Here is a 57671-nt window from a genome sequence, read left to right on the forward strand (position 1 = left end):
ATTACCGGTAACAAAAAAACTTAATGATCTAAAACCTTTTAGTTTCTTCACTACATTCTCAGGCATTAAGTAATTCAAAGTAATATCGCGTAATCTTAGCCAATTCACATTTTTTTGAATAAACTCCTCATCAGGCATACCGGTAGTTTCACCATAATATGCTGTACTGTTATAGTAAGGTGTAATTAAAATATTATTGACTGTAGGATTACTTGTGTTTTCTAACCCATCTTTTAAAACACCGCTTACAACCCTGGGTTTCATTCTATCATTTGTACGTGGACTTTTTCCGATATTCGTTAAATACATATCGGTTGCATTAAATATATCGCCACCAACTTTTAAATCCCACAAAAAGTTTAAGCTCCAATTTTTGTAACGTAAGCTATTAATTGTACCCAATGTAAAAGCAGGGTTTCTGTCGCCGATAGGAATAAAGTTTGCATTCACTAAGGGCAAGCCGGTTGATGGATTGATTAGAATTTTACCCTGATTATTACGCATGTAACCGTAACCCGTAATTAATGTGGTAGGATGATTTCTTACATAACCGCCACGAGCATTAGCATATAACCAAGTATCAGAAATATAATAATCCATATTTTGGGCAATAGAAGCAGGTATAGCAATAACATTGCTCCACATATGATTGAAATTGAAACGAATATCCCAACCCCAATCCTTCTTACGAATAGGTGCTACATCCATTGTAATTTCAACACCCTGATTACGTGATTCGGTTGCATTTTGAGTATTTAACACAAATCCGGTACCGTAACTGGCCCTAAAACCAACACTAATTTGGTCAGTACAATGTGTGTTATAATATGCTGCTTCCAATGAAATTAAATTGTTGAATAATTTAAATTCTGCACCTACTTCATAAGTTTGCTGTTTTTCAGGTTTTAAGTTGGGATTATTATTATAAAAACCGTAAGAATAAGCAGGAATAATTGAACTTGATAAATTATTTACAAATACAGATTGGTTAGAATAAGGATCTGCTAACCTTGCAGTTGTTGCCGATGAGGCTCGAAGTTTAGCATAATTAATAACATTCCCTTTTTTAATCCATGGGAATATGTCGCTAATTATTGCACTGGCACTAAATCCGGGATAATTATAATTTCTATTGGCTTTAGGGAATACAGATGCAGCCTCAAAACGATGCGTATAACTTAAAAATAATAAGTTCTTGTATCCAAAGCCTGCTTCAAAGAAATAGGCAGACTGACGAATGATATTTAAGTTGGGTAAACCATATGCATTACGAAGTAATCTAATACGCGTACCTGGTGAAGTATTGCTGCTGTCGGTACTAGTAGAATCAATTAATCTGCTTCCGCTAATAGCAAATTCAGAAGTTTCATAATCCTGCCACATTGTTCCAACCATTCCACGGAATGAAAAATTTTTAACTGTTTTATTGGCTGTAGCAGTAATGGTATGATTATAACCTTTGTAGGTTAAATAGTAATTGTCTAACGAACCACCGGTTGCTTGTGTTAACAAACTTGATTCCGGATGATAAAAAGTATAACCATTTGTTTTATAGGTATCATATCCAAATCGTCCGGCAATATTTAACCATGAAAACGGATGAATATTCACTCCTAAAGTACTTACTATTCGGTCGGTTTTATCCTGACTGTGATTCTTTGCTACACTAAAAAATGGATTGTCAATTAACTCTGAATTATAGGTAGTGGCATATAATAAACGCTTATTGCCGGTTTTATCTAAGTAATTAGCTGCATTATCGGTTGTAGGCCATGCATATAAATCCAGTAAAAAACCGCCGGCCCCTCTAATGGGTTTATCATTAATGGTATTGATATAAGAGATGGTAGGATTGAAATCAATATATTTATTAATTTTTGTATAATTAGAAAGACGTAAATTTATGCGCTTAAAAGTATTGTTGGGAATAACACCATCTTGATCAAAATAAGCACTTGAAAAACGAAAGCCAACATTTTTCTTTCCAAAATCAACACTTAAATTATGTGCTTGTGCAAAACCGGTTTTAAAGAAGTTATGAATATTATCATAGGTTTTTGTATCAGAAGGTAAAGCGGGGCCAAAATAAGTAAATGAGTTAAATAACGGCAATCCATTTGCGCCTGGACTATAATTGTTGTTTAGTTTAGGAAAACGATTTACCCTTTGTATTCTAAAGCTATTATCATAACCAACTGCAAAACGTCCATTCATATTTGGCCGCTTTGTAGTTATTACTATGGCGCCTGAACTAGCCTGGCTACCATATAATGCAGTAGCTTCAGGGCCTTTCAATACAGTTACAGATTGAATATCGCTGGGGTTTAAGTCTGCAATACGATTGGTATAATCGTTATTTCTATTTGGCCTGTCAGAAGCTAAACCAATACCTGAACCACCATTAGAAGTTTCATTAAACGTTGAATTATCTACAATAACACCATCCACAATAAATAATGGCTGGTTACTTAAGGAGGCAGAATTAAAACCCCTTAAAATAATGCTGGAAGAAGCGCCTGCCTGACCATTGGTAGGCGTGATAGTTAAGCCGGCAACCCTTCCTTGCAAACTATTTACAAAATTCTCACGTTGGGTTTCGGCAATTTCCTTTCCGGAAATAGTTTGAACAGAATATCCTAATTCTCTTGGTTTTCTTTTAATATCCATAGCCACTACCACTTCATCCAAATCGGCAGCGGCACTTTTCAAACTTAAATTAATCCGTTCACCGGTCACTTTAACAGATTGCGGCGCAAAGCCTACATGGCTAATTTCCAATGTTTGCCCTTTAGCAGCCTTAATTACAAATATGCCCTCTTCATTTGTTTGGGTAGCAATATTGGTTCCGGCAACTTTTACAGATACACCCTGAATGGGCGTTTTCTTTTCAGCATCTAAAATTTTACCAGAAATGGTTTGTGTTTGCGCATATAAAATTTGTAAACCCAACACAAACATAAGTAGCAGAATAACGCCCTTACATTTTCTCATAAGCAATTTTTTAAGCAATTTTAGTCATTTTTGAAACTAAATTAAGTTTATTTCGAAATGCTATTTTCATTAAAAATTGCAAAATACTGCAACTTTACCAGTAATAGCATAAGAAATACGCAACTTAATTGCCAAAACAATCGGCAATACATAATTACAAAGATTTTTTAAATAAAAAAATAAAAATCAGCAAAAAATCATTTTTTTAATAAAAAACCCGCAAAAAATTGCAAAAAAGAATTTTAATAGGGCATTAAATACACTAAGAAATACTTATAAAATTTTCAGCCCGGCTTCTTTATACCGAGATAAACGAGGGTCGGCAGGATCTAATTCTGTAATTAAAGTATCTATTGCATCCAAATGACAAACTTGAAGACGTTGTGTAGTATTTACTTTTTCTGATATTGCTAAAGAAACAGTTCGTAATGCATTATTAATCATGGCGCGTTTCACTTCAATTACTTCCCATTCTAAGTCTGTAATTCCTTTTTCTACATCAATACTATTGGTTCCTAAAAAACAAATGTCTGCCGTAATTTGGCTTAATCTACTAACTACCTCTGCGCCTATGGCAATTTGAGCATTTTTAGAAAGTAAATTTCCTAAAAAAATTACTTGGCAATTGGGATGATTCAAAAGCTCTAAAGCAACGGGTAAACTAACGGTAATAAATGTTACATTTAATTCTTTGGGTAATATTTTTACCATTTCTACAATGGTTGTTCCACCCGAAAGCAAAACAAACATACCATCTCTTAATAGTGATATAGCCTTTTGTGCAATGATTCGTTTTTCGGTTTGTTGATAAACGATGTTGTTTTGTAAAGTAAAATGAAACGCTTTAGATAAAGCACCACCATGTACTTTGGTTATTTTTCCTTGTTCATCTAATTCTTGTAAATCTCTGCGAATAGTATCTTCGCTAACATTCATTTGCACACTAAGGTCAGACGATAAAACTTTATTATGTATGTTAATTTGCTGTAAAATATAAGCCTGGCGTTCCTTCTTTAACATATGCTAATATATTAGTAAGGTTTAATAGTAAAGCTACTAAACTACAAATAATTTTTAAACTACACTGAATTACAGATATTCGTACATTTAAAATAAATGATCTCTCCACAAACCATAGAACAAATTAAAAACAGAATTGATATTCTGGATGTAATTGGCGATTACGTAAAGCTGAAAAAACGTGGTGCCAATTATTTAGGCCTTTGTCCTTTTCATAATGAAAAAACACCTTCATTTACCGTATCGCCGGTTAAAGAATTATACAAGTGCTTTGGTTGCGGCAAAAGTGGCAACACCATTACTTTTTTAATGGAACATAATAAACTAAGTTATGTTGAAGCATTAAAATGGTTAGCTGAACGATACCAAATTCCAATTGAAGAAACAGCAGTAAGTCCTGAACAAGCACAACAACAACAAACTGCCGATAGCCTTTATATTATTAATTCAAATGCACAAAAATTTTTTAGTAATGCACTTGTCAATTCCGATGAAGGAAAACAAATTGCTTTAACTTATTTATATGAGCGAGGCTTTTCCGATGCCACCATACAAAAATTTCAATTAGGTTATAATCCTTCTGCTTCAAACATATTATCAACGCATTTATTACAACAACAGTTTAATCCCGATTTATTAATAAAAACAGGTTTAATAAAAAAGAATGGTGAAGAATGGGTTGATAATTACAGAAACCGTATCATTTTCCCAATACATAACAATACAGGAAAAATTATTGGGTTTGGGGCAAGAATTATTGGTAAGAACGATAAAGCACCTAAGTACATCAACACCCCTGAAAATGAAATTTATGTAAAAAGCAAAGTGCTTTATGGTATTTACTTTGCCAAGCAGGCAATTGATAAAGCTGATGAATGTTTATTGGTTGAAGGTTATACAGATGTTATTAGTTTACACCAGGCAGGCATTGAGAATGTTGTTGCCAGCGGTGGAACCTCGCTAACGGTTGAGCAATTACGAAACATAAAAAAATACACAGATAATTTAACAATTATATACGACGGTGATGCTGCAGGAGTAAAAGCTGCACTACGAGGGTTAGATATGGCTTTGGAAGAAGGCCTAAACGTAAAACTGGTTTTAATTCCCAATAATGAAGACCCCGACAGTTATGTACGTGCATTAGGTACCAATGCATTCAAATCTTTTATTGCAGAAAACAAGAAAGATTTTATCATTTTTCAATTAGAGCTGCTTTTAAAAGAAGCAGGAAATGATGTTACGAAGAAGAATGCAGTTGTAAACCAAATTGCAGAAACGCTAAGTAAAGTTAATAAGGCAGAAGATTTTTCAAAACAGCAACAATATGTAAAACAAAGTGCAGCCTTATTAAATGTTGATGAAGCGGGATTGTATAATTTGATAAATACCTACAAAAGAAATGAGTTAGCCAAAGCAGAAAAGAAAAACATATCGAATAATACAATTTTAACTGAGACCAATAATATACCTGCAGAAACGGATTATAATAGTTTAGTTCAGCAAGATGAACCGCATGAACGGAACTTACTGAGAGCGCTATTAGAACATGGTTTAAAAAAATGGGAAGATGATACTACAATGGCCGACTTTATTTTTCATGAAATTGAAAATTTTGAAATTGACAACAACTTGATTCTTCAAATTTTCAATGAATACAAATCACTTTACATACAAGGGCAACAACCCACTGAAAAAACTTTTTTGTACCATGAAAATAACAACATTCGCCAATTGGTAATTGCTGCCACTGTATCACCATATGAATTAAGTCAGAAATGGGATGAAAAAATTGAGGGCTTAAATATAACCAATCGAGATGTTGCTCATCAAGACGTGCTTTTAAGTGTAAATTATTTTAAATTGAGAAAAATTAAAAAGATGTTTCTTCAAAATCAAAAAGATATGGAGAATGCTGATTTAGATGAACAATTGCGCTTAATTGAGGTACACAAGCACTTAAAACAAATAGAAAAAGAACTGACACAGCAAATAGGTACCGTTATTTTAAAATAATTGGTACTAAAGAAAGTGCTATATTTCCCCTAATAGCATATCGCTATAACTCACATGAATTAAATCGTCTTTATTTATTTTCAAAGCATTCATGTAATAATTGCATTGTTCGTTCAGTTGTGCTTCTGTTTTGGTTGGATGCATTAAATTACTGGCTTCAATTTCAACAAAGAAACCTAAGCCTTCAACTTCATCAATGTGAAACTTTACGTTATCTATAAAATATATCTTGCGTTTTTTTTCTACTACAACTTTTTTTCCAATTGCACGACTTAACATATCTAACAAAACGCCTGATTCATTAACGGGGTATAATTGAAAATAAGACGGCTTCGGTTCAGCAGTATTGGAACGTTCATAGTAAATTAAATTATTTTCAATATTGCCCTGACGCAATTTTAAACGTCCATTAGCTACTTTAAAATAAGTGTCTTTCTGATAATCAATGCCTTTAAAATAGGCATTGGCATTTAACAAAAATGCTTCCACTTCTTTTGGGTGAAAGCATTTTGCTTTTATTTCTACATTAATAAATGACATATTTTATTTCTCTTGTGGATTCAATTTACCGGCCATTAATTTTTCAATAACTGCTTCCAAACGGCGTTGTTTGGTATCTTGTCTTTTGGCACTTTCTATCCAATTCACATATTCTTTTTGATGTGTTGAAGGTAAAGAAGCAAATATTTCCTTAGCCTTCTTGTGTTTTGTGAATATTTTCTCTAATTCAGCCGGCGGTACCACTAAATTTTTATCAAAATCAATTCTTTTTTTGGTTTCCTTTCTTGCCTCAACAACCGCAGGTGCATTATTGATTACAGTAACAGTTTCAACAGCAACATTTTCAGGTATAACATTGTTTGAATTACGTTTAAAACGCATAGCACACCAAACATGATCAATATCAATTTGATCAATTGTTTCGTAACCTTTTTCTGTTAAACAATTCCAACTGCAATCCCTGTTCAAATCGCTAACAATTTTGCTAGTTTGCTTTGGAAAAGCAATCCATAATTTACTTTCAGCATGTAAGGCACTCAAAACCTCTTTTAAAATTGAGGTTAGTTGGCATACATTTATGGCAAACACCAATGCAAAATCAACTTTTTTTGACTTTAATAACGGAGTTACATTTTTGGCATAAGATAATTTCACAAATTGCTTTTCAATAGATGAAGGCAAACCTTGGATGAGAATTGTCCTTTCGTTGTTGATAGCTAATTTTTCAAATAAACTCATATTCGACATGCCTAAAACAAATTTCAGGTGATGTAATTGGGAGATGAATAGATTTGCAAAGGTAATGAAATTTATTGGTTTTAGATTATTTTTTCGATCTTAAACGCAATTTCTTTCATAAAAAAACTTTAATCTTCTTTTTTTAATTATTGGCAGGCTTATAATAGGTCAACGCTTCGGGCATTAATGCTTCCAATTTTTTTATTCTATCTGCATCTGCCGGGTGGTCACTTAAAAAAACCGGGGGCTTAGCACCACCTAAAGCTTCCATGCGTTTCCAAAACGGAATAGCCTCTCGAGGATCATAACCGGCCATAGCGGCAAAAATCAATCCATAATGATCGGCTTCATATTCCTGCTTTCTTGAATTAGGTAACAAAACCCCAACTTGTGCAGTTGGTGCATATACTTGATTAAACAAATTAACAGCTTGATCATTATTAGATAAAGCGACATTACCTGCTAATTGAATGCCTTGTGCCAATAATTGTTGGCTCATACGTTCACGACCATGTCCGGCCACGGCATGTGTAATTTCATGTCCCAACACAATAGCTAATGCAGTTTCATTTTGGGTTATGGGTAATATTCCTGTGTAAACAACTACTTTTCCGCCCGGCATACACCATGCATTTACTTCCTTGCTTTCAACCAAGTTAAACTCCCAATGATAATCTTTTAAAGCATTAGGTTGGCCATGTTCAGTGTAATATTTTTGAATGGCATTGGCTATACGTTTACCTACTCGCTGAACCATTTCAGCATCCTTATTGGTTAAAGGTACAACCTTATTAGAGGTTAAAAATGATTTATACTGTGTAATGGCCATTGCTTGTACTTCGCTTTCAGGCACTAAACTTAATTGACTACGACCTGTAATTGTGTTTCTGCTACAACCTAAAATCAATACCGAAGAAAAAAAGATCAATAGTCCTTTACCTATGTTCAAAAACATATACTGTAATAGATTTTTGGAGTTTTAAATTATTTCAAATAAAAATATACTAAAACAGTGCCGAAAATTTGGCGGGTATTAATTCTAAAACTAAATGTAAAAAATAAAAAGCGAGAAAAATTAAATAGTTAAAAGAAATATTATCCATTTCTTTTCTTGCGCTTATCGCGATGTTTTAGAATTGGCACTTTACTTTCAGTACCTTTAATAATGCGTGTGATGTTTTTTTGATGTGTTAGTACTATCATCAGCGCAACTATTACTGCAAAAATGCGATATAAGGTTTCTTTCTCATTAAAAATAAAAAGAATAAAAACCATAAAAGCAATGCCTGCCAATATTGAACTTAAGGAAACAAAGCGGGTTAAATACAACACCAATAAAAATACGCCAACACAACTAACTGCAACAATGGGTTGAATAGCTAAAGCCATACCAAATAAAGTGGCAACTCCTTTGCCTCCTTTAAAATTAGCCCAAATGGGGAATATATGACCCAGTACAGCAGCCAAGCCCAGCCCAATCATTAAATTGGTACGATGTAATTCATTATTTAAATATTCCGGAAAGAAAATATACAATGAAGTAGCCACTACTCCTTTCAGCATATCAATAATCATTACAAAAGTTCCCCATTTGCTACCTAACACACGATATGTGTTGGTAGCACCGGCATTGCCACTGCCATAATCACGTATATCAATGCCAAAAAAACGTTTGCTAACCCAAACAGAAGTAGGAATTGAACCAATTAAATAAGCTGCTATGATAAGAATAATCTCTTTCATGTAATCAGGTATTCGAGTTTTGTATGCAAACTTTATAATGTTAACTACATCAGTTTACAAACAATGAAATTGGGACGTCAAATATAATTTAGCTTTTTTAAATTTTGCAATTATCTGAAAACGAAAAAAAATTGAAAAAATTATACACACCATTGCATCGCCACCCATCCATCTTTTTCAATTAATTTTTGTAAAGTGCATTTTTTTAATTTTTTCAAAGCATTTTCAATTTCAGAAACATCTGAAACCAGTAAACCACTTAATAAAATTAAGCCATTTACTGAGATACTATTGACAAAATATTGCAAATTCTCTAAAATAATGTTTCTATTAACATTGGCGAGTATAATGTTAAACTGCTCATTTGTTTCAGCAGTAGAAGCTTTTAACAAGGTACAATTTTGAATTTTATTGATTTCGAAATTTTCTGCCGAATTGGCTATACTCCATTCATCACAATCAACCGCCAAAATTTTAGTTGCACCTAACTTTTCAGCCATAATTGCCAATATACCGGTTCCGGTACCAAAATCGAACACGCTTTTTTGTTGAAAGTCAATAGATGCCATTAACTGCAACATGAGATAAGTGGTAGCATGATGTCCTGTACCAAAACTCATTTTGGGCGTAATAACAATTTCATGTTGGGTAGTTGTAATAGGTGCATGAAAATTAGCCCTAATGGCAACAAAATCATCAACTATAACGGGCGAGAAATTAGCTTCCCATTGTGCATTCCAATTTTGCTGTGCAACCAATTTAACCTCAAAAGGAACAGAAAAATTGTTTAGTAAAGTCTCTACATCGTCAGATGGGTAATTTTCTTGTGAAATATAAGCCATTAAAAAGCCGGCATTTTCTTCAAAGCCCTCAAACTCCAACACAGTTAATTGAGCTATCAATAACTCAGCCAGCTCATCATTTCCTGAAACTTTTATTTTTAGTTGTATATAACTCATTACTCAATATCGGGTATTGTTAAAAAAGCTGCTTACCTCATCAGTAAGCAGCTTTATAATTTCATTTTAAAACCATGTGCTATTTGTTGGAAGCATCATCGCTCTTTCCGGGCTCCGGTTTAGGCATCAATACTTTTCGGCTTAATTTATACTTACCGGTTTTATTATCAATACCAATTAACTTAACCTTTAATTTGTCACCTTCTTTTAAAACACCGTCTAAATTTTCCAATCGTTTCCAACTTATTTCACTAATGTGCAATAAGCCTTCTTTTTTGGGTAAGAACTCAACAAATGCACCAAATTCTTTAACGCCTTTCACAACAGCATCATATACCTCGCCTACTTCGGGCACCATCACAATGCTTTTAATTTTAGCTACAGCTTTGTCTAAACCTTCTTTATTAACAGAGAAGATACTAACTTCACCTGTATTTCCAACTTCTTCAATATTGATGGTGGTGTTGGTTTCACGTTGTAATTCTTGAATCACTTTTCCTCCGGGACCAATGATTGCTCCAATAAATTCCTTATCAACAATTATTTTTTCCATGCGTGGTGTATGCGGTTTAACCTCAGGACGTGCTGCGGGAATAGTTGCATACATTGCATCTAAAATATGTAAACGAGCAACTTTAGCTTGATGCAATGCTTCACGCATAACCTCCATACTTAACCCATCTATTTTAATATCCATTTGCACACCGCAAATACCATCACGAGTGCCCGTTACTTTAAAATCCATGTCACCTAAATGATCTTCATCACCCAAGATATCGGTTAAAATGGCGTATTTTTTATCGGAATTTCTGGTTATTAGTCCCATGGCAATGCCGCTAACATGCTTAGAAATGGGCACGCCTGCATCCATTAATGCCAATGAACCGGCACAAACAGTAGCCATTGATGAAGAACCATTTGATTCTAAAATATCACTAACAACTCTCACCGTATAGGGGTATTCATTTCCAGGCATCATTTGTTTTAGAGAACGCATTGCTAAGTTGCCATGCCCTACTTCGCGACGACCCGGCCCACGCATGGGTTTTATTTCACCTGTAGAAAAGGGTGGAAAATTATAGTGCAATATAAACTTTGAATAATCGGATTTAGCAGCACTTTCAATAAGCAATTGATCTAAGGGCGTACCTAAAGTAACAGTGGTAAGTGATTGAGTTTCACCACGTGTAAATAATGAAGATCCATGAGTGGCAGGTAAAATATCTACCTCCATTGACAAAGGCCTAATTTGAGTTAGGTTTCTGCCATCTAAGCGTTTGCCTTCATCTAAAATCATGTTTCTCACCAATTCCCACTGTAAATCATCAAAATATTTTTTGGCTAATGATTTTGTTGTTTCATCAGCTTCTTCACCGAAACTTTCTACCAATGCATTTTTTAATTCAGAAAAGGCCTCGGTTCTTTGTTCTTTACTACTGGCACTTCGGGCAATTTCATTTATTTTATCAGTACAAAATGCAGCTACTTTTTGTTGAATATTTTCGTCTGAAGGGGGCTTTGGATAATCTCTTTTACCCGTAACACCTTTTTTATCGCGTAATGCTTGTTGAGCATTTATTTGAACACGAATGGCATTATGTGCTAACTCTAAAACTTTTACTAAATCTTCTTCTTGGCACTCTTTGGCTTCGCCCTCCACCATCATTAAATTCTTTTCAGTAGCGGCAATAATAAAATCCATATCAGCCTGCTCACATTCTGTACGGGTTGGATTAATAATATATTGCCCATTTACTCTTCCTACTCTAACTTCAGAAATAATTTCTTTAATTGGAATATCAGAAACGGCTAATGCAGCCGATGCGGCTAAACAGGCCAATGCATCGGGCATTACTTCAGGATCAGACGAAATAAGGGTAATTAACACCTGTACATCACAAAAATAATCTTCAGGAAATAAAGGGCGTAAAGCACGGTCAACTAAACGAGAAATTAATATTTCATAATCACTCAAACGTCCTTCTCTTTTAAAGAATGAGCCCGGAATACGACCGGCAGAACCAAATTTTTCTTGATAATCAACACTTAATGGAAAGAATGACTGGCCTTCTTTTGGCTCTTTATTGGCCACTACGGTAGCCAACAAAATACAGTTACCCTGACGAACCGTAACGGCTCCATCGGCTTGGCGAGCTAATTTTCCGGTTTCTATAACTACCTCAGCACCACTGGGTAAATTAAAACTTACTTGAATAGGTTGTGACAACATAATACATTGAATAATTTGTATTGAAATTTAGTCGGCCAGTTTAGTTAACGGCATGCAAATAAATGGCAATATATGAATGAAAATGCAGTGCATAGCACTGCTTCTAAAAAAAGCTATTCCTAACCGAAAACAAACAGTCAGGAATAGCTTTTAAAAACATGTTTTTTTATTTTCTAAGCCCTAATTTTTCAATTAATGCTCTATAGCCGGTTAAATTATTTTTTTGCAAATAAGCCAATAAGCGTTTCCTTTTACCAACTAATTGCATTAAACCGCGCTGGGTTGAATAGTCTTTTTTATTTGCTTGCAAATGAGCGCTAATTTGGGCTATACGCTCGGTTAACAATGCTATTTGGCCCTCAATTGAACCGGTATTTGTAGCTTTACCGCCAAACTGGGTTATAACAGCAGCTTTTTTTTCTTTTGTAAGTGGCATCTCAGTTTCTTTTTTACTTCTTTGTTGTTTTTATAATATGGCGGCGAAGGTAATAATAATTTTCTAATTTTTACGAAAGCTTTATTTAAATTATGTTTTTAGTTGTAATTTTTTAAACAAAAGCCTTCTATTTTTCGGTTCCGGGTAACTTTTCAAATTTATATTTGTCACTCATCACACATACTCCATTCAATTGGCAAGAATTTACTTTACTGTTACTAATTCACTCGTTTACGACCAACGCATGCATCGTATTTGCAGTACTTTGGCACAAAATGGATACTCGGTTCATTTAGTTGGGCGAAAAATGCCCTATCACCCTTTACCCACCCAAACTGCTTACCAAACTCATTTAATCAGGTGCTTTTTCAATAAAAAAGTTTTTTTCTATGCAGAATACAATATAAAATTATTGTTTTTTTTGCTGCCCCTGAAAATGGATGCAATTTGTGCAATTGATATAGATACTATTTTACCCTGTTTATGGTATTCAAAATTAAAAGGCGTTACAAGGGTTTATGATGCACATGAATATTTTTCTGAACAAAAAGAAATTGTTACCAGAAAAAACATTCAGAAAATTTGGCAAAGCATTGAAAAATATTGCATTCCCAAATTTCCAAATGGATATACCGTGAATGAAGTAATTGCTGCAGCATTTTTGAAACAATTCGGTGTACAGTATCAAGTTATTAAAAACCTGCCCATACGGCCGGAAGTCTTTCCGGCTAATTCAATTAGTGAGAAAAAAATAATTTTATATCAGGGTGCTGTAAATCATGGGCGATGTTTTGAAACCCTAATACCGGCCATGCAGCAAGTAGATGCCGAATTATGGATTGTTGGTACCGGCAATTTTTTATCTGAAGTAAAAAATTTGATAGAAAAAAATAACCTTACACAAAAGATTAAGTTATTGGGACCCGTTTTGCCTGAGCAACTGAAAAACATAACTCCTACTGCCTACCTTGGATTAACATTGTTTGAAGCAACCGGATTTAATCAAATAAATTCATTGGCCAACCGATTTTTTGATTACATAATGGCCGGTATTCCGCAAATTTGCGTCAATTTCCCTGCTTATGCTGCAGTTCAAGAAAAATACAAAGTGGCATATCTAATTAACAATACTGATTCAAACTCATTAGCAGCAGCAATGAACAAATTGTTAAATGATACTGTTTTGTATAAACAGCTGCAGCAACAATGTTACGCAGCCCGTGAAATATTGAACTGGCAAAATGAATCAATTAAATTATTAAGTTTTTGGAGAAACATTTGCATATCATAGATTTTACCATTCCCTACCCTGTGCAATATGGCGGTTTAATTGACCTATTTTACAAATTGCCGGCTTTGCAAAATGAGGGTGTACAGATACATTTACATTGTTTTGTTTACAATAATCAAGAACAACCTGCACTTGAAAAATATTGTGCCTCAGTTCACTATTATCCACGATTAACGGGGCATAAAGCCTTTTGTTTTCATTTGCCTTACATAGTTAGCAGCCGAATGAATGAAGTACTTGCTGAAACCCTGTTAAAAGATGATTTCCCTATTTTAATGGAAGGAATACATACTACCTTTTTACTAAATGATTTGCGTTTTGCCAAGCGAAAGAAATTTGTACGATTGCATAACGTAGAGCATATGTACTATAAAGAATTAGCCTACACTACTCATTCTTACTTCGATAAAATTTATTACTTAAGAGAAAGTTTTCTACTTAAAAAATATGAATCAAGTATTAACAAAAGTGCAAATGCCTTTTGGGCAGTTACCCAAAAAGATGTGGCTTACTTCAAAGAAAAATTAAACTATAATAACATAGATTATTTGCCGGTTTATTTACCTGACTCATGGCGAATAACCCAACTTTCACCCATTGGAAGTTATTGTTTATTTCAAGCGGATTTAAGTGTTGCCATTAATGAGGAAGCTGCCTTGTGGTTAATTGAACATGTTTTCAGTAAGAATGATATTCCTTTGGTAGTGGCAGGAAAAAATCCATCACTTCGTCTTCAAAAGAAAGTTCATAAGTACAGCAACTGTTGTTTGGTTGAAAATCCTTCGGAGAAAGAAATGCAAGACATGATTAGTAAGGCACATATTTTAGTTGTTTATGGAAAAAGTGAAGCAGGCATTAAACTAAAATTATTGAATGCTTTATTTAACGGAAGACATTGCATAGTAAACCCTGAAAGCATAGCCGGAACAGGCCTTGAATCACTTTGCCATATTGCGAAAACAGCACAAGACTATTTATATTTAACAGCACACTTATTCAATACGCCTTTTAAGGAAGATTGCACAAGAATGCGCAAGGAATTGCTTGACAAAACATTCAATAACAGATTGAATGCCCAAAAGCAAGTAAAATGGATTTGGGGAAATGAAATTTAAAGTTGGGCATTTTTAAAATGCGCATAGTTAGCTAATAATTTATAATTATTGGTAGTACATAAATATTTTAAAGCCTCTAAATGCTGGGCATGATGCATATCCGTACCCAATAAATCAATTAATTGAGCTTCTAAAAGTTTTTCTGCTGCCAGTTTTACATGTTTTCCATAATACCCCGTTAATGATAGTGCATTCAATTGCAACCAACAACCTTTTTCTTTCCACATAACATACTTTTCAGGTTGTTTGTGATAATAATTGTAACGCTCAGGATGCGCTAAAATGGGTTGGTATCCATCTAAAATCAGTTGAAAAACACATTCTTCTAAATAAGGTGAAGCTGCCAAGTAACTCATTTCTATTAAAATATATTGATGCTGGCCAAAGCTTAATAATGAAGTTTTTTGCTGTACCATTTCAACAAAAAATTCATCAGCCATATACTCTGCACCCGCTTCTACTTGTACATTTATATTATGTTCGTTTACAGCCTGTTGCAAAACTTTAAAAGCAGGAAGTATGGTAGAAGGATTGTTCGGATATATATTGCCTAAAATATGTGGTGTACAAATTACTTTTTTATAACCCAGTTCCTGCAATCCCTTTAGCAAAACAATTGAATCATTTATAGTTTGGGCCCCATCATCCAATCCGGGAATAATATGATTATGTAAATCAGTTCCAATAAACTCAAAATTACCTAACACTTTTTTTTTGGAAAAAATAGAAAACATGTACTTTATAAATTGCTGTAAAAAAAGTATTTAAAGTTAAGGTATTGACTTTAAAAGTTTAGCCGGATTTCCGACATAAACACCGGGCACTTCAATATTTTTAGTAACTACTGCTCCGGCACCAATCACTGCACCATCACAAATATTTACAGGTAAAATAGTGGCATTACTGCCAATATTCACATAATTACCAATAATAGTTCTTTTCCACAAACTTTTATTGCCACCGGCAGGTTTACCATTTGTAAACACATCATTAACAAACATTACACCATGCCCAATGAAACAATGATGACCAATTGTTACCATTTCACAAATAAAACTGTGCGATTGAATTTTAGTATCATGTTCAATTACTGCATTTTGTTGTATTTCTACAAATGGGCCAACAAAGCAATCATCGCCAATAAAACAATTATATAAATTGCAGGGCTCAATTACCCGAACATTTTTTCCAAATTGCACATTTTGAATACCTACCTTTTTAAATTCATATAACATGGTATTAAGTTGTTTTGCACCTTATAAAATTAAGTTTTATAACTTAGGAATTATGAATAGAATAACATTGAGTTTTTAAATATCAAACTACCTCTCTTCAAGCTTAGGTACTTGCCGGGCGTATTGTTTTATGTATTTTTTCAATAAAATCAACGGTGTTTAATGCCTCCTCATTTGTAATAAATGGATTATTTTGGTGCTGTAATAACTGTAAAAAATTTTCATACACTTTATCATGATTGCGCATTGAACCTTCATATCCATTGTATTGATTGGCAGAATAACTTGTTTCAGAAACAAGTAAATTACCTTCACCTAAATTTTGATAAGTTATTTCATTTAAATAAGTGCCGCCTATTTTAACAATGCCTTTTTCAGCATTAATTAAAATAGAACCTTCAGCATTTTTGCCATAAGCATTGGTGCTAAAATGTATAGCTGCCAAGGTGCCATTGGCAAATTGAATATTTACAATTCCAGTATCTTCAAATTCGGTAATTGATTGATGAGCCATATTAGCAGCAAATGCTTGAATGGCCGTGGGTTTACTTTGCACAAACCAAAGCAATACATCAACAAAATGACTAAACTGGGTAAATAAAACGCCCCCATCTAAATTCAAACTGCCACGCCAACTACTTTCCTTATAATAGTTAGCATTGCGGTGCCACAAACAATTCAGTTGTATGGAATAAATTTTGCCTAAGGCTTCATTATTAATGAGTTTTTTTACGGCTATAACCGGCGGATTAAAACGATTTTGTTTTACCACCATTAAAACCTTGTTGTTGATTTGGGCAGCTTGAATCATTAGTTGACAATCAGCAGCTGTTAATGCCATTGGTTTTTCTACAAGCACATGCATACCGGCATTTAAAGCTTGTATAGCGTGTTGTGCGTGTAAACCATTCGGCGTACATATAACCAATACCTGAGCGGGATTTTTGTTTTCGAGTAGCTGTGTAATGGAAGTAAATGATTGACATTGATATTTTTTGGCGAAATCATTTGCTTTGGTAACATCAATGTCACAAACTGCTTTAAGTAATCCAACCTGTTGAATTATATCGGCATGTATGTGGCCAATATTACCACACCCTAATAATGCAAAAGTTACAGGCGGTTGTTGATTATTCATTATTTATTACCCTCAATTAATCCTTGTTTAAATAGCATTTCAATGAATTCTCTTACCGCGCCTTCACCACCTTTCTTTTCCAAATGAATAATACCTTTAATATTTTTAACTTGTTCAACGGCGTTAGCGGGGCAAGCCGCAATGCCAGCTTCTTGCAGTAACTCTATACAATTAATGTCATCACCAATATAGGCTGTTTCTTTCAAGCTAATTCCCTCTTTTAAGCAAATTTCTTTAGCTGCTTCTAATTTACTTCCAAAGCCACGCCCCTGATATACATAATCAATTTTTAGTTTCGCCGCTCTTCTTTCAACTATTTTAGTGTACTCGGTTGTGATAATGCCTGTTTTTACTCCGGCTTTAGTGAGTAAATTAAAACCCATTCCATCATGGGTATTAAATTTTTTAAATTCATCACCGCTTTCCGTATAATACATGCCGGCATCGGTCATTACGCCATCAACATCTGAAAGAAATAACTTAATTTTTTTAAACATATTTTTTTACTAATTGTAGAATTAAATCGGCAGTAATTGTTCAATTGGAAATTCAACAACCATTACCTGACCAAGTGTTTGTAATTGAACATATACCTTTTTTTTACCGAGACGAACTATTTCGCCTTCATTGTCCATAAAGATGCCTGCTTTAATTTTTACTCTATTTTTTTCACGCAATATTTTAGCATCCGTAACTTGTATGCTGGCATCGGGCATTAAAAGAAAACTTTTAATGGTTTTAATTTCTTCTTCTTGAATTACCGCAGGCTTGCCTAAGTATTTTACAAAATTGATTACACCGTTTGTTTCAAGAACAGGAATTCTATCGGATTCGTCTATGTGCACAAAAACATATGATCTAAAAATTGGAATATCAATGATTTTTTTTCTGTCCGTCCATTGCCTTTCTACTTTTTGTGTCGGACACCAACTTTCAATTCCTTTTTGTATTAGTAAATTATCTGTTTTTTTTTCACAGCGTGATTTTGTATAAATGGCATACCATTTTTTTTCTTTCCCCAACATAGTATAATGAATTCAATTGCAAATGTAAGATTAAGTAATTCTTACAAAACAAGTACATTTATTTATTGTGTGTAATAAAAAAAGAAGACCATTGCAGGTCTTCTTTTAGAAAGTTAAAAAGGTTTATTGAAATTTAGTGGCGTTTCCAGGCTGTTTGCGTTTTACTTGCATCTATCATGTCACTTACTACTTTTGCCGACTGATAAATATACATGTCTTTTGTTCTATCCTTCAACCAGTCTTGGTAGCGTTTCCCTTTTGCAGTATCGGGATTGTTGTAATAGGTATCCTTATCTTGTGGCAATACTTGTAAGTCCATAGGTGTCTTCAATTTTATTAAATTATTGTCCTGCTCGGCCGTAGCTACAATTTGTTTTTGGTCTTTTTTAAATGTTTGATAATTTAATTGAACAGGTGCATCTGTTTTTTGAGCCAACCATTTCGTATTCGCATTTAGAAGACTAAATGTAGTGTCGGCTTGTATGGCAGCATTTTCTTTTTGAATTAATGCACTTCTATCATAATTATCCTGCCAAGTTTGATAAGTAGCTTTCGCTATTTCATCCCAAGGTAATGCAGATGGATTATCCTTTTCGCGCATCTTCATATAATCGTACAAATCGGGGATAACAACATCGGGGGTTACGCCTTTTAACTGAGTGGAACCTCCATTAATTCTATAAAATTTCTGAAAGGTTAATTTTACTGCACCATATTCTGTTCTGCCAGAAAAATTGTCTAATGGTTTACCTAATGGTACATTTTTTTGAACTGTACCTTTTCCATAAGAACGACTTCCTATAATAATACCTCGCTTGTAGTCTTGAATAGCTGCTGCAAAAATTTCACTGGCTGATGCACTACCTTCATTAATCATAACAGCCAATGGGCCATCATACAGAATTGAGTTATCACGATCGGTTAGTACAGTTGAATTACCGTCTTTATCACGTACCTGTACAACCGGTCCTTGCCCAATAAATAAGCCCACCATTTGCACTACTTCATATAATGATCCCCCGCCATTAAAGCGAAGGTCTAAAATAATACCATCTACTTTTTGCTCCTTTAATTTCTTAACTTCCTTTGCAACATCATCTGAACTGCGTGAGCCATTAGCACGTTCAAAATCAGCATAAAACTCAGGTAAATAAATGTACCCGATTTTTTTACCATTTTGATTCAATACAAGGCTGCGGGCAAATGACTCATCCAATACAACTTCACTTCTGATTAATGATACTACTTTAATGCTTCCGTCAGGGTGTTTTACAGTTAATCTTACTTCAGTGCCTTTATCGCCTCTAATTAGTTTAACAGCATCTGTAACATCATAACCTGTAATATCAACCGGTTCGGCATTGCCTTGCCCAACTTTTAAAATAATATCATTTGCCATTAATTGACCACTTTTCCAAGCTGCACCTCCATTTTGAATACTTACAATTTTTATATTTCCATCAGACTCGGTAAGCTGTGCCCCAATTCCATAAAAACGATTGCTCATCATTTCATCAAATTCACGCTTTTCTACAGGTGGAAAGTAATCAGTATGAGGGTCCATTAAATTACAAATGGTATTTAAGAATAAATTGAAACGTTCATCATCTGAGAACTTTACTTTTATTCTTTCAAAGATTTTATTTTCTGTACGCAATACACTTTGTCTGGCTTCTTCTTCTAATTGTTTATCGGTTTTATTTTTTATGGAATCAACTGTTGCTTTTTCACGTTGGTTTTGCAAATCATAATAACGCGTTAAGGTTATGTATTTTAGTTTTTTATACCAACGATCTTTTTTGTCGGCTTCATTTTTAGGAAAATCAAGCTCATCAACATTTGTTACAATAGAATCATTAGAAGTGAAAGTGAAAGGCTTAGAAAGAATTGATTTATACAAATCAACTGTTTCAGCTACACGCATATTATAAATGGTTGAAACCGCTGGAACAAATGAAATAGGCATAGTGCCATGAATTTCATCATCAATAGTTGTAGCATATTTTTTTAATGACTCAATATCCTTTTGCAGAAAAATACTTTTATCATCATCTGCCCACATGTCAGTTAAATACTTATTAAATACTTTAACAGAGAAAGAATCATTAATTTTTTGCGGACTATAATGTTCATTTTCCAACAATTGGCCAATGGCAATTAATAATCGCTGCTTTTGTGTAATGGTTAAATCATTCTTAGCTTTAAATGTAGTAAATGCAACAAATGAAACACCAAATAAAATAAGTAAGGCTACAACAATTCCTTTAGGAGTCTTCATAAATTTTAAAAAATTTTTCATATTAATCTCCAAAAATACATGAATTACAACTGTGGTAAAAGTAAGGTTTCCCTATTAACAAAGGTTTTGTAATCGTAAACTTTTATTTATTTAAAAATTTGCTTTGAAAAATGCTGAATTATCTTATTTTTGCTGCCCATTAAACGGAGAGCGTAGCTCAGTTGGTTAGAGCGACAGTTTGTGGCACTGTAGGTCGTGGGTTCGAGACCCATCGTTCTCCCTCAAAGCCCTCCTAAATAAATTAGGCGGGCTTTTTTTTGAAAACCTTATTATGCAGCATATGCATTGGTATTACCTGCTTCCACTTATTTCCGGACTGATTGGCTGGATATTCAATACTATTTTGATCATTTTCCTTTTTAAACCCCATCAACCTAAAAAAATTGTTTTTTTTACATTTCAAGGTATTTTGCCTAAAAAGCAACAAGCACTGGCCAATAGGTTGGCTACAATTATTGCAGAACAATTTCCTTTAAACGACATTAAAGCAAAAATATCATCGCCCGAAAGTGTGAATGCCATGTTACCTGCAGCAGAATCTGCAATTGATGATTTTTTAAGAAAGAAGTTGGTTGAAAAAATGCCGATGCTATCAATGTTTGTAAGCGACAGACTTATTAATGAATTAAAAAATATATTTATTGATGAAATTAAAATTCTTTTCCCGGTGCTTATCAATAAATATGCAGATAATATTTTAAATAAAGAGGCATTGAAAAGTGTCATTCACAATTATTTGAATAATATAACTGCACAACAAATTGAAATATATATTAAAAAAAATACACCAATTTTAAAAATAATTCAGTGGTGGGGATTGGTTAGCGGATTATTAATAGGAGTTGTACAATTATGCTTAATTTTATTAAGTTAATCGGTACACTTCCAGTTTTCATCGGTAATCTTATTGAACTTTATCCATTTACAATTGTCATTTTACCGTTTATCTATTGAACGAACATTTTATATAAAAAACAATAGAATTTTGCAATGAAATTTACAGCAATCATGAGGAAAATTACTTTAACCCTAGTTTTAATAGTTTCAACTGTAGTTATCGCTTATAGTCAATTTCCCGGTGGAGGAAGGCCGGGTGGCGGACGTATGGGCGGACAAAATATGAATGTTGGCCATTTTTATGGTAAACTGGTAGATGCAAAAACCAATAAGCCTGTTGCTGATGCTACAGTGCAATTAATTGGAAATAAATTTGATACTGCCACTAAAAAAATGAAAGAAGTAATATTGGCTACTGTTTTAGCAAAGCCTAATGGTGATTTTAGTATAGAAAACCTTCCGGTTTTCGGCAATTTTAAATTAATTGCATCCGCTATTGGATACAAAAATTTAAATCAAACTGTTTCATTTAACATAAAATTCCCTTCCGGCGGGGCTGCCCAAGATCCCAACTTTATGCAGCAAATGCTAAATATGGTTGATAAAGATTTGGGAAATCTTAAAATGGATGCTGAAGCCAATGATTTGGGTAATGTAACCGTATCTGCCCCTATTAAACAACAATTTGAAATGGGTATAGATAGGAAAATTTTTAATGTTGATAAAAACCTTGAAAGCACAGGGCAAACAGCTACTGAAGTAATGAAAAATATTCCTTCGGTGAATGTTGATATTGATGGTAATGTTACTTTGCGTAATGCTACACCTACCATATTTATTGATGACAGACCCACTACATTAACATTAGACCAAATTCCTGCCGATATTATAGACAGAATTGAAATTATTACCAACCCTTCCGCAAAATATGATGCATCAGGTGGAAATGCAGGAATTATCAACATTATTTTAAAGAAAAATAAAAAAGTTGGATACAACGGAGGTGTTAGAGCGGGTGTAGATTCATATGGAAAGTTGAATGGCGGTGGTGATTTTAACGTTAGACAAGGTAAAATAAATGCATTCATCAATTTAAACTATAACCAAAGAAAATTTAAATCCGACGGTACAACCAATCAAAATAACTTCTTTAATCCACCCAGTGTTGTTAACTCATCACAAAATGCAGTAAATAACGGCGAATTTAAATTTTTGAGAGGTGGTTTTGATTTTCTTGCCGATAACAGAAATACATTTACATTAGCCGGAAACTACGTAAAAGGTCAATTTAATTCTACAACAGACTTAAATTTAGATTCTACCATCAATTCCATTTATACTGCCAATAATCAAGGCTTAAGCACCGCCTATCGCGAATTCCAAAACACCGGTGCTCAATTAAGTTACAAACACAATTTTGCCAAAAATGGGGAGAACCTTACTGCAGATATTAATTATAATGCCAGTACAAATAACAGCAACTCAAATAACAATATTTACACATACTTTCCAAATACTACTGCTCAAAAACAACTTCCTTTGCTACAGCAAACCATTACCGATGGTTCTCAAAAATATTATACCTTCCAATCTGATTACGAAAACCCAATTTCAGATAGCAAAAAATTTGAAGCAGGTATAAGAGCTGCCATTCGTGATTTTGGCAATAATAGTATTCAATCGAAATACAACAACAATACAGGCAACTACGAAGTATTGCCAGGCATTAGTAACAATTATAAATTTAATGACCAGGTTTATGCAGCCTACATAAACTATAAAGGCAAAGTAAACAAATTAGGTTACCAAATTGGTTTGCGTGCTGAAAGTTCCAATTATACAGGTACCTTACTAAATTCAAAAGGTATTGATTCTGCTACGTTTTCCGTAAAATATCCGATTAGTTTATTTCCAAGTGCATTCTTAACTTATAAATTAACGGATAAACAAGATTTACAAATTAATTATTCAAGAAGAGTAAACCGACCAAATTTCTTTCAATTAATACCTTTTCCAAATTATACCAACTATCCGGTTTCTGTTAGTGTAGGTAATCCGGGCCTAAATCCTGAGTTTACGAATTCCATGGAATTATCATACAATAATGCCTATAAGCCAAAAGCTAATTTTTTAGCAACCCTTTACTTTAAATACTCAACCAACTTAATAACTCAATATATATACAGGGGTAAAGACCAGCTAAATCCGGGCTCAAATGACAGTATTTATTATTCAACTTATATTAATGCCAATAGTGCTGTTTCCTATGGATTGGAATTAACCAACAATATGCCTGTTACAAAATGGTGGGATTTATTGTTGAATTTGAACTTATTTAATTCAAAAATTAATGCCGGAAATATAAATGCCAACAATGGCAATGGCGAGGTTTCAATAGCTACTAATTCCATACTGAGCTATTTTGCAAAAATGAACAGTAATTTTAAATTAGGTAAAGGAATTTCATTGCAGATAAGTGGTAATTACCAATCTAAAACAGTTTTACCACAAAATAACAGTGGCGGCGGTGGACCGTTTAACCAAGTGCAAACTACTGCACAAGGATATTTATTACCACGTTGGAGCATTGACGCCGCTATAAGAAAGGATTGGACATGGAAAAAAGGACAAAGTGGATCATTAACGTTAGGCATGAACGATATATTTAGAACCAATTATCAGGAAGCATATTCAGAACAGATTGGTTTGTTCAACCAAGACAATCGTAGAATAAGCAACCCACAACTTTTACGTTTAACCTTTAGTTACCGATTTGGTAAATTTGATGCCAGCTTATTTAAACGCAAAAATTTAAAATCACAAATGCCTGATTCAGGAGGAATGGATATGATGGGTGGTGGTAACTAATAAAAGAATTATTATAACCTAAATGAAAAGTGGTAGCTTAGTTTCTACCACTTTTTTTATTTCTGTTTATAAAAAACTATTAAAATTTCAACCCACTCAATACATTATTTCAATACATTTTTAGGTAATTATTATAATTCTGTCAGTTATAATGTCCAATACAACTATATTCTACCAAATAAGTATGGTATGTAAAACTTACCTTTGCAGCAACATTTTAATATGAAATATTTATTATCTATAATTCTTTTGCCCTTATTCATAGCTTGTGGCTCAAAACAAGAGTATGCACCAGCCGAAAATGAATTAGATGCTGGGCGTCAATTTATTGAAGCTACTTTACAAGGCGATTTTAAAAAAGCAAATTTTTATTTAATGCAAGATAGTACGAACATTAAGCTATTAAAGCATATGGAAGAATCTTACAAAAATTATCCTGAAGATATAAAAAAACAATACAACAGCTCATCCATCAATATCAATAGCATAAATGATTTGTCGCCTAATGAAACTGAAATTAATTATGCAAATTCCTACGACAAAATTGCACACAGCATTAAAGTGGTTAAGGTAAACGGAAAATGGTTAGTCCAATTCAATTAGAACAGAATTAAATTTTTTATGTAAAATATTAATATAAACCAATATAAAACTGATGTCGATTATTACATTTACTATACTTATTTTTTTTGGTTCATTACTGGCAGGATTTTTAGGTTCATTAACAGGATTAGGCGGCGGATTTGTTATTATTCCCATGCTTACACTATTATTTGGCGTTGATATACGGTATGCCATTGGTGCATCATTGGTAGCGGTAATTGCCACTTCTTCAGGAGCAGCAGCAGCATATGTAAAAGAAGGTATAACCAATATTAGATTAGGAATGTTTCTTGAAATTGCAACTACTACCGGAGCTGTTTTAGGTGCATACATTGCATCCTACACGCCTGTAAATACCATTGCAATTATATTCGGCGGAATCTTAATATTTTCTGCGTATTTATCATTGAAAAAGAAAAACGAAAACATTTTACAAACAACAAAAAGTAAATTATCATATACATTTAAACTAAATGGCACCTACCCTACACCTGAAGGCGAAATTGGATACAAAGTTACCAATGTTATTGGCGGTTTTTTTACAATGATGGGCGCCGGTTTGCTTTCGGGGTTGTTGGGTGTTGGCTCGGGAGCACTAAAGGTTTTGGCCATGGATAATATTATGCGGATACCATTTAAAGTATCTACTACTACCAGCAATTTTATGATTGGGGTAACTGCTGCGGCAAGTGCCGGTATATATTTATACAGAGGATATATAGATCCGGGCATATGCTTACCCGTAACTTTAGGTGTATTAGGCGGCGCACTATTAGGATCAAAATTTTTAACCAATGCTAAAACAAGCAGATTAAGACAAATTTTTGCTTTTGTAATTATTGCAATAGCATTAGAAATGTTATATAACGGTTTCAATAAAAAATTCTAACCCATGAAAAAAATAATGCAAGATGATGATTTAGAATATGCAATGGGCAACCTATTGCGCTTAGGTGTTGTAATTTCATCAATTATTGTATTTATTGGAGGCATCATTTTTTTATATAAACATGGTACACATATACCTGAATACCATATTTTCAAGGGTAATGAAAGTATGTTTAACTCTTTACCTAAAATTTTTATTGGACTAAAAAGCTTTAAAGGACAAGCCATTATTCAATTAGGTATTATTGTACTCATATTAACACCCATTGCGCGAATTATTTTTTCTTTTATCGGTTTTTTGTTTGAAAAAGACCTGTTATACATGCTGTTGACTTTAATTGTTTTGGCTATTATATCTTTTAGCTTATTGGCTGGAACAAAAATTGTATAAAAAAGGTAAAATAATTTGTTAGAAAAGCAATACACAACCCTTAATTTTGCTGAAAATATTTCGAAATGGAAAATAAAGCTTCAACCGGAAAATATTGGATTTTATTCTTTCTTTCTTTAATCCTTATCATCTTCATGCTTATTGCACCCGATGTTCGCCCTTATTTTTGGTTAGCATTACCATTGGTTTGCACCTTCTTTGTGAAAGCTTTAGATGTTATTTAAGCAATAACACATTTATTGTTTTTCAATCAGTATTTATTTAAAATAGTTGTGACTATTTAAACGATTTAATTAATCGTAATTTATGTGTGCGCTTATTAGTAAGGGATGAAATGATGCCCATACTATCAATTTTATCAATTTTTACGTAGCTTGACGCATGAATGATAGAATGACTATTGAGTAAAATTCCTACGTGGGTAATCTTACCATTTTCATCATCAAAAAATGCCAGGTCGCCACAACTTGCTTCTTCCAAAAAACCAATATTATTGCCTAATTCCGCTTGCTGGTAAGCATCTCTAGGCAAATATTTACCCATCATTTTAAATACCTGTTGCGAAAAGCCACTACAATCAATACCAAATATTGATTTTCCACCCCATAAATATGGTGCCCCTAAATATTTTGCTGTAAGTGCCACAATATTTTCTTCAGCAAATTGCAAATTACCATTATTTTCTTCACCGGCACATTCAACAAGGTAATTGTTTATATGCAATGGCTTATTAAACCAAGGTGTACCAATACTTACCAAAATATTATTTTGATTAATTGCAACATTATTAATGGCATTTAAATGCCATCCGACATTGGGTTCTACATAATCAACTAATGCTAACTGGCCAACTTGACACCAACCTTCATAGCCATCGTATGTACATTTTATTCTAACAAAATCGCCTTGTTCCTCAAAAAAAGTAGCGGATTCTAAAAACAATAATTGGGTTACTATTTCACTCTTATGTGAAGGTTCTTTTCTAATGGGTGCAACACTTACAATACAAACGCATAAATGCATAAGGCATAAATTTTGAGCAATTTATGGATTAAATGCTATGCAGCATCTAAATAAAAATAGCTTATTTTAATACTGTGAAATTGAACAGATATCAAAATATGAATGATGAAACCCTATTGGCTTATTATTATGCCGATGGGAATACTGAATGGATTGGCATTTTACTTGAAAGATATACATTGTTGCTACTGGGTACTTGTATGAAATATTTAAAAAATCAAGAGGCAGCCAAAGATGCAGTACAACAAATTTTTTTAAAGGTAATATCTGAATTACCCAAATATAAAGTGCAGTATTTTAAGAGTTGGATTTATATGATTGCCAAAAACTATTGCTTAATGCAGTTACGCGATAAAAAAATTACCTATTCGATTGAGAATGATAATGCAGCAACAGGATTAGTATTTGAAAATAATACGGATGAATTGAAAGAAAAAGAGAAATTAATGAACAACATTGAATTAGCCATTAATGATTTGAATGTTGAACAAAAAAAATGTATTGAAATGTTTTATTTGGAGAAGAAAAGCTACCGATTAATAGCTCAAATAACCGGATATAGCATTTTGCAAGTAAAAAGTTATATTCAAAACGGAAAACGAAATTTAAAATTATTGGTAGAAAAAAGAAATAACGGTGAATTAAACCACTAAATTTAAATGTAGCAGTTAGCATGTTAATGAATAAACATACAAAATTTTTAATTTCTGAAGAAACTATCCTACATTATTTGGATGGTTCATTATCGGAAGAAGCAATGCATGCTTTTGAAGAAGAAATGGAAACTTCCTCATTTTTAAAAGATGCTGTAGAAGGATTAGAAAATTTTTCAGACAAGCAAGCTTTACGTGCAGCAGTTAAACAGTTGCATGAACAATTACGGCAACGAACTCAAAAGAAACGTAAACAACGTTGGATATTATTCCAACAACACCAACTTCAAAACATTATTATTGCTATTGCCATTTTATTATTGATAATAGTGGGCATTTTCGTTGTACACTATGCCCGCCAAAAAGGATTATAATATATATATATAACAATTTTAATATGTGGACCTGAGGAGACTCGAACTCCTGTCCAAACATATTTACCATAAGTCTTCTACATGCTTATTTCATTATTCATTGTCGGCACTCAACAGGAAATGAACAAACCAATTGAGTACTTAGCTGTATTTGTCTTTTGCAGTAGTCACAGCCTTCCACTACAGCATCCTGTATTTTTTCTGAGTCGGCGGCGGCACCTGGTAACAGGAAAACCTGTGCGGCGGCCCAAATGACTGACTAATTACTAATTAGGCAGCCATGGCATACTGTGTATTGCCATTTATAGTTTGAGTATTCAGATTTAAGTGCTAATTACCCAACGCACTGCATGCTTACACTTACCGTAACCTATGCTGTCAAAACCAGTACAGGCCCAAAGTATAATTATCAAAGAACTGAATGAACTGCAAAATTAACTTTAATCATTTAAAGATGAATCAATGACGGAAAATGCGAAGAAAATCTAATCCTAACGCATAAGCCATTAAACTGAGTAACAAAACCATGCCAACCATTTGTGCATACTCCATAAACTTATCACTTGGTTTTCGGCCGGTGACCATTTCTACCAGTGTAAACAAGGCGTGTCCCCCATCTAAAGCAGGAATTGGCAAAACATTCATAAATGCCAAAATGATAGAAAAAATGGCAGTTAAAGTCCAAAATGACTGCCAATCCCATACACCCGGAAATATGCCGCCAATAGAAATAACACTTCCCAATGAATCGTTTACTTTAACTTCTTTAGAAGTGAATAATAGTTTTAAGTTGCTGATATAATTCACCAAAGTACTGTAACATTTTTTTACCCCTTCAGGAATGGCTTGTATAAAGGAATAATGAATTTGTACGGTTCCCAAAACCTGATCGGGTGACTGAAAGCCTATGCCACTTTTCATTTTAGCGTTGTTAATTACAAAGGCCGAAATGGTATCATGCCCGTTCCGTAAAAAAGTATATTGAACGGAGTCTTTATCTTTTAAATTTTTTAATACTTGGTAAGCATCATTATTATATGCTACAGGAATATGCTGAATGGCAATTAATTGGTCACCTTTTTTAAGTGGTACAGTTGAAGTGATTTGCGTTCCGGGCAACACAGTATCAACGAACAAAGGTGTACGCACATAAGTAAATCCACCTAATTTGTTTTTATTAAGCTGCTCAATAAAACCGGGCGGAATGTTTAAAACAGTGTCTTTCCCATTACGTTCTATAGTAATATTTTTGGCTTGGTTTAAAATAATCATCGACCCCACAGTTCCAACTTTTTCAACAGGTATACCTGCTACAGCTACAATTTTATCACCATTCTGCATTCCGATTCGCTTTCCTAAACTGTCAACATATACACCGTATTTCAAATTTTGTGCAGGTATATATTTTTCACCCCAGGTATACATGATACCAATAAAAATTACAATGGCTAATAGTATATTAACGGTTACACCACCCAACATTATAATAAGACGTTGCCAAGCCGGCTTAGCACGAAATTCGTATGGTTCCGGGGGCTTCTTCATTTGTTCCTTATCCATACTTTCATCAATCATGCCGGCTATTTTTACGTAGCCGCCAAATGGAATCCACCCCACCCCATATTCCGTTTCACCAATTTTCTTCTTCCATAAACTAAACCATGGATTGAAAAAAAGATAGAATTTTTCGACACGACATTTAAACCACCTTGCCGGTAAAAAGTGCCCCAATTCATGTAAAATGACTAGTATAGAAAATGACAGAATAAACTGGCCAGCTTTAATACCCACTACTCCCCAATCGATTGCTAAAACACTCATTCAAAAAATTATTTAGTTGATTTTATAATTGTTTAGGAAACTAAAAAAATTCAGGGTTCTACTTTTATCAATTATAATTGAATTAAAGATGCCGCGAAATTACGGGCTTCAGCATCACTTTCAAAGTATTCATTTAAAGTAGGTTGTTCAATAAATGTTATTTTATTCATGGTTTGTTCAATCATTTCGGTAATATCTAAAAAACCAATTCTGTTGCGTAAAAATGCGTAAACAGCAATTTCATTGGCAGCATTCATTACACAAGGTAAATTACCCCCTTTATATAAAGCTTCGGTAGCTAATGCTAAATTTCTAAAAGTACGCATGTCTGGTTCTTCGAATTGAAGTGTTGAAGTCTTTTTAAAATCGAAACGCGGAAACTGATTGGGTATTCGTTTCGGGAAACCAAGTGCATATTGAATGGGTAATTTCATATCGGGTAGCCCCATCTGTGCCTTTATGCTTCCATCTTCAAACTGAACCATACTGTGTATAATGCTTTGCGGATGTATTACCACCTGAATTTGTGAAGCATGTAGATTAAAAAGCCATTTAGCCTCAATCATTTCCAAGCCTTTATTCATTAAAGTGGCAGAGTCAATACTAATTTTTGCACCCATTGACCAATTGGGGTGTTGCAATGCATGTTCTTTCTTTACATTTACCAAGAAATTAGGTTTTTTACCAAGAAATGGCCCCCCACTGGCGGTAAGGATTATTTTTTCAATAGGATTGTTGGTTTCTCCAATCAAGCACTGAAAAATAGCAGAGTGTTCACTATCAACAGGTATAATTGGAACTTTATGTTTTAATGCTTCCTGCATAATTATATCACCTGCTACAACTAAGGTTTCTTTATTGGCCAATGCAATGGCTTTGTTATGCTGTATGGCCGTTAATGTTGGTTTTAAGCCGGCATAACCAACTATTGCAGCAAGCATCATATCATAACAATTCATGGCAGCCACTTCTTCCAAAGCTTTTTCGCCGGCAAATACCTTAACGTGTGTATGAGCTAAAGCTTCTTTAACGGTAGCATATTTGCGTTCATCCGCAATCACCACACAATTGGGATTAAATTGAAGGGCTTGTTGCACCAATAGTACATCATTGGTTTGTGCAGTTAATATTTCAACAGAAAATTTATCAGTATTGGCTGCAATTACCTCCAATGCCTGTTTACCAATAGAACCCGTTGAACCAAATAAGGCAATTCGTTTTTGTTTTATCATGGGAATGATGAATTATTTCTACCGATAAAAGTTACAAAATAAGCTTTTTAGTAAAACATAGCCATATTTCAGGTATGAAAACTTGAAATATAACAAAATTAAATTCGAATAAATTTTATTTAGTATATTTCTCTAACGCATCGGCAATTACTCTGTCATTGCTTAAACGGGGCACTTTATTTTGTGAACCTAATTTTCCAATTGAACGCATATAATCAATAAAAGCGTTTTTTTGCAATGGCTTTATAGTTAAAGTTTGTAAAATATTTCCGCTAATTAAATCGTCGTAATATACATTTTTGGAACGTAAATAATTATCTACTTTTAAAGCAAATGCACTAAGATTAGCAGGCTCATTTTCAAATTCAATATACCATTCGTGAAAACTTTTACCTTTACCTTGTGCAATATTAGGGGCAACGGTAAATTCAGTTATTTTAATTTGCTCTTCATTGGCAGCCTTCATTAATGCGTATTCAACTTCCTCGCCAATTACATGTTCTCCAAATGCAGAAATAAAATGTTTAATACGGCCGGTAACTAAAATTTTATAAGGATTGGTGCTGATAAACTTAACTGTATCGCCAATATTGTATGCCCATAAACCTGCATTGCTACTAATGATAAGCGCATAGTTCTCTCCCACTTTTACATCGGCAAGTGTTAACCTTGTAGGTTTTTCATTAAAAATTTCATTAGCCGGAACAAATTCAAAAAATATTCCACTATTCGTATTCAACAATAGTCCCGGCTCATGAGGGTTGTCCTGAAATGCAAAAAAACCTTCACTGGCAGGAAATAGTTCTAAACAATCAATCTCTTTTCCAATACTTTTATAAATTTTTTGTTTATATGGTTCAAAATTTACCCCACCTTGTACCATTAAACTAAAATTGGGAAATATTTCTGCTATGGGTTTACCAGTTTTCTCAATCAATCTATCAAAATACATTTGCATCCATGGTGGAATACCACTAATCAGGGTCATGTTTTCATGAATGGTTTCTTCTACAATTTTATCGAGTTTGGTTTCCCAATCTTCAATACAATTTGTTTCAAAACTGGGCATTTGGTTAGTACGTAAATACCTGGGTACATGATGATTGACAATACCACTAAGCCTTCCAGTAGGAATCCCCCCCACCCGTTCTAACTCCGGCGAACCACTTAAAAAAATCATTTTTCCTTGAGCAAAGGCAAAATTGCCCGACTCTGCCATATAATAAAGTAAGGCGTTCCTGGCTGTATTAATATGGTTAGGGATAGAATCTTTTGTGATAGGTATGTATTTAATACCGGAAGTAGTTCCACTTGTTTTGGCAAAGTATATGGGTTTACCTTTCCATAAAACATGCTGTTTACCTTGTTTTATTAGTTCAATGTAAGGTTTAAATTGTTCATAATCGCGTATGGGCACATTTTGAATAAAGTCGGCATGCGTTTTAATATTTTGCATTTGGTGGTCGTAGCCAAACCGGGTAGTTTTACCCACCTTTATTAAGTTTTTAAAAATTGTTTCCTGGTCGGAAACAGCAGTTTGCATACTTTTACGAATGGTTTTATGAATGTGAAAAGCAAAAGGACGAGCTAATAATGATTTTAAATCCATCGTATAATAATTAATTGCTTCAAATGAGGGTAAATAACTTATAAAACAACAAAAATAGTACTATACCGTGCCTTTCAGCCACTTATTACTTTAATTTTATGAAAAAAAGAGGGTAAAGAGTCAAATATTTTGAAAAATTTTGCAATTTTTAGCAATGAAGTATTACCTTTGCCGTCCTAATTTTGGATAGTTATGTTAGCAGTTGTAAAAATCGCAGGTCAACAATTTAAAGTACAAGCAGGAGATAGTTTGTATGTTCCCCGCTTATCCGCTAAAACCGGTGACAAAGTAGAATTTAAAGATGTGTTATTGGTTGATAATGCAGGCACGCTTTCTGTTGGTAATGCAGTAAATGCAGTAGTAAAAGCAGAAATTGTGAATGAATTAGTGCAAGGGGATAAAGTAATTGCTTTTAAAATGAAAAGAAGAAAAGGTTTTCGTAAAAAGCATGGACACCGTACACACTATACACAAATTAAAATTGAAAGTATTGCTTAATTGAATTAAAACAATTCAGCACTTATTCTGATTTTGTTTTATTTTAAAAATTTCAAAAAACTATGGCACACAAAAAAGGTGAAGGAAGTGTAAAAAATGGTCGCGACTCGAACAGTAAACGTTTGGGCGTAAAAATATTTGGCGGACAACCCGCTATTGCAGGCAATATCATTGTACGTCAACGCGGTACTAGTTACCATCCGGGTAAAAATGTTGGTTTAGGAAAAGACTTTACAATTTTTGCTTTAACTGATGGTGTTGTTGAATTTAAGAAATCAAAAAACAACAAAACCATTATTTCAGTTTTGCCAATTGAAGCTACTGCATAAAAAAAAATTTTGCAGTATCAGAATAGTTGCTAATTTTAGGTTATTAACTAACCATTAAATTTCAACTTATGGCAAAAGCTGTAAAAAAAGCTGCTCCTAAAAAAGCCGCTGCAAAAAAAGCCGCTCCTAAAAAAGCTGCTGCAAAAAAAGCCGCTCCTAAAAAAGCTGCTGCAAAAAAAGCTGCTCCTAAAAAAGCCGCTGCAAAAAAAGCCGCTCCTAAAAAAGCTGCTGCAAAAAAAGCTGCTCCTAAAAAAGCCGCTGCAAAAAAAGCCGCTCCTAAAAAAGCTGCTGCAAAAAAAGCCGCTCCTAAAAAAGCTGCTGCAAAAAAAGCTGCTCCTAAAAAAGCCGCTGCAAAAAAGAAGTAATCTTCGAAAAGAAGTAACAACTATGAAAGTCCCGATAATTCGGGACTTTTTTTTATGATAGTACACAAAACTTCCTCTAATTATAAATGCAATTATATGCTTGATAATTATGCTATTGCCGATAATTTTTCTTTGCTGTCTAAACTAATAGAAATACATGGTGAAAATAGTTTTAAAGCAAAGTCATATGCTACAGCAGCCTATATAATTGAAAAATTACCGGAACAACTTTCTGCATTACCTGAAGAAAAAATATCATCAATAAAAGGAATTGGCGATGCTATTGCATTAAAGATTAAAGAGCAATTGGCAACAGGAAATCTTAAAATTTTAAATGATTATTTGCAGAAAACTCCTGCAGGGGTTGTTGAGATGTTACATATTAAAGGTTTAGGTCCTAAGAAAATACACAGTATTTGGAAACAATTAGAAATTGAAAGCATAGGTGAATTGTTATATGCTTGCAATGAAAACCGATTAACGTTATTAAAAGGGTTTGGAGCGAAAACACAAGAAAGCATTAAAGAAAATATTGACTATTATTTAAACAACCAAGGGCATTACTTGTATCAACAAGCAGAAGCTTATATACAAGCTTTTCATTTAAAACTTACCACTACTTTTCAACAATACCGATTTGAATTAACTGGTGCATTTATCAGACAATTAGAAACTGTTGATGCAGCAGAATGGATAACCAATACTCCATCTTCAATACTAAAAACATTTTTCACTGCTAATAACTACAAAGTAGAAATTGAAAATGACGAACAACTTACTGTAAGAGGTAGCGAAAACATACAACTCATTTTTTATTTTGTAACAAATGAAAACTGGGGTTCAAAAGCATTTATACACAATAGCAGCTCAACTTTTATAAATGCATTTAAAACAGAATTTCAATGGATTGAAAATAAGGTTTTTGAAGATGAAGCTACTATTTTCCAAACTGCCGGTATTCCATTCATTCCTGCATGTAGAAGAGAAAATGCCAATATTATTACACATTACAAACTGCACAAAGATTTACCAAGCATAAAAGAAAATGATATAAAGGGAATTATACACTGCCATAGTAATTGGAGTGACGGCGTGCATACATTAGAACAAATGGCTAATGCTGCTATTAAAAAAGGACTGGAATACATGGTAATTAGCGATCACTCTAAATCAGCTTTTTATGCCAATGGCTTAACCGAAGAAAGGGTATTAGCACAACATGAAGCCATAGATGCATTAAATAAGCAGTTAGCACCTTTCAAAATTTTTAAGAGTATTGAAAGCGATATTTTAAATGATGGTGCACTCGATTATCCCAATGAAATTTTACAAAGATTTGATATAGTTATTGCATCTATACATTCCAATTTAAAAATGTCGGAAGAAAAGGCAATGACGCGCTTACTAAATGCCATTCAAAATCCATTTACAAGCATTTTAGGACACTTAACAGGAAGACTGTTATTAAGTAGAAAAGGCTATCCCGTTGATCACTCATTAATTATAGAAGCGTGTGCTAAAAACAATGTTGTGATAGAATTAAATGCGCATCCCAGAAGATTGGACATTGACTGGCGTTACATTGATCAGGCTTTGCAAAATAATGTATTGATTTCGATTGATCCTGATGCACATGCCATTGATGGTTTTGATGATTGTAAATACGGTATTTTGGTTGCTCAAAAAACATTATTAACCCCACAACAAAACTTAAGTAGTTTTTCATTGCAACAATTTGAAGCATTTGTTGCACAGCAGCATAAAAAAAGAAATATTTAATTGTTTTTTGCCCCAAAAGGTAGTTGTACATAAAACGTAGTGCCTATACCCTGCTTTGTAACAAACCATATTTTGCCATTTGCTTTTTCAACTATACCTCGGCAAATGGCCAAACCCAATCCGGTGCCTGAAGATTTGGTTGTAAAATTGGGTGAAAAGATTTTTTCGATAAACTCATCGGGAATACCGGATCCGTTATCGGTAACAGAAATTAAAATATTGTTGGCAACATTTGCTTGGTGAATATGTACAGTTGGATGTTCCATACCTTCTACCGCCTCAAATGCATTTTTAATTAAATTGGTAAATAAACGTTGCATTTGGGTTTTATCGGCATAAACACCATAATAACCCAATTCTTTTTTTAATGTTATGTTTACAGAAGTATCGGCACTATGTAATTGCACCAAGCTTTTCAAAACATCAGAAATATCAAAGTATTCCAATTGTACATTACCAATATTGGCAAACTGAGAAAAATCGCCCGCTATTTTTGAAAGTTGATCAATTTGTTCAATTAGTGTTTGGGTTACTCGGTTGGTTAAACTTGTCAGCTGTGTTGCATCATATTGTTTATCACTAATGGCCTTTTGCAAATATTGAATACTTAGTTTCATTGGTGTAAGCGGGTTTTTAATTTCATGCGCCACCTGTCTTGCCATTTCACGCCAAGCACCTTCTCTTTCACTTTTTGCTAAAGCATTTGCACTTTCATCTAACTGCCGTACCATTTTATTATATTCCTGAATTAAACTTCCTATTTCATCATTTCTGTTCCAAGTTAATTCTTCATTTTTCTTCCCCAACGAAATAGCTTTCATTTTGTTGGCAATTAAAGTAAATGAAGCGGTTATTTTATTGGTAACAATAAATGCAATAGCACCGGCCACCAAAAATATAAATGCATTTAGATTAATTAAGGTAGCAAGAAACCCGGAAATTTCTTGCTTCAATTCAGCTTGAGAATTCAAGTAAGGAATATTAAGGTAAGCATAAGTATTTCCTAATTCATCAACAATAGGAGTATAAACGCTTAAAAACTTTAACTTACCTATTGTTTCGTCTTGTTCAAAGCGAGATTTTTTAAGATGATGCAATTCAAAATAAGCAAATGGATTCATTTTATTATTTAACAAATGCTTATTGTAAATATAGGGTTGCGTTGACGCTTTTAAGTTTCCTGCTGCATCATAATAATTAATATCAACATTATGAGTTTCGGCAATTTCAATAATCTTTTTTTCACGAACACCGCCGGTTGTAAAATCATTTACATTAACAGCGTCGTCGAATACCATTTCGGCATTGATTTTATTTTGAATTTCGTTCGCAATTTGTTGAACGGATTTAAAAAGTTTATCCTCCTTATTTTTATTAAATCGATTAATGAAAAAAGAAATTGTTGCTGCACCAATTACAATAAATGAAAACAAACTAATGGCAATAATAATGAGATTAATTTGAGAACGAATATCTAATACAAATGAACTCTTTATTTCTTTCCATCTAAATCTTTTCAATAGCAGAAATTGTACAGTATGCAATAAAAATATTAAAAGCAAGAAGGAACAAAACAAATAAGCAAATAAAGTAAGCGATTCTAAAATCCATTCATTTTTGTGTACAATTAATACCTGCCTTCCATTTTCGGCATTATACCATAATTCGTTATAACCGTTTTTATTACTTACATTAAACTGAGCTAGGTTAATGAGTTTGGTATTTACCTGAGTTGGAAAATTATAATCATTGAAGCTACTGACCATTTTACCGTTGTTATAAACAGCATAAGCATAATTTCCATTAAGCTCATTTGAAAAATCATCTACTTGTGCAAATAGTTCGGGATATAAAGCTTCGCTTACATTTTTTTTAGGTACAACAATTACAAAAAAGTATCCAAGAACATTATTTTCAGGCGAAATAATATCTTTTTCAAACAAATAACCCAACCTATTCCCATTGGTAGTATAAGTGTACAAACCAGCAATTGAAGTAGGTTTTGCCCGTCGTAATACAATGGTGCGTATGGTAGCATAATTGGTTGTATCATCATTAAATAGTGGATGAAACAAACTATCAAATGTATAAATATGTGTTTCGTATTTATTTAAGTAACCGGAAAAGTTGCTACTTATAATACTGTCTTTCAAATATTTATTGGTAAAATCAGAATCTAAACGATCAAAGTTTTGTAACAAAAACTTGTCATCAAAATTCGTAATAGCAATATTTAATAAACTTTCACCGGAAGGGTCTGCTTGCGAAGCTAATTTTTCAGCTATTCGTTTTCTTTGTTCTAACTCAACTAACTTATTTTGATACATTACCATTGCTGCTACAGATGCAGCAAAAAACATAACCCAAAATATGAAAAAAGTAGTATTGTATAAAGGTTTAGTAAGATCTTGTTTTCGATAAAACAAAATAATTAAAAACAAAATCAGCCACCCTAAAACAATCATATTGGTAGTAGTATTGGCAACACCAATATTAAAACTGTTATATATTAATCCTTCAACAGCTATAATAAATAGTTGTATGTTCAGTGGAATTTTTTGTTGATAAACATTGCCTAATAATAATTGTGCTAAAGCAAAAAATGAAAGTGTGAGCAAACAAAGTATAACAAAACTTATTACAGTGTAAATATTTAAGCTGAAAAAATTAGATACATCAAATGATATTTTTGAGTCTAATACTAAACTTTTAATAATACCGGCAAAGAAAAAACAAATAGCACCTAAAATCAGCAACTGAATGTAAGCAACAATTTTAAATACTGATGGTTTAAAATGCAATTGAATATGTGCATGTAAATTGTTCTTGTAATAATTGATGAACCAAAATAAAATGATGACGTTTATTAACAAATCACCCAATGAAGGATGCAGACTATTAGAGGCATAAATAGCCGGATCAAATAAGGGTAATTGAGAAAAATTAAAAGGAAATGGAAAGAAATAACTTATTACCCGTAAAACGATTACCGAACAAAAAAGCAATATAAACCCTTGCAAAGGCTTTTTGTAAGCGGCCATTTCAACTGCTACTGCATTCAAAAAAAATAAAAGAAAAATGATACTTAATGTTCTTAGAATAACGGATAAGGCGTTGTAGGGTGAAAGTGTTTTACCGGGTTGCACTTCCAAATAACATAAAACTTTACCATTTACCCCATAAATAGGATAAGCATTCACCTCATTCGTTATTTCATATAGTTTTCCCAGACCTTCAAAACCATTAAAATCTGGTTGCAGATATTTGTTTTGAATGAAGTAAGCCTGATAAATTGGTATTAACCCCACCACCAGTACTGTTTTCCCATTCAAGGGTACATTTTTTTTTATTAATTCGAAATATCCGTTTTGATAGTTAAGAAAGAGATTGTTTTCAGTATGATATAAATCAGCATCATCAACATAATATTGATTGGTGTTCCAATAACTAAGAATTGGATGCTTTAAATCGTTATAAGTATATATAAAAAAACCAAAATTTTTGCTAAGAGGCTTGTATTCCGATGGCAATAATATACTGTCACTTAATAAGCTGCTTAATAATGTTTTATCATTTGCTAATATTGAGAAGTCTTTTTCACGCTCGGATAAATATTGTTGAATTTTTTCTTGTGTTTTAATTGGAGAAGTATAATAGGTAAAATAGTTAGAAAGAATATAAGAAAACGTAAACAACCATGCAGCTATAATCATTAAATAGCCATGACGATATGCTGCATGTTTTAAAGTACTCATCAAGATGGTTCGTTTTTAATTTGCATTTTAGCAATATTCCATAATTCATCCATTTCGGCAAGGGTTAAATTGGCTAACTGCAAATTTCTTTCAGCAGCCATATTTTCCATTAATTTAAACCTTTGAATAAATTTTTGATTGGTTTTTTCCAAAGCCGACTCTGCGTCTATGTTCAAAAATCGTGCAAGATTTACCCAACTAAACAATACATCACCCAATTCTTCTTCCACTTCTTTATTGCTATTAAATTGTATGGCTTGTTTTAATTCATTGGTTTCTTCACTAATTTTTTCCCATACTGATTCAATTTCATCCCACTCAAAACCAACCTGTTTTACTTTTTCTTGTATCCGTGTTGCTTTTGCCAAAGCAGGCATTGTTTTAGGTATTCCTGATAATACACTGGTTTTACCTTCTTTCAATTTTATTTGTTCCCAATTTTTCTTTACTTCTTCATCGTCTTTTACAGTAATATTCCCATACACATGCGGATGCCTTAAAATTAATTTTTCGCAAATACCTTCAATTACATCGTTTATTGTAAATGCATTGTTTTCAGCAGCTATTTTCGAATAAAAAACAATATGCAAAAGTAAGTCGCCTAATTCCTCTTTAATATCCTTCCAATTTTGGGCATCTAAAGCATCGCCTAATTCATAAGTTTCTTCAATTGTCATAGGTTTTAATGAAGCAAGGGTTTGCTTTTTATCCCAGGGACACTTTTCCCTTAACTCATCCATAATGGTAACTAGCTTTTTAAAATCCACATCTTTAGGCATAAAAAATTATTAAGGTAATGAAGTTATTTACGACAAAACAAGCATTAATGTTTCTAAAAGTACACAACAATTAGCTTTAACGTATGCTTATTGTTCAATTTTTTGCATTTGATTAATATAGAATTACATTTGAAATAAAAACATTCATGCGCTATATTAGTTTATTCTTTTTACTGTTTCTTGGCTCAGTTCTTCATGCACAGTATTATTATAATGATATAATAGCAGCTAAACAGAGCGCTCAAAATTACTTAATCATAAAAGCCCAAAAAATAAAAACTATTGAAGTTCGTAGCTATGATGACCATGGTGAGCAAGTAACATCATTCTCGCTGCAACAAGTATTTTCAAATAATTGGAATAAAATGGAATTGAGCACGCAGAATGCTACGGGTGAGAAATCATTATTAACCACATATTATAAAAACAATTTGGTTAGTAATACAATTGAACGCAGTAAACACATTGAAACGATAACCAACTATAGTTACGATGCACAAAACAGAATTATAAGTATTGAATCAATCAGTAAAGACAGTGCATATAAATATCAAAATACGGAAAAACATATTTGGCATTATGGCAGTAATAATGCGCCTGAAGAGATGATAAAAATAAGAAACGGCAAAGACACCACTTTGGTTAAATTTACCTATGATGAGCAAGGTAATGTGGCTGAAGAAAAATGGTTTAGAATGGGCAGATTAATTGAAACTTATTATTACTATTATGATGATAACCATTTAATTACCGACATTGTAAGGTATAATAGAAATGCAAAAAAACTTTTACCCGATTTTATGTTTGAATACAATGCACAAAAACAATTGAGCAGCATGACACAAGTGTCGGCAAATAGTAATGGATATTTGATTTGGCATTATATATACAATGCGGCAGGATTAAAAACAGAAGAAATTTGTAAAGACAAACAAAACCAACTGATAGCTAATTTCAAATACTTTTATCAGCAGTAATTGGAAAAGCATTAAAACAAAAAAAGTCGGGATAAATTTATCACCGACTTTTTTGTGCCCCAGGCGGGACTTGAACCCGCACGGCCGTTGCTGACCACAGGATTTTAAGTCCTGCGTGTCTACCAATTCCACCACCAGGGCTTCCAAAAAAAATTCCATCCAATGTAATGATGGAAATTTTTTTTGAGCGGAAGACCGGGCTCGAACCGGCCACCCCAACCTTGGCAAGGTTGTGCTCTACCAAATGAGCTACTTCCGCTTTTGTTTTGTTGAAGAACTAATTTATTGGGAGTGCAAATTTAGGTAACTAATTTTCCCAACAAAATTTTTTTGAAAAAATTATTTGTATTCGGGAGTGTATTTTGTGCTACCCTGAATTTCTACATCGGGTTTACCTTTGTAACGCTTTTGGTATAATTTATAACAACCGCCTAAAAAGAAAGCTACAATACAAAATACCTGTAAATAAAATATAAATCTTGAGGTGCTTACCCAATTGCGGGAAACATCTTTTTTTGCTTGTTGATTCATTTCGTTTGACATACTATTTTAAATTGCTTTGCAAAAATAAGGTACCTGCATTAATTATGCGTGCTTATTTTCAACAATTTCTGAAAAGGTTTTTTTTTGTTTAAAAAAATATTGCCATACAATACTTCCATTATACACACCTTTTAACTGTTTAAGGGGCTTTTTATTTTCAGAATTAAACTGAGTTTGTTGCCAATGCAACAACACATAAATATGCGCTTTTAATACCGCAATAAAAAAAGAAAAGTTTCCGGTAAATAATCCTTTCCAAGCCGATATAGCATCTAGCAGGAAACGAATAAATAGTGTTTTAATTTTATCTGATTTTGGCAAATGCATGGCCAACATCAATAAATTATTGCGAAAATTTAAATATAATTTTTTGCTGCCTTTTTGCAATGTACCTGCACCTACATGGTAAACAACACTTTGTGGACAAACATAAACAGAATAACCTGCCAATTGCATACGCCAACATAATTCAATTTCTTCTTGGTGCGCAAAAAAAGAAGCAGTGAAACCGTTTAAATTTTTGAATACAACACTCTTTACAAATAAAGCTGCACCACTTGCCCAAAAAACAGGTTCAATATCATTGTATTGTCCTTTATCTTGTTCCATAGTATCAAATACCCTACCCTTTGCAAAAGGATAACCTAATGTATCAATCCATCCGCCACAAGCACCTGCATATTCAAACTCAGATGGGGCATGAAAGGATAGTAGCTTGGGCTGACAAGCGGCTATTTTATCATTACTTTCCATTAATTGAATAATGGGTTCAATCCAATTTTCAGTAACGGATACATCAGAATTTAACAAAACAAAATAATCCGCATTAACTTGTTGCAAAGCCCAATTATAGCCACCGGCAAAGCCTTCATTTTTTGTGTTTTGAATTACGGTAACTTCCGGAAAACGATTTTGCAACATTAGCACTGACGCATCGGTTGAAGCATTATCCGCAACAATGATTTTTTTATTGCCATAAGTTGACGCCAATACACTTGGCAAAAACTGTTGCAAATAATGAGCACCATTATAGTTTAATATAACAATTGCTACAAGTGGCTGCTGTTGCAAATGATTCATTGTATGGAAAAGGTATAATTAAAATGCTACCCGCAATAAACAAATTTAGGTAGATTAACATTACAAGTTTAAGTATTTACTTACGCAAAACGCTTTACGTAATATTAAGCCTTGTAAAGCTGTTCACGTAACTCGTGTATGCGTGCATCTTCCATATAATCATCAAATGTGGTTAACCGATCAATTATTCCATTGGGTGTTAATTCAATTACTCTGTTAGCTACCGTTTGCATAAATGTATGGTCGTGAGAAGTAATTAGCACAACACCTGGAAAATTCTGACAACTTTCATTAAAGCTTTGAATGCTTTCCAAATCAAGGTGATTGGTGGGTTGATCGAGAATAATTACATTAGGGTTTTGTAACATCATTCTACTAATCATACAGCGTACTTTTTCACCACCACTTAACACATTTGTTTTCTTTAATATTTCATCGCCACTAAACAACATTTTCCCCAAAAATCCTCTTAAAAATGGTTCATCGGCTTCGGTTACATGCGAGGGAACAAATTGACGCAGCCAATCAATTAATGATAAACCTTCTTGAAAAAATGCAGTATTATCAATTGGCAAATAAGCCTTGGTAATGGTTGTTCCCCATTCATATTTGCCTGAATCGGCTTGAATATTGCCATTGATAATTTCGAATAAACGAGTAATAGCCAATGGGTTACGGCTAAAGAAAGCAATTTTATCACCTTTATTAACAGTAAAGTGTACTTTGGAAAATAGCTTAGTACCATCAACTGTTGCAGATAAGTTTTCAACATGTAAAATTTGATTACCTACTTCGCGTAAAGGTTGAAAAATAATACCCGGATATTTTCTGTTAGATGGTTCAATTTCTTCTATCGTTAATTTTTCCAAGGCCTTTTTACGAGCTGTTGCTTGTTTACTTTTACTGGCATTGGCAGAAAAGCGTGCAATAAAGTCAAGCAATGCAGCACGTTTTTCCTCAATTTTTTTATTCTTATCACTCATTTGGCGCAACATTAATTGCGATGATTCATACCAAAAAGTATAATTACCCGTAAAAATTTTAATTTTTGAACGATCCACATCTGCAATATGTGTGCAAACAGCATCTAAAAAGTGGCGATCGTGACTTACAACTAATACAATATTTTCGTAATCGGCCAAAAAGTTTTCTAGCCAGCCAATGGTTTCAATATCTAATCCATTGGTAGGCTCATCTAATAAAAGAATATCGGGATTACCAAACAATGCTTGAGCCAGTAATACCCGAACCTTAAAAGTTCCCGGTATATCTTTCATTAAACTTTGTTGCATGCTTTCATTTACACCTAAACTACTTAACAAGCTGCCGGCATTACTTTCAGCTTCATATCCGCCCATTTCGCCAAACTCAGCTTCTAATTCGCCTGCTCTAATTCCATCTTCTTCCGTAAAATCTTCTTTTGCATAAAGGGCATCCCGTTCATGCATTACTTCCCATAAACGTTTATAGCCCATTAATACAGTTTCAATTACAGTATAATCATCAAATGCAAATTGATCTTGACTTAATACGGCCATTCTTTCACCGGTTGTAATTTCAACAGTGCCCTTGTTGGGTTCAATTTCCCCACTCAAAATTTTTAAAAAAGTAGATTTACCGGCACCATTCGCGCCAATTACGCCATAACAATTTCCTTTAACAAAATTTACATTTACCTCATCAAACAAAACACGCTTGCCAAAAGCCAGGGTTAAGTTTCTAACACTAATCATGCTTTTATAGTTTTTTTAGGCTGCAAAACTAAGGGTAAAGCAGCGAATTCGTGAATGATAGCTGTTTTAAACAGCATTGACTATTTATCTTTGAACCAATAATTAATTAATCATATTTTACCTACTTTTATTTCATGCTTCAATATTGGCTGAACTGGAAGACGCTTATTGCCTTAATTGCACTGCTCATTATTAGCGGCACTATTTTTTATTCAAACTATTTAGCCAACAAAATTAAACTTGATGAAAAAATAAAAATTGAACAATGGGCAGAAGCTGTAAAAAGCAATGCCAGCAACCAAATTACCGATAATAATTTAAGCGGCCGCATTTTGAGTGAAAACAGCCAAGATATTCCTATTATAGTTGTTTCAGAAAAGGGTATTGTATTAGACAGTAGAAATGTAGATTCTACGAGGTTAACAGACCCTTCCTATTTAAAAAGAAAAATTGATTATTTTAAATCATTACACACTCCCATTGAATGGAACAACCCATTAGATACATCACAAAAAAACATTGTATATTATGGTGAATCGCATTTATTGAACGAAGTACGATATTACCCAATAGTTCAACTTATTATTGTAGGATTATTTTTATTTTTCTTAGTTATTGCCCAACGCACTGCTTTTCAAAACAACCAAAATCAGCTTTGGGTAGGTATGGCAAAAGAAACAGCGCATCAGTTAGGTACGCCGGTAAGCAGTTTACAGGGATGGATTGAAATGCTGAGAACCATACCCGGTAATGAAAAAATTGTAACTGAAATTGAAAAAGATACTAAACGGTTATTATTAATTACGGATAGGTTTGGTAAAATTGGCAGCATACCTACTTTAGAGGCAACGAATTTATGTACACAGATTGAACAAATGATTGATTACATAAAAAAACGTTCGGGCGGCAATGTTACGTTTGAATTGATTTGTACTGATTATAACCTGCAACCAAAACTTTCACCTGCCTTGTTTGATTGGGCTATTGAAAACCTGTTAAAAAATGCACTTGACGCTATGGAGGGAAAAGGAAGAATAACCTTACAAATAAAAAAAGTTTCGAAACTAATTTATATTGATATTACAGATACAGGAAAAGGTATTGCCAGGAAAAATTTTGATACTGTTTTTAAACCAGGCTTTACAACAAAAAAACGTGGATGGGGTTTAGGCCTTACATTAACCAAACGCATTATAGAACAATATCATAAAGGAAAAATTTTTATATTAAACAGCCATGTTGGTAAGGGAACAACCTTTAGAATTATTTTGCCCGGTTAATTTTTAAATGAAATGATACCGGCATTTAACGGTCTCTAATCTTGTTTTGAAAAGTATTTTTTTATAATAAATAAATACAATTTTGCAATGATGAAACCATTCAAAATTGCAATGCAAACAATGGGTACAATTACATCGGAAGGATAATGTACGCCAAGATAAACTCTGCTATAAGCCACTAATGCTGCCCAAAAAAATAGCAATACGGTTATTTTAGGTAATTGGCTGCGCACCGCAAAAAAGAAATAAAAAGCCAATGAAAAAGTATTCGCCGCATGCGATGAAACGAACCCATACATACCTCCCCTATAATTGTTTACATAATGCAACAAATTTTCTAACCCGGGCTCATGGCTTGGACGAAAGCGATGAAAAATAGGCTTAAAAACAGATGAAGCCATTTGATCACTAATTGTTAGCAACAATGCCACCAACAATACAAAGGGCACAGCTTTCCACTTTAATTTAAATGCTAGTATTATTACCAATAAAACATAAAAAGGCACCCAGGAATATTGTCCACTACACCAATACATAAATCCATCGAAAAATGAATTATGGTGACCATTCACGAATATTAAAATTTTCCTATCTAATTCTTCTAAAAATTCTAACATGTTTATTAATTAAACTGTTGTTTATAGCGTGGCACCGTATATTTTAAAATGAATGGTGATAATGCACCAATAATAAAGCCGCCCAATACATCGGTAGGATAATGCACGCCCAATGCCATTCGCGAATAGCCTACCAGTAAAGCCCAGATTAAAACCGGCAATCTATACTTCCAATTTTTAAAAACAATAACTATTGCAAAAAATAATACGAATGCATCGGTGGTATGACCTGAAGGGAAAGAAGGACTTCCCCCGGCAGTTAATTTATCAATAAAAGGATAAATTTTAAAGGGGCGGGTTCTGTTAACACCATATTTAAGTATGGTAGATATTATTTCTGCCAAAAAAATGGAAAACAAAATATACCAGCCACGAAATTGTATGTATTTATTTTTTTTAGAATATCCAACAATTAACATAATAACGGGTACGCCAATAGCAAAGAAATAGGCCGTATTGGTAATAAAATGAATAAAAGGATCGAACACTTCAATGCGGTGATGATTTAACCAATTTAGAATGGCAACATCTGCATTTGCAAGTGTAAGTATAGTTAAATTAATGAAGTGCATACCCGGCAAAATACTTACAATAATTTTAATGACAGTTAAATAAATGCTTAAAATACATTTCATTGCGTTTATTACGCATTAAGAAAGATTTGCAGCATTATTTTAATATAATAGTCGATAATGCCGGTAAATTTACATGAATACGATACCACTCTTCATCTATGTAAACTTTTTCGCATTTAATTTTTTCATTTTTTATAGTGCCGCTACCAAAAAATTGTACATCATCGGTATTGAAAATTTCAGTCCAACAATCTTTCCCATACACATGTACTTCCCAATTTTGTCGAACCACCGGTGTAACATTCAATATAATCAATAAATCATCCGCTTTATTCTTTCCTTTTCTTTTATAAACCATTACACATTCAGCACGGTGGTTAAGATCAACCCATTCAAATCCTTCTGTTGAAAATTGTAATTCATATAAAGCAGGTTCGGTAGTATATAGTTTATTCAACGCCATAACACACTGCTTCATACCTGCATGCGGAGGATATTGTAATAAATCCCATTGTAATTCACTTTTATAATTCCATTCGTTGGTGGCACCAAATTCATTGCCCATGAAAAGTAATTTAGCACCCGGATGCGTAAACATATAAGTATAAAGGGTACGAAGATTAGCGAACTTTTGCCATTCATCGCCCGGCATTTTATAAATCATAGGACTTTTACCGTGCACCACTTCATCATGACTTAATGGCAACATGAAATTTTCATTATAAAAATACATCATGCTAAATGTAAACTTATCCTGAAAAGCTGAGCGAAAAATTGGATCTACTTTAAAATAGTCTAATGTATCGTGCATCCACCCCATCATCCATTTCATGCCAAATCCAAGCCCACCCTCAAATGTAGGTTTACTAATTTTAGGCCAGTCGGTGGCTTCTTCAGCAATGGTTTGAATGTCGGGAAAATCGCGATATAAAGTTTCATTCAAATCTTTAATGAAAGCGATGGCTTCTAAATTTCCGTTTCCCCCAAATTCATTGGGCTCCCATTGGCCTTCACTACGGCTGTAATCTAAACGAAGAATAGAGCTTACGGCATCTACCCTTAAACCATCTGCATGAAATGCATCGCACCAAAAGCAGGCATTACTTATTAAAAAGCTTTTAACTTCACCTCTTTTATAGTTGAAAATATATGAATTCCAATCGGGATGATACCCTTTTCGCATATCGGCATATTCGTAAGTATGTGTTCCATCAAACATGAATAATCCATGTGCATCGTATGGGAAATGTGAGGGCACCCAGTCTAAAAAAACTCCAATACCTGCTTTATGCAGTTCATTCACTAAATATGCAAAACCTTGCGGATTCCCAAAACGAGAAGTGGGAGCATAATAACCGGTGCCTTGATATCCCCAACTTCCATCAAATGGATGTTCCATAACAGGCATAAATTCAACATGTGTAAAACCCATTTCTTTTACATAAGGCACCAGGCGTTCGGCAATTTGTTCATAGGTATTATAAGTTTCTTCATTGTATTTATCGGGGCGCATCCAACTGGCTAAGTGTACCTCATAAACTGAAATAGGGGCTGATAAGTTATTCTTAGAATGGCGATTTTGCATCCATTGTGCATCATCCCATTCATATTGTGTTTGCCAGGTAATAGAGGCAGTATAAGGTCTTTTTTCCCAAAAATGGGCAAATGGGTCACCTTTATCTAATTCCATTCCCTGATAACCAACAATATGATATTTATAAGCTTCACCTTGTAATACACCGGGAATAAAGCCCTCCCAAATTCCAGAGCGGTCTAAACGCACTTTTAAAGGATGCGCGGTTTTATTCCACTTATTAAAATAGCCAATTACACTTACGGCACTTGCATTGGGTGCCCAAACGGCAAAATAAGTTCCTTGTTTTCCCAAAACTTCCAACTGCTTATTTCCGAATAAATGATATAAACGATAATGTGTTCCTTGCTGAAAATTGTTGATGTCTTCTTCTGTAAAAAGCGAATAATTCCACACACTTTGTTGAGTATCAACAAAATGCACTGTTTCATAAGGGGGCATATCCCCGTTCTTTAATGCAGCAATGCCCACCAACTTTTTTGGATTAAAATTGTTATTATTATTTTTTTTTGTAGAATTAAACATATTACTTATTTTGTCGAATATTAAAAATAACTAACCTTTACTAATTGTTTTTACAAGCTACAATTTATGCTTTTAAAATGAAATGACCTTTGAATTTACAACTGCCTTTATGAGAAAAATATTGCCAATATTCCTATTCTTTTTCTTTCCGGCTTTTGCCATTGCACAAGATGTCTTATTGAAAGGTACGATCATTGACACAACAGCTCGAGTAAAATTATCAAATGCAGTAGTAGCTGTATTACGTGCTAAAGATTCCGTTTTATTGAATTATACGCGTACTAAAAATGATGGTAGTTTTTCTATTGGCATCCCTCAAAATATGAAGACAGTTATTATGGTATCCTATCCTAATTATGCTGATTTTTTAGACACGGTACCTTCACAATTGCAGCAGAATAACACCTTAATTGATATTGGAAATATTTATTTAGAAACCAAAGCACATATTTTACAAGAAGTAATTGTACAGCAACGTGTAGCTGCCATTAAAGTAAAAGGCGACACAACTGAATTTAAAGCAGATAGTTTTCATGCCGGCCCCAATGCTTCAGTGCAAGATTTATTAAAGAAATTGCCGGGTATACAAGTTAATGCGCGGGGAGAAATTACTGCTCAAGGTGAAAAAGTGAGAAAAGTTTTAGTAGATGGGGAAGAATTTTTTAGCGATGACCCGGCTGTTGTAACGCAAAATTTACGTGCGGATTATGTTGATAAGGTGCAAGTGTATGATAAGAAAAGTGACCAGGCAGTTTTCTCAGGAATTGACGATGGTGAAAAAACCAAAACCATTAATTTAACTTTAAAAGAAGATAAAAAGAAAGGTTACTTTGGAAAATTAGAAGCAGGTAGCGATGCCAATCAGTACCACTATGAAAAAGCAATGGTAAATTCATTTCAGAAGAAAAAGAAATTTGCCGCTTATGTTACCAACGACAATACAAAATACGAATCACTGAACTGGAATGAGAAAACCAATTATGGGAATGACTTAAACCAAAACACTGATGTACAAGATGATGGCACCATTTGGATTTCACAAACTTCAGATGAATTTAGTTATGGTAGTGGCTTGCCTATATCTACTACAGGGGGGCTAACTTATAGCAATAAATGGGATGCTGATAAACAAAATATAAATGGCACTTATCAATTCAATCATTTAAATATTGTTGGCCAAACCAACTCCATTACTCAATATATTTTACCTGACACCACCTTTATTAATAAGGTACAGCAAAATGCCACAAACATGCGTCAACGACATAGGGTAAATGGAACCTATGAATGGCAGATTGATTCTTCCAGCTCATTAAAAGTTACCGTTACAGGCTCAAAAATAAAAAGGGATGATAATAATCTTTACACCGGTCAATCCATTAGCCAGGAAAATCAAATTATTAATGAAACGGATAGAACAACTACTTCAAATGGAACAGAAAACAATTTGTTAACCAATCTTTTTTGGCGTAAAAAATTTAAAAAAGCAGGAAGAACCATTTCGTTCAATAGCAATATCAATTTTTCAGGACGTAATAGTACGGGGTACTTAATTGCTCAAAATAGTTTTTTCGATAAATTAGGTTTTTTAACAGCTGCTCAAAATATTAATCAGTATAAAACCAACAATGAAAATGTTGCGGGTGTAGATGGCAAATTGGTTTACACAGAACCATTATGGAAAAAAACATTTTTAGAACTAAATTATCGGTTCGGCTTTTCGGGTAATGATGCACAACGAAACACTTTTGCCAAAGACAGCAGTAATGGCAAGTATGATATTGGAGTTGATTCACTGACCAACCATTTCAAATACAATATCAATAGTCAATCTGGCGGTGCTACTTTTCGATACAATGGGAAAAAAGTCAATTTCTCATTTGGAAGTGGTATTGGTATTACCTCATTTCAATTACATGATCAAATACAACAAACCAATCGTTCCATTCAGTTCACCAATTTATTACCAACCGCTGCTATAAATTTCACGCCAAAAGCACAACGAAAAATAAGCTTAACTTATACAGGTTCAACACAAAATCCTACCCTATCTCAAATACAGCCATTAATTGATAATACCGACCCGTTAAATATAAACATTGGTAATCCGTATTTAAAACAAGCATATAATCATCGCTTTCAGTTATCCGTTTCAGATTTTAAAGTACTTAAAAGCAGAAATCTTTATATAAGTGGAAATTTTAATCTTACTAATAATGCTATTAGTTCATCTAGCAATGTAGATAGTTTAGGAAGACGGATAAATCAAGCCATTAACGTTAATGGAAATTATAATGGCAATATTTTTATGTTTTACAGTTTTGAAGTAGTGCCTACCTGGATTGCTGGGTTCAGTAGTACGCCAGGATTTAATCGTTATATCAATTATATAAATGGAGAGAAAAATGTTACCAACAATCAAAACATAAACTTTGGTATATATTTTGGCCGCTGGAGCGACAAAAAAGTGAATTTTTATGTGAATGCAGATATTACCAGAAATTATTCCAATTCATCCATTAGTCCTAACAATACAACAAAATACTGGAGCTTTACACCTTACATAAACTTTACGGCTAAATTACCTGCTAAATTTTATTTTGAAGCCAACAGCAACATTAGTATTTATGAAAAAACAAGTGTATTTACCGGCAATGCGGATATATATTTGGTAAATGCCTCATTGAAAAAAACGTTCACAAAAAGTGATAAGTGGGAATTGAAATTCTCAGTGAATGATTTATTGAACCAAAATAGAGGTATTAACAGAAATATTAGCAGTAATTTCATTTCACAAACCATTCAACAAACCATTCAGCGCTATTTCCTTTTAAGCATAACCTATAATTTTAGCAAAAACGGAAAACCGTCAGAATAAAGTTTAATTGTAAACTGTTACATAAAATAAACTAATGTACCATATGAAAGGTGTACTTATTTTTTTATTCTCATGTCTGCTCATGTTTCATACCAAAGCTCAAAATACATTCATCTATTCAGGAAAAGTATATTTTGAAAAAAGGGTAAATCAATACCAGTTACTAGATATGGATAATGATGAGATCTGGTCAGAGTTAATGAAAAAAACAATGCCCAAAATTACTGTTGATGAATTTGTACTATCGTTTAACAAAGGGGTTAGTTTATATGAAATGGAGAAGGAAAATGAAAATAACAAATATATTTTTGGCATGAAGCCTTCCACACAAAATATTATTTGGAAAAATTTAGAACAAAATAAAATTGAAGAGCAAAAAGAAGTATTTGAACAACAATATTTGTTAAAAGATTCACTTAGAAAATTAGAATGGCGCATTACAGGTGAAACCCGCGAAATTGCAGGATTTGATTGTAAAAAAGCAGTAACTAAAATTTGTGATTCAGTTTATGTAGTAGCATTTTATACCGATCAAATTCCGGTAAGTAGCGGACCGGAGAGCTTTAGTGGGTTACCCGGACTTATTTTAGGTTTAGCAGTACCCAGATTATATACAACATGGTTTGCTACTAAACTTGAATTATTACCACCCAATACTAATATTTCAATGCCCAAGCTTAAAGGTAAAGCAACCAATTGGGATGGCTTACAAAAAGATTTATTGAATGGTATGAAAGATTGGGGAAAATCCGGACCTAAATATGTTTGGAATGCTTTACTATAAAATTGCCCGCATTCAATATTGAATGCGGGCGAAATTTTCAAATCATTACTTTACTTTATTTCTTTAATTCTATAATCATTAAGGTTTTTGCCGGCACTGAAAAATCTTGACCTACTTCCGCATCATTCATAACGTTTAACCCTTTACGAAAACCGGAAGTACGTTCAGCAAAACTGCTCCAACTAATTTGATGTTCTTTTTCATTAGTATTCATCACACACATTATAGTTTGATTATCTGTATATCTAAAATATACATAAACACCATCTTTGGGAACATATTGCATTAATTTTCCGTGTGTTAAAGCAGGAGAATTCTTTCGGAAATTAGCCAACTTTTTAGTGTAAGCTTGAACAGACAATTCATCTTTATTTAGCCCTTCCCCGGTAAATGCATTCTTTTTATCACCTGCCCAACCACCGGGAAAATCCAATCTAACCCATCCGTCCGGATTAGAAAAACCTTTCATGAGTACTTCAGTGCCATAATACATTTGAGGTATTCCCCTACTGGTTAGCAGCCAAGCTATACCCATTTTTTGTTTATCTACATCTTCTTTTACTTCTGAGAAAAATCTGGATAAATCGTGGTTATCTAAAAAAATTACATTACGCATCGGATTAGTGTACAGAAAATCTTTTGCCAGTGTGCTATACAGTCTATTTACACCTTCAGTCCAACCAAATGGTTGGTTTACTGCAGGCAATATACCATCAAACAATAATTGAAAGTCTGTTGCACCTTGCAAATTACTTTTAAAGGGAATATTGATTTTATTGTCAACAAAATAAGCCTGGCTTGAAACACCATGTACCCAAGTTTCACCGAACATTGTAATTTTAGGATATTCCTTTTCAAGTGCAGCATTACAACGATTCATAAAATCCAAATCATTGTAAATGTAGGTATCAATACGCCATCCATCAATTCCAAATTTTTCTACACTCCAAATTGCATGCTGAATTAAAAAATTAGCAACATAAGGATTGTTTTGGTTTAAATCGGGCATTTTTTGCGTAAACCAACCATCACTGGTAATTTTTTTATCAATGGCGGAAGCATAAGGATCGTATAAAGGTTGGTCTTTATAAGAAGTTTGTGTAAAGGTGGGCCATCGATGAAACCAATCGTGCGTTGGGGGGTCTAGGAAGAAAATATTCTTACTGCCAACATGATTATAAACAGCATCTTGAATTAGTTTCATACCACGTTTGTGCAATTCATTACTTAGTTCCAAATACATGGATTCACCACCTAAACGAGGTTCAATTTTATAATGGTTAGTAAAGGAATAGCCATGTTCCGTTCTATTTGGTTCATCATTTTCAATTACGGGCGTAAGCCATAAAGCAGTTACCCCCAATTTTTGTAAATAATCAAGGTGGTTAATAATACCTTTAAAATCACCCCCATGACGTAAGTAAATAGAATCACGGTTAAGCGATTGATCGAGCATTCCGGGTACACGGTCGTTAGATGGGTCACCGTTACTAAAACGATCGGGCATGATTAAATAAATAAAATCACCGGAATTGACTCCCTGTGCAAATTGGGTACCGTTACCTTGTCTTCTTTCGTATAAAGGCCACTGAATTGTTTGTTTGGAATTTCCTGCCCAAAAAATAATGGGAACAATACCCGGTTTAGCAGCAGCAGTAATATCAATATCAACAGCTACATAGGTTTTATTATCTAAACCATGAACTTTCAAAAGTTTTACACCAGGATAGTCAATTTGAATTTGATTAAGATTGATTGAGTCTGGAACTCCACTTTTTATTAAGAGTTGAATTTGATGATGTTGCATACCTACCCACCAGTTAATTGGGTAAACGGAAGGTTTTTGTGCCAATAAACTAAGAGGCATAGTGAGTATACTACAAAATGCAATGAACCATTTCTGTAGTTGTACATAGTTTTTTTTCATACATTAATCATTAGAAGATTTAATAACCAGTTTAGCAAAAATTCCAGCCAAAAACATAGAAGCCCCTGCAAGTCCAATAACATGAATGGGTTTTTCGCCTAATGCTGTTAGTGCAACTCCACCTAACAATCCGGCAGCAATTTGAGGAACGGTTATGGTAATATTAAATATGCCCATATAAACCCCGGTTTGTTTAGCAGGTAATGAAGCAGAAAGTATGGCATAAGGCAATGCTAAGATGGCTGCCCAGGCAATACCAATTCCAACCATGGGTAAGAAAAGCCAATACTTGTCATAAATAAACATCATGGAAATAAGGCCAATACCGCCTGCTAAAAGCGAAAACATATAAGTATTTTTTCTTCCTAGTTTATTGGCCAAAGGTGTTAGAACTAAAGAAAACAAAGCTGCAAAAACGCTATATGCAGCAAAAATTACCCCGGTCCAATTGCCTGCTTCATTATACTCTTTTGATTCGGGATTGCTAGTATTCCAAATATGTTGGGCTATGCCCTGTGTAGTATACACCCACATTAAAAATAATGCAAACCATGAGAAGAATTGTGTTACAGCCAATTGTAACATAGTAGCAGGAATATTTTTAATAAGACTCGAAAAACTAAGCTTTTCTTTCACCACATCCTCATCCAAATTATTATACAGCGCATATTCTGCAGGTGGATACTCTTTCGTTCTGATAGAAGTCCAAATAACACTTAATAATAATGCACCTCCACCAAAATAAAAAGACCAAATTACAGTGGGTGCCACTCTTTGCCCTTCACCGGGTTCATTAGCAACCCCTAAACTGGTAAGTACAAAGGGCAATAGCGAGCCAATTACCGCGCCGGCATTAATTAAAAAACTTTGTATAGCATATCCTTGATTACGTTGGCTTTCACCCACCATATCACTTACCAATGCACGAAAAGGCTGCATCGTAACATTAAATGAAGTATCCATTAAAAGCAACATAGCCGCACCAAAAAACAATGGCGGTAATAACTCCGCAAAATGTTCAGAATTAGGCATAAAAAACATAGCCAAAGCAGAAACAATAGCACCACCTAAAATAAAAGGGATTCTTCTACCTAAACGAGTCCAGGTTTTATCGCTTGATAAACCAACAATAGGTTGTACAAAAAAACCCGCCAATGGTGCGGCTAACCAAAATAAACTTAAATGATGCGGATCGGCGCCTATTGCGGATAAAATGCGGCTGGTATTGGCATTTTGTAAGGAGTAACCAATTTGAACACCTAGAAATCCAAAACTAATATTCCATATTTGCCAAAACCGAAGTTTGGGCTTTTGCATTTTTGCAGAAGAATGAGCAGGGGGCGGGATGTTGGCCATGGCAATCGTTGTATTTAATATGTACGTTTTACACAAATATAGTTAAAGCAAAAAAAACATCTGCACAAATTGGCAGATGTTACAATAATTTTGAACATTAAATTACAAATCCATCGGGTAAAATAGCACCTTTTTTTACCACTACAATTCCATCTTTAATAGTGTACAAAGGTTGATCTGTATTGTCCAAATGTGCACCACCATTAATTCTTACATCGTTACCTATTCTGCAATTTTTATCAATAATGGCGTTTTTAATATAACACCTTTCACCAATACCAATTTTAGGTATCCCTTTGCTTACATTTTCAGCCATTACTTCTAAAGTTTCATAAAAATCATTACCCATAATGTAAGCATTAACAATGGTTGAGCCATGACCAATACGTGCTCTAACCCCTACTACACATCGCTCTAATCTGCTGGCTAAAATAATAGAACCGTCGGCTATAATAGTTTTTTCCAAAGTAGTACCACTAATTTTTGCAGGTGGAAGCATACGTGCACGGGTATAAATAATTCTATTATTATCGAACAAATTAAACTGTGGAATTTCCTCGGTAAGTGCCAAATTTGCATCGAAAAAAGAATATATATTTCCAATATCGGTCCAATAACCTTCATATTGATAACTCAACACATTGTATTTCCCGATTGATTGGGGCATAATTTCTTTACCAAAATCAGTAGCATCAGGATACACTTCTTTTAATAATTTATACAACACATGTTTATTAAAAATATAAATACCCATTGAAGCTAAATATACCCTACCCTGTTGTTGCATTTCTGCACCAGTATCACTAATCCACTCGCTTAAAACATCAGGTTTGGGTTTTTCAATGAATGAAGTGATATTGTGTTTCTCGTCAGTTTTTAAAATACCAAATTCTGAAGCTTCCCTTGCAGGAACAGGAATAGTAGCAATGGTAATATCTGCATTGTTGGCTTTGTGTACTGCAACCATGTCTTCAAAGTCCATTTGATACAATTGGTCGCCGCTTAGAATTAAGATATATTCAAAATCTAAATTTTCAATATGTCGTAACGATTGCCTAACAGCATCGGCCGTACCTTGAAACCAACCCGGATTATCGGGTGTTTGTTCTGCAGCCAATATATCTACAAAGCCGGTACTAAATGCACTAAAATGATAAGTGTTTTTAATGTGTTTATTTAATGATGCTGAATTGAACTGCGTTAATACAAACATTCTATTAATGTTAGAATTGATACAGTTGCTAATGGGAATATCGACTAA

The 57671-nt window shown here is 33.6% G+C and carries 49 protein-coding genes, 3 tRNA genes and 1 other RNA gene (2 of these 53 running past the window's edge); 20 read left to right on the forward strand and 33 right to left on the reverse strand.

Translation table 11 applies throughout. The features are described 5' to 3' along the window. Positions 1–2991, reverse strand: the 5' portion of a protein-coding gene (locus tag LX80_RS02490) for a SusC/RagA family TonB-linked outer membrane protein (RefSeq protein WP_111293437.1). Its footprint begins 150 nt before the window's first position; 2991 of the gene's 3141 nt are visible here — the first part of the coding sequence; the start codon lies at positions 2989–2991; its stop codon lies off the left edge, out of view. 273 nt (positions 2992–3264) lie between these two features. Beyond that, entirely contained in the window at positions 3265–4011 is a 747-nt protein-coding gene (locus tag LX80_RS02495; protein WP_111293438.1) for a DeoR/GlpR family DNA-binding transcription regulator, read from the reverse strand. Positions 4012–4107: 96 nt separating this feature from the next. Between LX80_RS02495 and dnaG the strand changes: the two genes are divergently transcribed. Continuing rightward, positions 4108–6027: a DNA primase gene (gene dnaG / locus LX80_RS02500; protein ID WP_111293439.1), complete on the forward strand. Its 1920-nt coding sequence runs from the start codon at positions 4108–4110 to the stop codon at positions 6025–6027. A gap of 18 nt (positions 6028–6045) precedes the next feature. On the opposite strand, the gene LX80_RS02505 is transcribed toward dnaG, so the two are convergent. From LX80_RS02505 to rpsO, 7 genes are all read right to left on the reverse strand, one after another. Then, positions 6046–6567, reverse strand: a complete 522-nt coding sequence (locus LX80_RS02505; protein WP_111293440.1) for a class IV adenylate cyclase — start codon at positions 6565–6567, stop codon at positions 6046–6048. 3 nt (positions 6568–6570) lie between these two features. Continuing rightward, positions 6571–7275 (reverse strand): YdeI/OmpD-associated family protein, encoded by a 705-nt coding sequence (locus LX80_RS02510; RefSeq protein ID WP_146250358.1) that lies wholly within the window; start codon positions 7273–7275, stop codon positions 6571–6573. Between the two features lie 133 nt (positions 7276–7408). Then, positions 7409–8221 carry a M48 family metallopeptidase gene (locus LX80_RS02515; protein ID WP_111293442.1) on the reverse strand — a complete coding sequence of 271 codons (813 nt, stop codon included), beginning with the start codon at positions 8219–8221 and terminating at the stop codon, positions 7409–7411. 140 nt (positions 8222–8361) lie between these two features. After that, positions 8362–9009 carry a glycerol-3-phosphate 1-O-acyltransferase PlsY gene (gene plsY / locus LX80_RS02520; protein WP_111293443.1) on the reverse strand — a complete coding sequence of 216 codons (648 nt, stop codon included), beginning with the start codon at positions 9007–9009 and terminating at the stop codon, positions 8362–8364. Positions 9010–9149: 140 nt separating this feature from the next. Further along, entirely contained in the window at positions 9150–9968 is an 819-nt protein-coding gene (prmA, locus tag LX80_RS02525; RefSeq protein ID WP_111293444.1) for a 50S ribosomal protein L11 methyltransferase, read from the reverse strand. A 79-nt stretch (positions 9969–10047) separates the two neighbouring features. After that, positions 10048–12198, reverse strand: coding sequence for a polyribonucleotide nucleotidyltransferase (pnp, locus tag LX80_RS02530; protein ID WP_111293445.1), 2151 nt, complete (start codon positions 12196–12198; stop codon positions 10048–10050). 166 nt (positions 12199–12364) lie between these two features. Further along, positions 12365–12634 (reverse strand): 30S ribosomal protein S15, encoded by a 270-nt coding sequence (gene rpsO, locus LX80_RS02535; RefSeq protein WP_111293446.1) that lies wholly within the window; start codon positions 12632–12634, stop codon positions 12365–12367. A 193-nt stretch (positions 12635–12827) separates the two neighbouring features. Here rpsO and LX80_RS02540 point away from each other — a divergent pair, with 193 nt between their 5' ends. Next, complete coding sequence (locus LX80_RS02540) at positions 12828–13925, forward strand: glycosyltransferase (RefSeq protein ID WP_245897932.1); 1098 nt, start codon at positions 12828–12830, stop codon at positions 13923–13925. After that, the gene (locus LX80_RS02545; protein WP_111293447.1) at positions 13901–15040 is read left to right on the forward strand and encodes a glycosyltransferase; all 1140 of its coding nucleotides are present in this window, start codon (positions 13901–13903) and stop codon (positions 15038–15040) included. Before LX80_RS02540 ends, LX80_RS02545 begins: the two co-directional genes overlap by 25 nt. Here the strand turns inward: LX80_RS02545 and LX80_RS02550 are convergent. From LX80_RS02550 to LX80_RS02575, 6 genes are all read right to left on the reverse strand, one after another. Continuing rightward, on the reverse strand, positions 15037–15774 hold the full coding sequence (locus tag LX80_RS02550) for a tyrosine-protein phosphatase (RefSeq protein WP_111293448.1): 738 nt from the start codon (positions 15772–15774) through the stop codon (positions 15037–15039). The genes LX80_RS02545 and LX80_RS02550 overlap by 4 nt on opposite strands. A gap of 36 nt (positions 15775–15810) precedes the next feature. Then, complete coding sequence (locus tag LX80_RS02555) at positions 15811–16275, reverse strand: acyltransferase (protein ID WP_111293449.1); 465 nt, start codon at positions 16273–16275, stop codon at positions 15811–15813. Between the two features lie 103 nt (positions 16276–16378). Next, complete coding sequence (locus LX80_RS02560; RefSeq protein WP_111293450.1) at positions 16379–17413, reverse strand: Gfo/Idh/MocA family protein; 1035 nt, start codon at positions 17411–17413, stop codon at positions 16379–16381. Continuing rightward, positions 17413–17910: a KdsC family phosphatase gene (locus tag LX80_RS02565; protein WP_111293451.1), complete on the reverse strand. Its 498-nt coding sequence runs from the start codon at positions 17908–17910 to the stop codon at positions 17413–17415. Before LX80_RS02565 ends, LX80_RS02560 begins: the two co-directional genes overlap by 1 nt. Before the next feature lie 21 nt (positions 17911–17931). Then, the gene (locus LX80_RS02570; protein ID WP_245897934.1) at positions 17932–18438 is read right to left on the reverse strand and encodes a UpxY family transcription antiterminator; all 507 of its coding nucleotides are present in this window, start codon (positions 18436–18438) and stop codon (positions 17932–17934) included. Positions 18439–18571: 133 nt separating this feature from the next. Then, positions 18572–20716 (reverse strand): carboxy terminal-processing peptidase, encoded by a 2145-nt coding sequence (locus LX80_RS02575; RefSeq protein WP_111293559.1) that lies wholly within the window; start codon positions 20714–20716, stop codon positions 18572–18574. 167 nt (positions 20717–20883) lie between these two features. Here LX80_RS02575 and LX80_RS02580 point away from each other — a divergent pair. The 7 genes from LX80_RS02580 to LX80_RS14420 all read left to right on the forward strand — a co-directional run bounded on the left by LX80_RS02580 (position 20884) and on the right by LX80_RS14420 (position 26548). Then, positions 20884–20957 (forward strand) — tRNA-His (locus tag LX80_RS02580). 51 nt (positions 20958–21008) lie between these two features. Continuing rightward, the gene (locus tag LX80_RS02585) at positions 21009–21611 is read left to right on the forward strand and encodes a DUF445 domain-containing protein (RefSeq protein WP_111293452.1); all 603 of its coding nucleotides are present in this window, start codon (positions 21009–21011) and stop codon (positions 21609–21611) included. A 134-nt stretch (positions 21612–21745) separates the two neighbouring features. Then, positions 21746–24442 (forward strand): outer membrane beta-barrel family protein, encoded by a 2697-nt coding sequence (locus LX80_RS02590; protein ID WP_170120356.1) that lies wholly within the window; start codon positions 21746–21748, stop codon positions 24440–24442. Positions 24443–24664: 222 nt separating this feature from the next. After that, positions 24665–25045 (forward strand): DUF4878 domain-containing protein, encoded by a 381-nt coding sequence (locus tag LX80_RS02595; RefSeq protein WP_111293454.1) that lies wholly within the window; start codon positions 24665–24667, stop codon positions 25043–25045. A gap of 52 nt (positions 25046–25097) precedes the next feature. Then, entirely contained in the window at positions 25098–25934 is an 837-nt protein-coding gene (locus LX80_RS02600; RefSeq protein WP_111293455.1) for a sulfite exporter TauE/SafE family protein, read from the forward strand. A 3-nt stretch (positions 25935–25937) separates the two neighbouring features. Then, positions 25938–26324, forward strand: coding sequence for a DUF1634 domain-containing protein (locus LX80_RS02605; RefSeq protein WP_111293456.1), 387 nt, complete (start codon positions 25938–25940; stop codon positions 26322–26324). Between the two features lie 65 nt (positions 26325–26389). Further along, positions 26390–26548: a hypothetical protein gene (locus LX80_RS14420; protein ID WP_170120357.1), complete on the forward strand. Its 159-nt coding sequence runs from the start codon at positions 26390–26392 to the stop codon at positions 26546–26548. 52 nt (positions 26549–26600) lie between these two features. Here the strand turns inward: LX80_RS14420 and LX80_RS02610 are convergent, their stop codons facing one another. Next, positions 26601–27347 carry a C40 family peptidase gene (locus LX80_RS02610; RefSeq protein WP_111293457.1) on the reverse strand — a complete coding sequence of 249 codons (747 nt, stop codon included), beginning with the start codon at positions 27345–27347 and terminating at the stop codon, positions 26601–26603. 98 nt (positions 27348–27445) lie between these two features. Between LX80_RS02610 and LX80_RS02615 the strand changes: the two genes are divergently transcribed. Both LX80_RS02615 and LX80_RS02620 read left to right on the forward strand, forming a co-directional pair. Continuing rightward, positions 27446–28000, forward strand: a complete 555-nt coding sequence (locus LX80_RS02615; RefSeq protein ID WP_111293458.1) for an RNA polymerase sigma factor — start codon at positions 27446–27448, stop codon at positions 27998–28000. A gap of 26 nt (positions 28001–28026) precedes the next feature. After that, complete coding sequence (locus LX80_RS02620; RefSeq protein WP_111293459.1) at positions 28027–28374, forward strand: anti-sigma factor; 348 nt, start codon at positions 28027–28029, stop codon at positions 28372–28374. Positions 28375–28397: 23 nt separating this feature from the next. On the opposite strand, the gene ssrA is transcribed toward LX80_RS02620, so the two are convergent. The 4 genes from ssrA to LX80_RS02640 form a co-directional block, all read right to left on the reverse strand. Further along, positions 28398–28771, reverse strand: a transfer-messenger RNA (tmRNA) gene (gene ssrA, locus LX80_RS02625). A gap of 62 nt (positions 28772–28833) precedes the next feature. Next, positions 28834–30195: an RIP metalloprotease RseP gene (gene rseP, locus LX80_RS02630; RefSeq protein WP_111293460.1), complete on the reverse strand. Its 1362-nt coding sequence runs from the start codon at positions 30193–30195 to the stop codon at positions 28834–28836. Between the two features lie 71 nt (positions 30196–30266). Then, positions 30267–31427, reverse strand: coding sequence for a 1-deoxy-D-xylulose-5-phosphate reductoisomerase (locus LX80_RS02635; RefSeq protein ID WP_111293461.1), 1161 nt, complete (start codon positions 31425–31427; stop codon positions 30267–30269). A 115-nt stretch (positions 31428–31542) separates the two neighbouring features. Next, positions 31543–33036, reverse strand: coding sequence for a GH3 auxin-responsive promoter family protein (locus tag LX80_RS02640; protein WP_111293462.1), 1494 nt, complete (start codon positions 33034–33036; stop codon positions 31543–31545). A 192-nt stretch (positions 33037–33228) separates the two neighbouring features. Between LX80_RS02640 and rplU the strand changes: the two genes are divergently transcribed. The 4 genes from rplU (at position 33229) to LX80_RS02660 (ending at position 36007) form a co-directional block, all read left to right on the forward strand. Next, complete coding sequence (gene rplU / locus LX80_RS02645; protein WP_111293463.1) at positions 33229–33534, forward strand: 50S ribosomal protein L21; 306 nt, start codon at positions 33229–33231, stop codon at positions 33532–33534. A gap of 62 nt (positions 33535–33596) precedes the next feature. After that, positions 33597–33863, forward strand: coding sequence for a 50S ribosomal protein L27 (gene rpmA, locus LX80_RS02650; RefSeq protein ID WP_111293464.1), 267 nt, complete (start codon positions 33597–33599; stop codon positions 33861–33863). 68 nt (positions 33864–33931) lie between these two features. Then, positions 33932–34228, forward strand: coding sequence for a histone (locus tag LX80_RS02655; protein WP_111293465.1), 297 nt, complete (start codon positions 33932–33934; stop codon positions 34226–34228). 96 nt (positions 34229–34324) lie between these two features. Then, positions 34325–36007, forward strand: a complete 1683-nt coding sequence (locus LX80_RS02660) for a DNA polymerase/3'-5' exonuclease PolX (protein ID WP_111293560.1) — start codon at positions 34325–34327, stop codon at positions 36005–36007. Here the strand turns inward: LX80_RS02660 and LX80_RS02665 are convergent. Then, the gene (locus LX80_RS02665; RefSeq protein ID WP_111293466.1) at positions 36004–39762 is read right to left on the reverse strand and encodes a sensor histidine kinase; all 3759 of its coding nucleotides are present in this window, start codon (positions 39760–39762) and stop codon (positions 36004–36006) included. The genes LX80_RS02660 and LX80_RS02665 overlap by 4 nt on opposite strands. Beyond that, a complete protein-coding gene (gene mazG, locus LX80_RS02670) occupies positions 39762–40541 on the reverse strand; it encodes a nucleoside triphosphate pyrophosphohydrolase (RefSeq protein WP_111293467.1) in 780 nt (259 codons plus the stop codon). Before mazG ends, LX80_RS02665 begins: the two co-directional genes overlap by 1 nt. A gap of 146 nt (positions 40542–40687) precedes the next feature. On the opposite strand from mazG, the gene LX80_RS02675 reads away from it, so the two are divergent. Beyond that, on the forward strand, positions 40688–41518 hold the full coding sequence (locus tag LX80_RS02675) for a hypothetical protein (RefSeq protein WP_111293468.1): 831 nt from the start codon (positions 40688–40690) through the stop codon (positions 41516–41518). A gap of 55 nt (positions 41519–41573) precedes the next feature. Here LX80_RS02675 and LX80_RS02680 read toward each other — a convergent pair. The 5 genes from LX80_RS02680 to LX80_RS02700 form a co-directional block, all read right to left on the reverse strand. Continuing rightward, positions 41574–41659: transfer RNA gene (locus tag LX80_RS02680), tRNA-Leu, on the reverse strand. Between the two features lie 45 nt (positions 41660–41704). Further along, a tRNA-Gly gene (locus LX80_RS02685) sits at positions 41705–41777 on the reverse strand. Positions 41778–41857: 80 nt separating this feature from the next. Then, positions 41858–42061, reverse strand: a complete 204-nt coding sequence (locus LX80_RS02690) for a hypothetical protein (protein WP_111293469.1) — start codon at positions 42059–42061, stop codon at positions 41858–41860. 42 nt (positions 42062–42103) lie between these two features. Beyond that, positions 42104–43141, reverse strand: a complete 1038-nt coding sequence (locus tag LX80_RS02695; protein WP_111293470.1) for a glycosyltransferase family 2 protein — start codon at positions 43139–43141, stop codon at positions 42104–42106. Between the two features lie 104 nt (positions 43142–43245). Beyond that, a complete protein-coding gene (locus LX80_RS02700) occupies positions 43246–44874 on the reverse strand; it encodes an ABC-F family ATP-binding cassette domain-containing protein (RefSeq protein WP_111293471.1) in 1629 nt (542 codons plus the stop codon). Between the two features lie 134 nt (positions 44875–45008). Here LX80_RS02700 and LX80_RS02705 point away from each other — a divergent pair, with 134 nt between their 5' ends. Next, the gene (locus LX80_RS02705) at positions 45009–46154 is read left to right on the forward strand and encodes a sensor histidine kinase (protein WP_111293472.1); all 1146 of its coding nucleotides are present in this window, start codon (positions 45009–45011) and stop codon (positions 46152–46154) included. Between the two features lie 35 nt (positions 46155–46189). Here LX80_RS02705 and LX80_RS02710 read toward each other — a convergent pair whose 3' ends face one another. Genes LX80_RS02710 through glgB form a run of 3 tightly spaced genes read right to left on the reverse strand, consistent with a single transcriptional unit; the run spans position 46190 to position 49465 of the window. Continuing rightward, complete coding sequence (locus LX80_RS02710; protein WP_111293473.1) at positions 46190–46771, reverse strand: phosphatase PAP2 family protein; 582 nt, start codon at positions 46769–46771, stop codon at positions 46190–46192. A 5-nt stretch (positions 46772–46776) separates the two neighbouring features. Further along, entirely contained in the window at positions 46777–47406 is a 630-nt protein-coding gene (locus LX80_RS02715; RefSeq protein WP_111293474.1) for a phosphatase PAP2 family protein, read from the reverse strand. Between the two features lie 34 nt (positions 47407–47440). Continuing rightward, on the reverse strand, positions 47441–49465 hold the full coding sequence (glgB, locus tag LX80_RS02720) for a 1,4-alpha-glucan branching protein GlgB (RefSeq protein WP_245897936.1): 2025 nt from the start codon (positions 49463–49465) through the stop codon (positions 47441–47443). A 109-nt stretch (positions 49466–49574) separates the two neighbouring features. On the opposite strand from glgB, the gene LX80_RS02725 reads away from it, so the two are divergent. Both LX80_RS02725 and LX80_RS02730 read left to right on the forward strand, forming a co-directional pair. Further along, on the forward strand, positions 49575–52343 hold the full coding sequence (locus LX80_RS02725) for an outer membrane beta-barrel family protein (RefSeq protein WP_170120358.1): 2769 nt from the start codon (positions 49575–49577) through the stop codon (positions 52341–52343). Between the two features lie 43 nt (positions 52344–52386). Next, positions 52387–53127 (forward strand): GLPGLI family protein, encoded by a 741-nt coding sequence (locus LX80_RS02730; protein WP_211307678.1) that lies wholly within the window; start codon positions 52387–52389, stop codon positions 53125–53127. A gap of 55 nt (positions 53128–53182) precedes the next feature. Here the strand turns inward: LX80_RS02730 and LX80_RS02735 are convergent, their stop codons facing one another. The 3 genes from LX80_RS02735 to LX80_RS02745 form a co-directional block, all read right to left on the reverse strand. Then, complete coding sequence (locus LX80_RS02735; RefSeq protein WP_245897938.1) at positions 53183–55054, reverse strand: glycoside hydrolase family 13 protein; 1872 nt, start codon at positions 55052–55054, stop codon at positions 53183–53185. Positions 55055–55057: 3 nt separating this feature from the next. Next, positions 55058–56410 carry an MFS transporter gene (locus LX80_RS02740; protein WP_211307679.1) on the reverse strand — a complete coding sequence of 451 codons (1353 nt, stop codon included), beginning with the start codon at positions 56408–56410 and terminating at the stop codon, positions 55058–55060. 97 nt (positions 56411–56507) lie between these two features. Continuing rightward, a protein-coding gene (locus LX80_RS02745; RefSeq protein ID WP_111293477.1) for a glucose-1-phosphate adenylyltransferase crosses the window boundary here: on the reverse strand, positions 56508–57671 show its 3' portion. Its footprint extends 120 nt past the window's final position; 1164 of the gene's 1284 nt are visible here — the last part of the coding sequence; the start codon falls outside the window, past its right edge; the stop codon is at positions 56508–56510.

Source organism: Hydrotalea sandarakina, assembly GCF_003254115.1.
Lineage (GTDB): Bacteria > Bacteroidota > Bacteroidia > Chitinophagales > Chitinophagaceae > Hydrotalea > Hydrotalea sandarakina.

Excerpts from the sequence above, each read along its gene's own strand:
- LX80_RS02495 (WP_111293438.1), bottom strand. The coding sequence starts at position 4,011 with ATGTTAAAGAAGGAACGCCAGGCTTATATTTTACAGCAAATTAACATA.
- dnaG (WP_111293439.1), top strand. The coding sequence starts at position 4,108 with ATGATCTCTCCACAAACCATAGAACAAATTAAAAACAGAATTGATATT.
- LX80_RS02505 (WP_111293440.1), bottom strand. The coding sequence starts at position 6,567 with ATGTCATTTATTAATGTAGAAATAAAAGCAAAATGCTTTCACCCAAAA.
- LX80_RS02510 (WP_146250358.1), bottom strand. The coding sequence starts at position 7,275 with ATGTCGAATATGAGTTTATTTGAAAAATTAGCTATCAACAACGAAAGG.
- LX80_RS02515 (WP_111293442.1), bottom strand. The coding sequence starts at position 8,221 with ATGTTTTTGAACATAGGTAAAGGACTATTGATCTTTTTTTCTTCGGTA.
- plsY (WP_111293443.1), bottom strand. The coding sequence starts at position 9,009 with ATGAAAGAGATTATTCTTATCATAGCAGCTTATTTAATTGGTTCAATT.
- prmA (WP_111293444.1), bottom strand. The coding sequence starts at position 9,968 with ATGAGTTATATACAACTAAAAATAAAAGTTTCAGGAAATGATGAGCTG.
- pnp (WP_111293445.1), bottom strand. The coding sequence starts at position 12,198 with ATGTTGTCACAACCTATTCAAGTAAGTTTTAATTTACCCAGTGGTGCT.
- rpsO (WP_111293446.1), bottom strand. The coding sequence starts at position 12,634 with ATGCCACTTACAAAAGAAAAAAAAGCTGCTGTTATAACCCAGTTTGGC.
- LX80_RS02550 (WP_111293448.1), bottom strand. The coding sequence starts at position 15,774 with ATGTTTTCTATTTTTTCCAAAAAAAAAGTGTTAGGTAATTTTGAGTTT.
- LX80_RS02555 (WP_111293449.1), bottom strand. The coding sequence starts at position 16,275 with ATGTTATATGAATTTAAAAAGGTAGGTATTCAAAATGTGCAATTTGGA.
- LX80_RS02560 (WP_111293450.1), bottom strand. The coding sequence starts at position 17,413 with ATGAATAATCAACAACCGCCTGTAACTTTTGCATTATTAGGGTGTGGT.
- LX80_RS02565 (WP_111293451.1), bottom strand. The coding sequence starts at position 17,910 with ATGTTTAAAAAAATTAAGTTATTTCTTTCAGATGTTGATGGCGTAATG.
- LX80_RS02570 (WP_245897934.1), bottom strand. The coding sequence starts at position 18,438 with ATGTTGGGGAAAGAAAAAAAATGGTATGCCATTTATACAAAATCACGC.
- LX80_RS02575 (WP_111293559.1), bottom strand. The coding sequence starts at position 20,716 with ATGAAGACTCCTAAAGGAATTGTTGTAGCCTTACTTATTTTATTTGGT.
- LX80_RS02585 (WP_111293452.1), top strand. The coding sequence starts at position 21,009 with ATGCAGCATATGCATTGGTATTACCTGCTTCCACTTATTTCCGGACTG.
- LX80_RS02590 (WP_170120356.1), top strand. The coding sequence starts at position 21,746 with ATGAGGAAAATTACTTTAACCCTAGTTTTAATAGTTTCAACTGTAGTT.
- LX80_RS02595 (WP_111293454.1), top strand. The coding sequence starts at position 24,665 with ATGAAATATTTATTATCTATAATTCTTTTGCCCTTATTCATAGCTTGT.
- LX80_RS02600 (WP_111293455.1), top strand. The coding sequence starts at position 25,098 with ATGTCGATTATTACATTTACTATACTTATTTTTTTTGGTTCATTACTG.
- LX80_RS02605 (WP_111293456.1), top strand. The coding sequence starts at position 25,938 with ATGAAAAAAATAATGCAAGATGATGATTTAGAATATGCAATGGGCAAC.
- LX80_RS14420 (WP_170120357.1), top strand. The coding sequence starts at position 26,390 with ATGGAAAATAAAGCTTCAACCGGAAAATATTGGATTTTATTCTTTCTT.
- LX80_RS02610 (WP_111293457.1), bottom strand. The coding sequence starts at position 27,347 with ATGCATTTATGCGTTTGTATTGTAAGTGTTGCACCCATTAGAAAAGAA.
- LX80_RS02615 (WP_111293458.1), top strand. The coding sequence starts at position 27,446 with ATGAATGATGAAACCCTATTGGCTTATTATTATGCCGATGGGAATACT.
- LX80_RS02620 (WP_111293459.1), top strand. The coding sequence starts at position 28,027 with ATGAATAAACATACAAAATTTTTAATTTCTGAAGAAACTATCCTACAT.
- rseP (WP_111293460.1), bottom strand. The coding sequence starts at position 30,195 with ATGAGTGTTTTAGCAATCGATTGGGGAGTAGTGGGTATTAAAGCTGGC.
- LX80_RS02635 (WP_111293461.1), bottom strand. The coding sequence starts at position 31,427 with ATGATAAAACAAAAACGAATTGCCTTATTTGGTTCAACGGGTTCTATT.
- LX80_RS02640 (WP_111293462.1), bottom strand. The coding sequence starts at position 33,036 with ATGGATTTAAAATCATTATTAGCTCGTCCTTTTGCTTTTCACATTCAT.
- rplU (WP_111293463.1), top strand. The coding sequence starts at position 33,229 with ATGTTAGCAGTTGTAAAAATCGCAGGTCAACAATTTAAAGTACAAGCA.
- rpmA (WP_111293464.1), top strand. The coding sequence starts at position 33,597 with ATGGCACACAAAAAAGGTGAAGGAAGTGTAAAAAATGGTCGCGACTCG.
- LX80_RS02655 (WP_111293465.1), top strand. The coding sequence starts at position 33,932 with ATGGCAAAAGCTGTAAAAAAAGCTGCTCCTAAAAAAGCCGCTGCAAAA.
- LX80_RS02660 (WP_111293560.1), top strand. The coding sequence starts at position 34,325 with ATGCTTGATAATTATGCTATTGCCGATAATTTTTCTTTGCTGTCTAAA.
- LX80_RS02665 (WP_111293466.1), bottom strand. The coding sequence starts at position 39,762 with ATGAGTACTTTAAAACATGCAGCATATCGTCATGGCTATTTAATGATT.
- mazG (WP_111293467.1), bottom strand. The coding sequence starts at position 40,541 with ATGCCTAAAGATGTGGATTTTAAAAAGCTAGTTACCATTATGGATGAG.
- LX80_RS02675 (WP_111293468.1), top strand. The coding sequence starts at position 40,688 with ATGCGCTATATTAGTTTATTCTTTTTACTGTTTCTTGGCTCAGTTCTT.
- LX80_RS02690 (WP_111293469.1), bottom strand. The coding sequence starts at position 42,061 with ATGTCAAACGAAATGAATCAACAAGCAAAAAAAGATGTTTCCCGCAAT.
- LX80_RS02695 (WP_111293470.1), bottom strand. The coding sequence starts at position 43,141 with ATGAATCATTTGCAACAGCAGCCACTTGTAGCAATTGTTATATTAAAC.
- LX80_RS02700 (WP_111293471.1), bottom strand. The coding sequence starts at position 44,874 with ATGATTAGTGTTAGAAACTTAACCCTGGCTTTTGGCAAGCGTGTTTTG.
- LX80_RS02705 (WP_111293472.1), top strand. The coding sequence starts at position 45,009 with ATGCTTCAATATTGGCTGAACTGGAAGACGCTTATTGCCTTAATTGCA.
- LX80_RS02710 (WP_111293473.1), bottom strand. The coding sequence starts at position 46,771 with ATGTTAGAATTTTTAGAAGAATTAGATAGGAAAATTTTAATATTCGTG.
- LX80_RS02715 (WP_111293474.1), bottom strand. The coding sequence starts at position 47,406 with ATGAAATGTATTTTAAGCATTTATTTAACTGTCATTAAAATTATTGTA.
- glgB (WP_245897936.1), bottom strand. The coding sequence starts at position 49,465 with ATGTTTAATTCTACAAAAAAAAATAATAATAACAATTTTAATCCAAAA.
- LX80_RS02725 (WP_170120358.1), top strand. The coding sequence starts at position 49,575 with ATGAGAAAAATATTGCCAATATTCCTATTCTTTTTCTTTCCGGCTTTT.
- LX80_RS02730 (WP_211307678.1), top strand. The coding sequence starts at position 52,387 with ATGAAAGGTGTACTTATTTTTTTATTCTCATGTCTGCTCATGTTTCAT.
- LX80_RS02735 (WP_245897938.1), bottom strand. The coding sequence starts at position 55,054 with ATGAAAAAAAACTATGTACAACTACAGAAATGGTTCATTGCATTTTGT.
- LX80_RS02740 (WP_211307679.1), bottom strand. The coding sequence starts at position 56,410 with ATGGCCAACATCCCGCCCCCTGCTCATTCTTCTGCAAAAATGCAAAAG.